Origin of the sequence: Marinilactibacillus kalidii, from assembly GCF_017599325.1 — a bacterium.
GTDB lineage: Bacteria > Bacillota > Bacilli > Lactobacillales > Carnobacteriaceae_A > Marinilactibacillus > Marinilactibacillus kalidii.
This window is the reverse complement of sequence record NZ_JAGFVM010000037.1, coordinates 1-57,671: the sequence shown is the minus strand read 5'-3', so window position 1 is coordinate 57,671 and position 57,671 is coordinate 1. Positions and strand designations below refer to the sequence as shown.

Sequence of the window (57,671 nt, the reverse complement as noted above, 5' to 3'; positions counted from 1 at the left end):
ACTGAAAAATCCACATTTACCGATTCTTTCCCAAGACGAGACCGGTCAATTATCTGAATCAACGAACATCATGCAAGATCGCTTGAAAGCACTTGTAGGTAGTATCTCAGATGTATCTCAGACATTAACCTATAACACGAAAGAACTATTTGATACTTCATCTGAAGTTGTTTCTGGAACAGACCAAGTCGCTATGACGATGCAAGAACTTTCGGAAGGTTCTGAAAGTCAAGCAAATACAGCAAGCAAGCTATCAACAATCATGAACGATTTTGCCAAAAAAGTAGATACAACTACTGAAAACGGTCAATTTATTAAGGTCTTATCGAATAAAGTTATGGACGAAACAAATAACGGTCGTACGTTAATGGAATCTTCTGAATCACAAATGGTTAAAATCAATGAGATCGTAAGAGAATCCGTTGCTAAAGTAGATCAACTAGATACTCAGACACAAGAAATTTCTAAACTTGTTGAAATTATCCAAAGTGTTGCAGATCAGACAAACTTATTAGCATTAAATGCTGCAATCGAAGCAGCTAGAGCTGGCGAACATGGAAAAGGTTTCGCTGTCGTTGCCGATGAAGTTCGTAAATTAGCAGAGCAAGTAGATATTTCCGTATCTGAAATTACTGGTTTTGTTCACACGATACAAGTCGAATCAAAAAGTGTTAGTGAGTCACTTCAACAAGGTTACGCTGAAGTCCAAAGTGGTACGACTCAAATCAAGGCTACTGGCGATACATTTAAACAGATTTCTAAATCTCTGGATAATGTTGCCGCTAGTGTTGATATCATCAATACAAACTTATCTGAAATCAAGACCAATACAGATGAAATGAATGCATCTATCGAAGAAGTTGCTTCAGTTTCTGAGGAATCGGCAGCGGGCGTAGAAGAAACTTCTGCAGCTACACAGCAAATTAGTAGTTCGATGGAAGAAATCGCCGGTGACGGAGGTAAAATTTCTCAATTAGTCGACATTGCACAAGATCTCGAAACTCAGATACAAGTTTTTGAAGTTTAATTAAATTTTTCGATTCATTATAAAAAGCATGTCCCTCGTTTAAATGGGGACATGCTTTTCTTATAACTAGCGAATGACTTGAACATTCATACTCAACCCCTTATGATTAGTCATGAAAGCATCGTACAAATCTCATTGAGGAGTTTCCATATATGTCGTCTATTTTTCTGCAATCTTTCAGTTTCCTACTCGTTGTATTAACCGCCTATCTGTTCAAAAAATTCGGTATTTTAAGGTCAACAGATGGCACGATTTTACAGAAAATCGTGTTAAATATTACTTTACCCGCTACGATTATCGTCGGATTTAATGCGGTCCAAGTAGATATTTTGCTATTCATTATGATTGGACTTGGCTTACTTTGTAATATTGTTTTAATGCTAATTGGTAGTTTATTCTGGAGACAGAAAACTTTCCCTGAGCGTTCTATGATGATGTTCTCCCAAGGCGGATTCAATATTGGAAATTTCACTATTCCCTTTGTTCAAGGTCTATTTCCCGCTGCTATTCCCTTTATTGGTAGTTTTGATATGGGCAATGCGTTAATGCTTTTTGGCGGATCACCAATGATTGTCGATCATATTCTTGGGCAAGAAAGAGAAGAATCCAGTTACTTAAAAAGAGTCTTTCGCTTATTCCGTTCACCTGCTTTCACAACCTATACGATTATGTTAGTGCTAGCACTTATTGGCATCTCAGTGCCAACAAGTATTTCTTCAGTTGTCCAACTATTCGCTAGCGGGAATGCTTTCTTATCTATGTTTATGATTGGACTCTATCTGGAAATCGAAATGGATAAACGTGCCCTTAAAAAAATTGCGAAGGTGCTTTCTATTCGTTACACATTAGTCATTCCAGTCGCTATTGGTTTTTATTTTTTACTACCGTTACCCGCACTTGTCCGACTTTCATTAGTACTAGTCGTACTCGCCCCAGTCGGTACTGTTTCTACAATCAATATGATCATTTATGGTAACGAACGCTCCACCTCGAGTTTTCTATCATCTATTAGCATGATCATTTCCTTGCTTCTGATGACCATTGCATTAACACTACTAGCGTGATGTTGATCTATAAATACAAAGCAGGCTGCCTCTCAATGATGAGATACAGCCTGCTTTTTTATTCCTTTTTATTAATAAAGCTTTTCTCCATCGTCTTATGTACGATACCAATTTGCATATAGTCATCACTCGTATAGTGGTAACCTAAAGACTCGTAAAATGGCCATGCATTCTCTCTAGCATGCATCCAAATCTTTTTCACTCCAGCATTATCTGCCCATTTTTCAGCTACTTTTACTAATTGTTTGCCGGTTGCTTTACCTTGATACGCTTGGTCCACAGCGACTTGTCGCATCTGATAAACGCTCTCCTCTGTTTCAATTAAAAAAAGTGTCCCCACTACAGTCTGTTCATAGAGTGCCACAAAGTGATGGGCCGTTTCTTCTGATGATTTTGCTTCGTCTTCCAAACGAATGCCGAGTGGCTTTCTTAAAACTTGTTCTCTTAATCTTAGTGATCCTTGATATTCACTGTCTTCTGTCGTTATTTTTTTTATTAGAATCGTATTCATTTGTTCACCTACTTTTGCTAGTTTGTCCGATCAATCTAAGATGAGTATAGCAGTCTGTTCATAGAAAATATATCTTAAAAGAAAAAACTTCGCAAGACCTCAACAGTCTCACGAAGCTTTTTCAATTCAAATGAATGGATTAATCTTCTTCAGGTATTAAGAACGCCATAATAATGTAGACCCAAAATAGTGGAGAAGCTACAAGAAAGACTAAGCGCACTGCAATAGATGGTACGTCCATATATTCTGCAATACCACCACAAACACCTGTAAGCCAACGATCTGATCTTGATCTTCTTAATTTATTCATCACAATTCCTCCTTAGAATCAAAAATTATCTTATCTTTAAAATAACGCTCTTTATAAAAAATTGCAACTAATTTACTGATTCGAGCATATCATTCTGATTTCTGATTTTTTTTACTATATAATAAGAAGTAGAAAACTATTTAAAGGAGAGATTTGATGAGTGAATTTGTTACATTAGGTAGATCAGGTTTAAAGGTACATCCAATTGGACTTGGTGCGAATAAAATCAGTGATGCTGACGCTTCAACAAACACCGAGTATGGCGGCGATATTTTGCTGGATGCGATTGATAAGGGATTGAACTTTATCGATACAGCTTTCATTTATGGTGATGGCAAATCTGAATCAATCATTGGAAATACCCTTAAAAAGAACAACTTACGTCAAGATGTCGTCATCGCTACAAAAGGTGCACATGAATATGTTGATGGTGAATTGACGTTGAATAATTCACCAGAATTTCTAACAAAACAAGTAGAAAATAGTCTTCAACGTTTACAGACAGACTATATCGATCTTTATTATATCCATTTCCCTGATGAGCATACACCTAAAGCTGAAGCAATTGGTGCGCTTTCTCGTCTTAAAGAACAAGGTAAGATTCGTTCAATCGGCGTATCAAACTTCTCATTTGATCAAATCAAAGAAGCCAATGTTCACCAAGATATTGATGTCGTACAAGATGAGTATAACTTGTTGAATCAAGAAGCTGAAAGCAAAGTATTCCAATATTACCAGGAACATAACATTAGTTTTATTCCGTATTTCCCATTCGCTTCCGGATTACTTGCAGGTAAATACGATCAACATACCCAATTGACAGCCCGTCAAAAAAGTCGTCCTCAATTCCAGGATCCAACTTATAGCGATATCCTTGGAAAGGTTGACCAAATTAGACCTTTAGCAGAAAAATATCAGACTGGCTTGCAAAATATCGTCTTAGCCTATTATTTATCTAAAAACGTAGTCGATGCTGTTATACCTGGTGCAAGAAATCGCAAACAGATGGAACAAAATTTAGAAGCTGCTAAAATTCAATTAACTGAAGATGAATGTAAATTTATCGCTAGTGTCTTCCCACCATCATTCAAATTAAAATAAAATAGAAAAGCAGAATCCCATAGGAATAGGGATTCTGCTTTTTTAGTATTCTTTCTTTTTTAAATAAATAAAGGTGGCTAGACCAAGTAATCCAGCTAAAATAACAACAATCAGCGAACCAAGCGGTGTGTCGGTACCAAATAGACCACCTGTATTGATGCCCCATAAACTAAAAATCAGTGTTGGAATGGCAATCACTAGTTGAGCAGAATCCAAAAATTCCATGATACCATTCAATCGATTATCAATCATATCAGAGATCAAACCACCAGTCGTATCAATCAAATCCCTGTATATTTCTACTAAGCGGTCAGACTTACGAATTTTTTTATGAATTTCTTTGATTGAGCGCTCTTCTACATTCATTTTCTTAAATAAATCTCTTTCAAGCAAACTCAATATCGTTTGTTTTTGATCATCTAACGTCTGTTCCAAAAACACCATATCCCGCTCAGCATCCGTTAAATCAAGAAGCGTCTCACGTTTAGTAGTGTTTCGAGCTCGGTGATCGATGTCATCGATTCTTACTTTCAAATCGATAAGTTCAGCGATATAGAGTTGATACATATTCTGGATAAAACTTGCGATCAACTCACCCGAATTCACCTCGGCATCGACTTCGTTTTGAATGGAGGGTAAGATAGATTGATCTTTTTCGTCTGATATTGTTATCAGCATATCTTCATTAAAGATAAAGGTTACGGGGTATAACCCCTTTTCCACAGAGTGTGGTTCTACTTCGTTGTAGTTGATCAAAACAACATACAAACATTCTCCTAATACTTCAGAGTTTATTTGTTCAATTTCTGTAATGTTTTCTGGAAAGTATTCTGATACAAACAAATCTCTTGGTAAATCAAAATGTTGAGATAGGTATTCGATATCCTCACTTGTAGGATTAGTTACAGAAACCCATTCAGCGGCTGCTTTTGAGCTTTTATTCACTTCTTCTCCAAAATTATAATAGGAAATCATTTATTTTTCTCCGTTCACATGCGATTACTTCAAGTCTATGTAACTCAAGTTGTATGTATTATCTCATTTTTTGAACAAAAATAAAAACTAGAACAGAAATAAATTGTCTGTTCTAGTTTCTATAACGATACTTACTCACTTAATATTGATTCAATTGAGCCCATCGTTTTTGCAAAATAGGCTTCTGGTGCTAATCTACTATTCGTCTTCCATTCATATGCCGCACCATATAGCATCCAACTAAATACAGCAGCAACATTTTGAATCTCTTCAGGACGTTTATCAGTGTACTTCAGCGTTAATGATTCAACTAAAACACGCTCGACTTCTTTCCTTAAGATCATTTCATTGATATTGGCCATTTCTTCATAGCTTTTAGAGCATAGTGCGTGTAATTCATTATGGTAATTCGTCAATGCCACAAATACATTGGTCAATGTATTTTGACAAAAATTGGTTGTTTCTGCCAATTGGTTACGGACATTCTCCATAATAATTTCCTTTGTAACGACTTCAAATAATTCATATTTATCTGTGAAATGATTATAAAAAGTCGCTCGATTGATCATTGCCATCGTCGTAATATCACTGATCCTTATTGTTTCAAATGATTTTTTCTTTAATAACTCAAAGAATGCATCAATAATGAACTTGCGTGTACGTATTTTGCGTATATCAGTTGTTTCAATCGTTTTTTGCATAAAACACCTATACTTTCTCGACATTTTCTTATTTTTGTTGTCTAAGCAACACTTATCGAATATTGTTTATTGTCACTTATTTTTTGTAAGCTATAATAAGAGTATACAACAGATGTTGAAAAAAATCAGCATCAAATTTCATAATAGGAATAGGAGAATATATCATGACTGAACAATTAAAAATTGGTATTGTATTAGGTAGTAACAGACAAGGACGCGTTAGTCCACAAGTAGGCGAATGGGCAAAAAAACTTGCTGATCAAAGAAACGATGCACAATACGAAATCGTTGATATCGCTGATTATGATTTACCATTCTTTGGTACAACTGCCGGAACTGAACCTGACCTAGCTAAATGGTCTGAAAAAATCAACGAACTAGATGCTTATATATTTGTAGTAGCAGAATACAATCATGGTATGACGGGTGTCTTGAAAAATGCAATCGATAGCGCACCAACAACTGCTTGGAATAATAAAGCAGCTAGTATCATGAGCTATGGTTCAACTGGTGGCGCTCGTGCTGCTGAACATTTACGTGGTGTTCTTGGAGAGTTAATGGTGGCAGACACTCGTGTACACCCTACATTCTCATTATTCCTAGATTTCGAAAACTTCACAACATTTAACCCTGGTGAATTGCATTTAGAAAACATGAATATGATGTTTGATCAATTAAATTCATGGGGAACTGCGCTTAAATCTGTAAGAGGATAATTCAGAATTAACCATATAGAAGTTTACCAATAGGTAAGCTTCTTTTTATTAAAAAAAAGAAGTATCGAGCGGTCGCCCGATACTTCTTTAAGTTTGTTTAAATTAGTTAGAACCAGCGTTCATTGATTCTTTTTCAAGCTCAGCTTCGTGTGTCATTGCTGCTTGTCCTAATAAGTTCAAGTAGTTCCAAGGACGATCGAATACTGGTTGGAAGAAGAAGTCAACTAAAGCTAAATCTTCAATTGTCATTTTGTTTTGGATAGCAAGAGACAATGTGTTTGCAGATTGAGTGATGTCATATTTAGACATTACCTGTCCACCGACGATACGTTTTGTTCCTACTTCATAAACAAGTTTCATCATGATTTTTTCGTTAGTTGGCATGAATTCAGGACGGTAGTTATCTTCAAACATAACCGCGCGAGCTTCAAGACCCATTACCGGCGCACTAGATTCACTAACACCAGTTGAACCAATATTCCATCCAAATAAGTGTAATCCAGAAGTTGATTGTGTTCCTCTGTACTCTAATGTTGGTTCTTTAATATTTTTACCAACTAATAATCCCATACGAACAGCGTTAGTTGCTAATGGAATATAAGCGTGTCCGCCTGTTGGATTGTAGTTTACTGCACAGCTATCTCCAGCTGCAAAAATATCTGGATTGCTTGTACGCATATAGTTATCAACGATAATTGCGCCATTTCCTAGCATTTCAACTTGACCTTTTACAAGTTCAGTGTTTGGACGGAAACCAACACATAAGATAACTAATTCTGATTCGTATGCTCCACCAGAAGTTTTAACAGTTGTCATCGTGCCATCTTCACTATCTTCGAATCCTTGAACCATTTCGTTTAATTGAACTTTAACGCCACGTTCTCTTAAGTCATCTTCTAATACAGTAGTGAACTCAGGATCTAGATATTTGTTCAAGATACGGTCAAGTCCATCAACTAATGTTACGTCTTTTCCATCTTGAGCGAATGCTTCAACAAGCTCGATACCGATGTATCCTCCACCTACGACAGTAATTTTTTGTTTACCATCTTTACGTGCAATAATTTCTTGTGCTTGGTTGTAATTTTTACAAAGAACAACATTATTGCTTTGGATTCCTTCGATTGGAGGAATAATTGGCCAAGAGCCAGTTGTTACAACTAATTTGTCATAAGAATCTTCTGTTTCTTCACCAGTTTTAAGGTCTTTAACTTTAACCGTTTTTGTTTCAGAGTTAATATCTAGAACATCATGTTCCATTTTTACGTTTGCGCCAAATTCAGCTAATTCTTCAGGGTTTGAGTAGAAAAGCCCTGCTGGATCTTTAACAACGCCACCAACATACAATGCAATACCACAAGATAGGAAAGATACGTTGTCATTTCTTTCATATACTGTTACTTCTGCATCCGGATTTTCAGTTAAAATTGTTTTAACCGCTGATGTACCAGCGTGCGTACAACCTACTACTACTACTTTCATTCTCTATTTTCCTCCTAGGAAATATAATATTTTATCTTACTACGAAAAACAGGAAGACTGACAGGTTGAAAGTTACCGAATTCACAAAAATAAATAGAGCAACTATTCACAAGCGCAATCAGAATGAATCTCTTACTTCGCTCTAGAAAAACCGTCTATATTGATTTGTAAGTTTGTACTTTCGTATCCCTTACCTAGTGATCTTCTACACTCATTTTGCAATAAAAACAAAATTCCTTGCTGTTTTCATATTCATTATACTCCTGATATTTTATATTTCAAGTGCTTTGTTCAAATTAATTCAATAACATCCATTTTTAAAAAGCCTTATTTTAAAAGGTTTCCAAGAGAAAAACATACTAAAAGTAAGTATGAATCACCTTTAATTACTTGCGATAGGACTTTTTTTCACAAACTATTCTCTTGTAGCCTGTTTTAATAGCAATCCGACAAAATCAATTTTCGGGAAAATTCCTCATCATTACTCTCAAACTAATCTATCAGTCAATCATGAACAGTAGAGACCTTTTTTAAAGAATCCTCAACATATTGATCATTTTCTAGTGGTTGTTGCACTTCGCTTATCCAAGTATTTTCATCTATTAACCAATCTAAATCAGTGTATAATGTCTCTATGTCACTTCTTTCGAAGTCTATTATTTTGTCTTCGAATATAAAAGTCAACTGCTCCACATTTTTAATCAGTGCAAATCCAGCAGTCGCATTATACAGGAGTGCTCTATATGAGTCTTTTTCATTTTCATCATACCCAATTTCTAACTGAGCAGCTTCATTTAGCGTAGTCGGATAATGAACTTCAATTTTTAGTTCTTCAGGGTAAAGCTGAAAAGTCATGTCATTTTGTGTCATTGGTAAATTTCTAAACAAATTGATTGTATTAGAATTATCTCCCATATATTCGCTTTCGTATTCATTTATATAATTAAAGTCTTGCGTTAATGGATTCATTTGTTCTTGGGCGTAACGTTCTTCAGCTTCATATCTATTAGGGAGAAAGATTAATTGTATCCCTATGAATACTATTAGTCCGATTAGAAATAGTCCTATACTAAAGTAATCTTTATATCTTTTCATCTATACCTAGCTCACTTTCATCTATTAGATTTACTGCTTTATTAATGGTTAGCGGAATAATTATTGTAAAAAATGGTGTAAAATAACTAATAATGATTTCTCCGAATTGATAAGGTCCCGAGATTAACAAGGGTCTAGAAAACCAAAAATTACTAGCGAAGTAGAGACCCGTTACACTTAATAAACTAATAATGATAAAACCTGACCAAAGTTGCCAAATGATTTTTTGTAGTTTTTGCATACTTTTACTATTCATATACTTTATTTTAGTATCATCGCTTCTAAGTTTTTTTAAATACATAATGTAAGCAATACTCAATAAAATAGAAAGCCCAAGAAAAAAGTAAGTTAAAAGGAAATGTTGAGGATACAAGGATAGAGGAAGTGTAAAAAGCCAAATAATCACACTGTATAACGTAGCGGATTGCAGCAGATTGGCAAAGAACCGATTTATATCTACTTTTTTATTATTTTCTATCAGATGATCCACAGAGTCTATATGTATTATTGCTATTCTAACGGCTTCTTCTTCTTGATATCCCTCTAATAGTAAGTCTTCTTTTCTAGCCAATAAATTAGCGTAAACTTCTTCTTTTAATTCTTGGTTTTGTTTATTTTTCCTGTATGATTTAAAAAGTTTCTCAACATGTTTTTCGATTTCATTCATTTTAATTTCCCCCCTCTACTAATAGGTCTATCAATGTCTTCGCTATCTTCCATTCTTCAATTGCTTTACTATAATACTTTTTTCCAGTCTGCGTTATACTATAATATTTTCTACGCCCCCCTTGTGTTTGATTACCCCAGTAGGACCTAATATAATGACTTTTTTCCAATCGTTTCAGACTTGTATACAAAGAAGGTTCTTTGAGTTCATACTGACCTGAACTTAAAACTTTAATCGCCTTGATGATTTCATATCCATAGTTATCCTGCTCAATAAGAATTCGCAAAATAATCGTATCGATATGACCTCTTATATAATCTTTGTTGATTGAATCTGTCACAACATCCCCTCCTTGAGAATAGAATAGCATAATTACTATTCCACGCATAGTACTGTGTTGGAGATTGTAATTTTTTAAATGTTTTTATCTATCTGCACTGTTATAATGATTAAGTGACTATTTAAACTGGAAGGAATGAGATTGATTGATTGAAGAAAACGCCCCTTTACATAAACTGGATAAAGCTGTTATCCAGTATGATAAGACAAATAGTTTAGTCAACGGTTTATTTTATGCAATTGGCTGTGCCGTTCTATTGTATATTATTGACCGATTTGAATGGCCTATCGTTTATGCAGTCCTACTGATTATACTAACTGTCTTTATATTCTGTATTGATTATTTTGTCTTACCTTATTTAAGGTATAAATCCATTCGATATGAAGTACACCCTACTTACTTAGAAATTTTGAAAGGTATATTTTTTAGAACTAGAGAGGTTATTCCGATTGAGCGTATCCAACAGGTTCTAATCAAAGACAATCCTATATCTAGAAGATACCGTGTCCAAAGTGTTGAAATTCAAACAGCCGGAACCAATCATACCGTCCCCTTGTTGCTTGAAAAAGAAGCGCAAGCTTTGAAAAAAGGCATGATGGAACGCATTAAAGAGGTGCAATCAGATGTCTAAAAAAAATAGACTGCATAAAGGCACTTTAGCTACTAAAGCTTTCAAAAGATTGACTAACCTTGCTTTTCCTCTTTTGATTTATTCATTTATTGGTCTCTCTGACGGGGAATTCTTACAGACATTTTTGATTACACTGACTATCTTCATCCTATTAATGATGATCGGCTTTGTTTTTGATTTGATCAAATATATTAGAACAGCTTATTATATTGAGAATAATCGGTTCATTCTCAAGTCGGGCTTGATCATAAGAAAAGAAAAAGATATCCAAATCAGTAGAATTCAAAGTATCGATACCGCAGAAAGTTTAGCTCATCGACTATTGAAATTATCCAAAGTCACTATTCAGACACCAGGAAAAAATATCTTGCTAGATGCGATTTCGTTGAAACAATTAGAAGAGATTACCCAACAATTATATGATTTAAATACTGCCATCGAAGTGCCCACTAACATAGATATAAGTGATAACGTTTCAGAAGAAACATTGGCTAAGCCTGATACTTCAAGTACGCCATCTGAAGGCGATCTACTCTACCAACTTTCTATTACTGACCTTATAAAGCTGACTTTACTTAATACTTCTGCCATTCGTAGCTTTATTGTCTTTTTCTTTGCGAGTAGTTTCGTTTCCAACATTTTGATTGATTTTGTGTTTGAACAATCTGACCAGATTTTGCGTGTACCTATTTTAGTGTTGCTCTTTATTGCATTAGGTATTTTCGCTATGATTTATTTGTTTAGTGCCGTCATTACGATTATCAAACAATATCACTTCAGAGTGTTTTCAACAGACACACAACTAACAATTAAGCGTGGTTTGCTGGAAACAAATAGTCAAACGATCGTTTTAGACAATGTGCAGAGTCTTGAAGAAAAGCAAAACTGGTTGATGAAACTATGCGGTTTTACCTTTTTTTCTTTATCCATTGCCACTCATGAGCAAGAAGACGAAGCAGACAGTAATAAAGAAAACGATACAAACGGAAAAATTGTACTTTTCCCATTGGTAAAGACTGATCAATTAACATCCTTGATAGAAAGCTGTTTCCCAGAGTATCATCTAGCATCCGCTAAACTTGTGACACCTAAACGTTCTATAAGAAGGTTCATTCAGTTCCAACTTTTATTTTTCATCGTCATCGCTACCGTCATTTCTAAATTCTTTTGGATCTATGCTTGGATACCAGGAATCATACTTATCTTGTTAACTTTATTGTTCGGTTACCTTTCATATAAATTGAATGGGTATGCACTTTCAGAGAACGAGGTAACTTTTCAAGTTGCGAAGACTTTTTCAATTAAGCGGACGTACCTTTTAAAAGAAAGAATATTAACAATGAAGGTTAATCAGCATCCTCTACTCAAAAGAGCTGCGCTAGCTAAAGTGAGTTGTTTTTCTGCTCAGGGCCAGTTGTCACAAGAAAATCAATTAAAATTTATTGATGATAAAGATGCCTTTGAACTATTCAATTGGTTTAAACCTAAAAACGGAGGACATGATGACTATGAATCAAACAAATCCTAATGTTGTTCATTATTGGCGACTAAAAGCCTTTATCCATTGTGTCATCTTTTTAGTGATACTACTTATTTTATTTTTTATCAATCAGTGGTTTGATCTAGTCTCCTTACCCAACTGGTCTGTCTTATTGATCATTGGTATTATCACAGTGCAATGGTTGTTTTATATCGGCTTTCGTCCAAGACTGAAAGCTAAATATTGGCGATATAAACTTCATGAAGATCAACTCGAAATCATTAAAGGTATTTGGTTTAGAAATCAAGTCTCTATTCCTTTACTACGTGTTCAAAATATCGAATCAGATGTTGGGCCAATTGCGAAGAAGTTTGGCATCGCCGAATTGAAAGTAACGACAGCTTCTCAGACCAATCACTTACCTGAATTGAACGCTGAGGAAGCCTCGCGCATTCAACAGTCGATACAAACGAGTATCGAAACTAGCTTAAACTAAAAAGTATCTGATCTTCCATCCGTCTCATAGGCTTGGAAGATCAGATACTTTTTTATTGGATTGATCAGTTTGATAAATTATCTACATCGTAAATAACTACATCAGGGTCTCCCGGATTAATAAATTCGATTTTATTAATTTCTTGAGTATCTTCTAAAATAGGTGCTAGTGGAATGGCAATATTATGTACAGAACGGTCTGATATCTTATAGTACTGTTGTAGAGAGAGTGTGTATTCTCTGTTACTTCCTTCAATCCAATAGCCGTCATAATCCCTAAATCCGTCAAAGTCCGCCGAGATAACAATTTCACTATTCTGGTTTACCTCTTTTCCATTCAAGACGACCTCTATATTTTTGATTTGTTTATAACTAACTTCTTTTCCAGAGACCCAAAGTTTGTATCCCAAAAAGAGTGTTATTGAAATAAATAAGATCATTAATGCAATGTTAACTCTTTTTCTATTTTTACTTCGCCTAGTCACTTCCACAATCTCTTCTACCATTTTTGTATCTTCTCTTAAAAGCACATCCAGTGAAATATCGTATAAGTCACCTAAAGTAACTAAAATATCCAAAGGTGGATACGTTCGATTAACTTCCCAACTAGAAACGGTAGATCTAGATACATTAATGATTTCTGCAACTTGTTCTTGTGTATAGCCCTTATTTAATCTACCTTCTTTTATCTTATCGCCTATTTTCATTTACCACTCCCCCTTTACCTTTAGTTGTAGTATGACCTAAGAAAGTAAGTTAGGCTAGGTCGAATATGTAGCATAGTGACAAAATAGCCATGATACAATCTGTATCATATAGTTATATCAATATTTTTTCTTATACAACTCAATAGAAATAAATCTTATTGCCATTACAGTAAGCATTAAGTACAAAGGATATCCACCGTAAAATGAATCAGAAAAATCATTGGGCAAAGCATTCAAAAAGCTTATTGAAAAGCGCAAATTCAAATAACCGATACCCTTTAAAATAGACGGTATCATGAAAGAAAAAAAGCTAATCCCCACAAAGGCATTCAATGCAGTTTGATCTGACTTACTGATAATCATACGCCATCTCTCATCACCATTATTCTTAGCACCATCGTTTATTTCTTTAAACGTACCTACCAAAACAAAAATAGCCAGTCCCAGTCCAGCTATTATCTCAATCAATACTATCACTATTCTTCCTCCTCTTTCATTTTAAAAACTTGATTGATGTCTTTATCGAAAGCTGCCGCTATTTGAAAAGCCAGTTCGAGAGATGGTGTATACTTATACTTCTCAATAGAAATGACCGCTTGTCTAGATATTCCTACCTGTTTAGCTAAATCAGCTTGCGTCCATTTCATTTCTGCTCTAAGTATTTTTATTCGGTTCTCTATCATCTTTTCCCTGCTCTCAAATGTAATCAAGTCGTTACATGTATAGTAACTAGCTCATTACATTATGTCAACAAGCAGTTACATTTTAATAAATATAGTTTTATTTTCATCTATATTAATATATAAACAATTGCTATAATGCATGTATCGTTAAGGATAAAGGAGTGAATCTCATGATATTTCACCGAGGTAGCTACTCGATATAGCTGAGTTTGATAGGCACTATATCGAGATCATAATTTTTCCTGTCAACATCAGTTATATCATCTTCAGATTAAACTTGAGGAGATTATAACGATGACAAATTTAGATAAACTAAAAGAAAATTGGTTGAAAAGCGAAGAAAAGCAGAAACAATTTATTGGATGGGACTTTTCTTATTTGAAAAACAAGTATGCTATGGACCCACTTCCTTGGGATTATCGTCAGCTTGTGTTGAAAGAATTAAAACCAGATATGCGCCTACTTGATATGGGCACTGGCGGTGGTGAGCTATTACGCTCTTTTCATCACCCTTATGGACTAACTTCTGTTACAGAAGGCTGGAAGAAAAACTACGTATTATTGCTTGAACGACTAGCACCTCTAGGCGTAAATGTTCAATTTGTTGCTGAAGATGATCAACTTCTTTTTCCAGATCATTCTTTCGATATCGTTTTGAATTCGCATGAGTCTTTTTCAATCGATGAAGTTAAGCATGTTTTAAAACCCGGTGGCTTTTTCATCACCCAGCAAGTCGGTGATATGAATGGACTATTGTTAGCATCCAAACTAATTCCCGGCCTAAAAAAGGTCAGATTTGATCTTCACTTGTCTTCCATCGTACCCGCATTAGAGGCCAAAGGATTCTCTATTCATTATCAAAACGAGGCGTATCCCAAACAACTTTTTTTGGACATGGATGGTTTGATCTACTATGTGCATACGATTCCTTGGGAATTTACTAATTTCAATGTGCATACGCATTTCGATCAGCTACTTTTCCTACATGAAGAATTAGCAAGAAATCAATTCATATTGAATCTTGAGCATCGATTCGTTGTCGTTTCTCAATTGAAAGTTTGAAAGCAAACTAGAAGAAACACCGTATCTCTTTTAAACTGAGATACGGTGTTTCTATTTTTACTTATTCGAAGGCATCATCGTGATGATACCATTTAGTTTATAATCTGTACCTTCTCCTCGAGCAGAATGTAGTCGATTGTCAGAGAAAGTTGATGTTTCTTCTTTATCAATATTTTTAGGTAAAATACCTGCTTCAATCAGTATGGCTTCATTCGCATCCAACATACTTAGTAAAAACTTCTCACCTATCGGCTCGAAAAACTGATCTCTAGACTGAAAGGACTCAAATGCTTCATAAACTTCTGGTCCAACTTCATAGTGCTCACGACCAATGGATGGTCCGAGATAAACCAAAATATTCTCTTTTCTACATCCAAACTGATCAACCATCTGTTCAATAGCATTCAATGAAATTTTCTTAGTCGTCCCTCTCCACCCTGAATGAACGCTAGCTTGAACACCTTTTACTGGATCGTATAAAACCACCGGTGTACAGTCCGCAAATTTAATCAAAAAAGCAATATCTTTTCGATCTGTAATGAGACCATCTGTATTCTCAAAAGTTTTTCCATAAGCAAAATCTTCACCATTTCCTCCATCAACATAGATGACGTTTGCACTGTGTGTCTGTTGACCAGAGTAGATTTCTATTGGCTTTATGTTCAAAGTGGTTAAGAGTCGATCGACATCCTCAACGACTTTTTGACCAGCTCTTTGGTACCTAAAATCATATCCTGTTCCTGCAACCCTATTAAGCAATCCGTTTTTTTCTAACAAAATGGACTTCATTTGACTCATTCTATTCATTCCTAACATTTGTTTGATTTTTTTTTGACTATTTCATTTTCACTATTTAGTTTTTCTTTAAATTACTATATAATTCTATCATAACAACCTAATTACATCTATCTACTACATTTTAAGGAGGTCTTATGGGTCACTTAATCACTGTTTTTTTTATACTTCTATTCGTCTTTTCCTATATTCAGGATCGTCGTAAAGTCACGAATGGTTTCTTGCTTACATTAGCTCTTTTAAGTATTGGCGGGTCTCTTGCCTATGAAGGTGTTAAGAATCCTGGATCATTTTATACTTATATTTTTTTCCCCTTATTTATTTTACTTATATTATTTATTGGTTTAAGCGGTATTCTATTCATTATATTCTCTTTCTTTAATACTCGAAAGATATATAAAAAAGAAGGCGTTAGTTTAAAAAATTCACTCATTCTTGCTTTAGGTGTAGGTATTATCCTTCTAAATATTGCTACATTATTCAATTTAGATCAATACTTACAAAGGGAGTTTAGGTTCATTTTCTCATTTGCACGTTTCTCAATCTTTTATTTTAGTTTTTTTCTCTTCATGTTTACCGTTTCCGCTCTTCTATACCAAGTTTATTTCCCTAAGCTAAACAAAGATTATATCATTGTTTTAGGTAGTGGGCTCATCGGCGGAGATAAAGTACCGCCTTTACTGCAAAGTAGAATCAAAAAAGGTGTCTCATTCTATCAGAAGCAACTCGATAAGAATGGTAAGAAAGCTAAAATCATATTCACTGGTGGACAAGGTCACGATGAATTTTTAGCTGAAGGCGAAGCAATGGCGAACTTTGCTCGATCACTTGGTCTTGAAGACGAACAAATCATTATAGAAGACCAAGCAAAAAACACTTATGAAAATATGCGCTTCTCAGCTGAAAAGATGGATGCTCAAGAACCTAAACGTGCGGTATTTGTCACAAATAACTATCACCTTTTAAGAGCGGGTATTTATGCTAAAAAGGCCAACTTAGATGCTGATGGTATCGGTGCACGCACTGCCTTTTACTTCATTCCTAATGCTTTTATTAGAGAATTCATTGCATTTATGAATCTTTATCGTAAGTCCCATATAATAATTATTTTATCTACGTTCATTTTTTCATTGTTATTGACCTTTTTCTACAACTATCTAAATTAAAAAGAAAGCAATCGTTTTTACGATTGCTTTCTTTTTTACTTCTTAGTCCTGTATGGATAGTAGCGTTTTATATTCTATCAACTTAACAAGGATTTATTCCTTAATGATTGGAACATTGGTTATTCTCCACGGTTCGGTTCGCTCCGTCGAACTTTGATAGACTCCTGTATCTGCAAGATCAATCGTTACTTCTTCTTCATTGGTTGTAGGCCAAACAACTGTGGCATAAAAATAAGCACCGTTCGTTGAAGTTCCTTGGGGCATATTTCTTTCAGCAAGGGGCACAATAAACTTTTTGTCTTCAGGTGCCTTCTCGACTTTTTCATCAATATAATTTCCTGTCAATGGTGTTAAATAGTAATCTAATGGATAATACCGCTGACCATTACTAATCATCGTTGGTGCATAAGCACTAAACTGATTATAGCCAATTGAATCATCTGAACTCCATCCTCTTGCGCCAACTCCAGCGACATGTGCTAATGCATCGTATTTCAATTTCGTCTCTTCTGTTTTAAAAACTTTGAAACGTCCTACTGTTAAATCATCTACTTGTTTAAGTTCAATCATTTCAACATTGCCAAACGATGTTTTGACTGAATCTGGAAAACGACTGACTTGTCCCTCTGGATCAGGTAATCTTTCTTCTGTAGATTCGATCACTATTTCTTCTTTTGGTGGTGTGAATTGTAAGGCTACTCTTCTATTTTGCGCTCTACCTTCTTCACTTTCATTATCAGCGATTGGTTCATTGAAAGATTTCCCTTCTGTTGTCACTTCGTCATACTTAGAAAGATCAGTCAAACTAGCTAGCCGTTCTTTTACTGCGTTTGCGCGTTTTTCAGAGAGCGTTTGATTATAGGCTTCTGTGTTTTCTCTATCGGTATGACCAACAATTTCTAGTTTACCACCCTCCACACTCTCTAATTCATCAATAGCCGCTTGTAATTCAGTATCTGCTTCTTCAGATAAATCAGAGGAATCAAAATCAAACAATACATCACTGGACAAGATAAGGGTAGAATACTCAATTTCGTCTATTCTACTAAGGGAAGTTTCTAAATTTTCTTTATAGCTCTCAATAGGTTCGACTCGTTTTTGGAGTGATTCGTAATGACCTTCCAATAGGTCATATTGTTCATTCAACAATTCTCTTTCAAGAATATTATCAACTGATGGGACGACATTCTCTGCCACTTCATCTTGTTTATCATCATAAAAAGCCATCCCTGAATCTTCTCTATCTACTACTGGAACCGATTGGACCATGCCGACTTGACTAAATAGCACATGAACTTCTTCTGTCTTCGGTGCATCAAAAGCGACAAAATAGGTTACTGGATCTTGGTCTACGCCAAATGTAGCATTGTCATTGCCAAATCCATGTCCTAAAAATGTCTGTACAGCATGTGTTGTATAGCCTTCTTGCATTAATACAGCTGGGTGCGAAACAGTCATATTTTCAGCATCGATTAGTCTAATATCATAACCTTGTTCTGAACTGATGCCTTCACCTGTAAATACACCGATATCAAATAAACGTTTGAAAGTGGATGTTATATTATCTTCCGTATCTACTTTAACGGGCAAGATTCCATACCCTTCTTCACGAATAACGGGGCCAACTTTCATTTTTAATTGATACTCTTTATCTTCCTGAAAGTCCCACATTGGAATATCAACCGTAACTGGATCTATTGGCTCTGTTATTTCCTTTTTATCATCAGCTGAATGATTTGTATCCTCAACCGACTCTATTGCATTTTCTTGTTCGACGTTTTCATTGCTTTCTATTGTTTCAGCTGATTTAGTTGCTTCTTGACTGCAACCAGCTAATATACAAACACTCAGTAAACTAAGTAAAGATTTTTTCATGCCATTACGCTCCTATGATTAAGTAAATTTTTCCTTTACTATAATAGCATAATTCTTCACACTAAATAACTTTTATCTTAGCATCCATGTTATTATATAGGTATATTTATCCTTTTATCTCACGCTTGGTCTGTAAAATTGTCACGAAGAAGGTGAAAAATGAATAGTCTGATTGATTTCCTAACCAAACATATTCGATTTATTTTAAATGCACTCATGATTTTAATAATCGTTTTTGGCGCTTGGGCAATGATTGATGGGTTAATCAATCGTTTCTATAGTACACTCGTACTGTTCTTTGTTATCGTCTACGGTAGTCGTTTAAAAAGGTATCTACTCAAAGCGAGAAATAAGCGTAAGATGCATACGTAAATTTTTAAGTGGGTATGATTTTTGGGTAACTTCACTCGATTGGCTTGATCTATGAAAAAGACAGCCCCATCTACTGATGAGACTGTCTCTTTATTTGTTTTCTATGATTTCTGGCATGTCCCAAGGCGTGATGATCCCGATAAGGTCATCTGGATGTTTTACCTGTTCTTGATTTGTAATCAGTAAGAAGTAAGCCACGATACCTTCTTTGATTTTTTTCGAATAGATGGATTCAATTTCAAAAATCGACATATCTTTTGGAATGATTTCATAAGCATGTTTTTCTTCGTCATTTTCAAGTATATCTGCTACTGTCGTTTGGCTGATCGTAATCAAATCATCTTGAATCGATCTTGCTAGAAAATTGGTGATCCCATTTTCTGAAATGATTCCTACCATTTTTTCACCTTGAAAAACGGGGAATTGTGAGTACTGGTTTTCTTCTATGGCTTTCAGTACTTTACTAAATGGATCTTCCTTTTTAAAGGTGATCACTTTTTCAAGAAATAAGTCACTGACTGTCTTCGGATATTGAATTTTTTTCATGACCACTCTCATCTCTTCAATCAGTGAAGGGCTCGGATTGGCAATAGATTCGTGTTCGTTGATTGTACTATGAACGAGTAAATTTCTAAATTCTCTATAAAGGTCCAACTTTCTTTTATAATTTATTACAACCTTATCTTGCTTACCTTCCGCTTCGTAAAGTAAAGAACCAAAATTCGTGTCAGGATCACTCCCGATTTTCTTGGCTACTACTTTTTGTAATTCATTAAAAACATGTATGAACTCTCGAACGTTGTCTTCAGCCATCCTATTTTTCCTCCTATTCATTCTAAAGCTGTAACACTATTTTACCGTATGATCGCCCCTCGTTAACAGCCAAACCCTTTCTTTAATTCATTGTGGCTTGAACCTATCGTCTAGAATGATTCTGATAATTTATACTTTGCAATTGTATAAATTATCCTAAAAATCGAATAATCATGTATGCTTTTTTATTCAGTTATGGTATTTTATTTTAAAGGAGATGATCTATTATGAGTGTTACGATCAAGAGAACGGTTGGGTCTTTTAGTTTACTGAGTATGATTTCTGTGAAGATGAATGATGTGGTCTTAGAAAAACTTGCCCCTGGAGAATCAGTGACATTTGAACTGCCTAATGATCAAGAAACGATTAAATTAAGTACAGCATTATCAAGCAAAACGTTTACTATCAAAGATGGTCAACAGTTTAACGTAATAAGAGATAACCGTATGTGGGTATTAAGATATATTATTTGTCTAGCTTTTATTATTGTAGCATTTCTCTCCCTTTTTTATTTTCCTACAGTTCCCCTTTTCGCTAGAATCATTCAATTGATACTTTTATTGACATTACTAATGCTTGATATCTTTTTACCAAAATATGCTATCAAAGAATCAGCCGAATTATCTGAGCGAGAAGAAAACTGGAATAGTTATTAATCAATAGGAGCTGATGTAAAATGAGCATAAAGATTACAAGGAAAACTGGATTCAGCGGTTCAGCCGTTAACTTAAAACTCTTAATTAACGGTGAACGTATAGAAAAAATAGCATTAGCTGAGACGATAGAACTAACTATCCCTGATTCTACTGCGACGATAGAAACAAAAAAATGGCTGACTAAACGAAAATCGATCACTGTAACAGATGGAGATATTGTTGAAATCACTCAAAACGCCGTACTTAATCGAATCAGTTACGCTTTTATCGCAATGATCATTCTACTTAATATTATCTGGGAATTTCACTCTATTTGGAAGGTTTATCTCGTTATAATCATGCTCGTTCTTACGCTTAACTTGCTTTATAGTCCATACAAATTAGCTGTCATCGGTAAAATTCACTAAATCAATCACACAAAAAATTACCATAAAGGAGCATACGATGCATATCACCATACATAGAAACACCGGCATTATGGGTGCGGGTGATTCCATGAAAATAAAGTTAAATGGACAAGAAGAGAAACTCAAGTTAGATGAAACAAACGAAATCTTTTTTCCCGAAGAACCAGCTGTACTCGAAATCAATCAATTCGGTACAAAAACTGTAAAACTAGAAGTGAATGATGGAGATACGATAGAAATCAGTCATAAAAAATGGCTTACTTGGATCAATTTTTTACTCCTCCTTTTTACACCTTGGCCTACAACTCTTTACTTTTGTGTCGGTTTGTTTCTACTTTTTTGTATCTATAACTATTTATTCGGTTTCTATAATGTAGCCGTAATTGAATCTTGACTTTCCAACTTCAGAAGGAGACCCTAAATTGATGAACTGGCTAAAAAAACATACCATTTTTTCTTCCTTGCTGGTATTCATTTTGCTATTGATTGGTTGGATTACTTGGGATAATAAGCATATTGAAACAACCGTTTATAATATTGAGGATACTAAAATCCCTGCTTCACTAAATGGTTTCACGATTGCACAAGTTTCTGACTTACATAACAAAGACTGGGGAGATCAATTGATTGATCGATTAACAGAAGCAAAACCAGATTTGATCGTTGTAACTGGTGATCTCATTGATTCTAGAAAAACTGATCTTCCAACCGCTATTACTTTCATCAATGAAGCTAGTACTATCGCTCCTATTTATTATGTGACAGGTAATCACGAAGCTAGAATTGCAGAATACGAAGAATTAATTGAATCAACCAGTGATTCAGTGATCCTCTTAGATAATCAGCAAACCGTTTTAGAAGCTGGGAATGATGACGTTCGGTTAATCGGGCTACAAGACCCTTCCTTTCCAACAGCAGATACAGAAACTCATTTACAACATTTAACAGATGATTATGATGGTTATACCCTCTTACTCTCTCATAGACCTGAATTATTTGAGACTTACGAACGATATCATATAGATCTTGTTTTAAGTGGTCATGCACATGGTGGTCAATTCAGACTGCCTTTCATTGGTGGTTTAGTTGCACCAAACCAAGGGTTCTTCCCCACCTATTCAGCTGGGCTTTATGCAGAAGGCGAGACAACTATGATCGTCAGTAGAGGACTTGGCAATAGTCTCTTTCCTTTTAGAGTCAATAATCCTCCTGAACTTGTGATCATCAACTTATTTAAAGAAGCTTTTCCAAATCAGGAATAAATCAAAAATCATAGGAGGAAGCACATGAATCAAAAGCATAAACTGTTCTTTCCATTATTAGGTTTTTGTATCCCCTTTGGCTATTTAGCTATGTGGATTGATTTGACGATTGGAAATATGTTTTTCTACTTTTTAACACTTAGTTTATTAATCGGTCTAGGTGTGTTGACTGATCAACTTTCTGGTCTAATTAGCACGTTTGTCGGTAATGGATTCAGTCTATTTTCCTCAATTCTATTTATTTATTTTACTGGCTTGATTGAGCAGCATTGGTATTTTAAACCTTTTTCTACAGTTGGATTCGTAATATTTCTATCTATCATTACCCTGCTTATTCAATTATTACTCATTCGAGTGATTTTCAAAAAAAGAATTGTTACGAAAAAAAACAGCAAACAGACGAATAATCGTTGTTTGCTGGGTCTTTCCGGTCTTCTATTAGGCATATTTTAGAATCGATTTTCGCTATAAGCATTAAAAATAAAGCAGCAATGCTTTAATATCTTCAATAATCATATTAGCTTGTCTCCGTTCCTCAGGTGAACCATATCCATAAGCACAACCCACCGTCGAGACGTATGCTAGTGAACCGACATCCATATCTTGTTTTCGGTCGCCAATCATAGCGAGTCTTATATTTTTTCCGCCAAATCGCTCTTGAACGATTTCTTTTTTCGATTTTTCAAAGGCGTACTGTTCACTACAAATCATCTCATCAAATAGCTGACTCAGTCCAAAAATCTTATCGTGTGTATTCATATATTCAATCGAGCAATTGCTTAAAAAAATTAATCGGTATGAACTTTTTTTCAAGTACGATAGAACTTCTAAAGCATGCTGATATAATTTTGCACGACCTTCCAAAATACCTTTAGTCATTTCAGCCCAATCATAGCGGAAGCTTTTTCTTTGTATTCAGTTGGCAGTTCTGACTGAAACGTTCCCCACATCTCTTCTTTCGTGTACCCTAGCCATTTTGTGATGTCCTCATCTGAGAACTGCTTTTCCTCAACTTGGCCTTCTTTCACAAGGAAACGATAGGCTTTTTTAAATGCTGGTATATACAAATGACTACTATCATGTAACGTACCGTCATAATCAAAAATAATTGTATCGACTCTTTTATTTTTATTCATACTAAAATTGCTTCATTAAATTAGCCATCTCTATAGCACCAGTTGCTACTTCAAATCCTTTGTTCCCTGCTTTTGTACCGGCTCTTTCAATGGCTTGCTCGATGGTATCTGTCGTCAGCACACCGAACAATACGGGGATACCGGTGCTATCAGATGCTGAAGCAACTCCCTTTGATACTTCGGCGCATACGTGGTCGTAATGAGAAGTAGACCCTTTAATAACAGCTCCTAATGTAATAACTGCATCATATTGACCAGTCGATGCCATTTTTTTTGCGATGAGCGGAATTTCATATGCTCCAGGTACCCAAGCAACTGAAATGTCTGTTTCTGCCACGCCATGTCTGACAAGCGCATCCAATGCACCATCCAATAACTTAGAACCAATAAATTCATTAAATCGTGCAATGACGATCCCAATTCTTAAATCTTTTGCGATTAATGTTCCTTCTAATATGTTCATATCATTTTCCTCCATCGTTCGTGTCATTATAAGTAATGACCCATTTTTTCTTTTTTGATTTTCAGATAAGACTGGTCATAAATGTTTGATTCTATGCGAATAGGCACACGATTTTCAATCGTTAAGCCATATGATGTCAAGCTTTTTACTTTATCAGGATTATTTGTCATCAAATTTAGTCGACTGACTCTCAAATCATCGAAAATTTGTGTACATTCATAATACTCTCTTGCATCCACTGGCAATCCTAACATCACATTTGCTTGAATCGTATTATGTCCTTGGTCTTGTAATGCATAGGCTCTAATTTTATTGATCAAGCCTATCCCTCTACCTTCTTGTCTCATATATAACAGAATCCCTCTACCTTCTTCTGCTATTTTTTTCATCGCAAGATCCAGTTGATCTCCACAATCGCACTTTTGTGAAGCAAATACATCACCTGTCAGGCACTCAGAGTGTACTCTACACAATACAGGCTCTCCATCGCTGACATCTCCCATGACCAATGCAACATGGTGTTCCTTTGTTTTTACATGTTGATAAGTATGAATATTGAATAGACCATATTTAGTTGGGAGCTGCGCAATTGATTGTTTATGCATTACTTTTTCATGATTTTTTCGATAGGTAACTAAGTCTTTAATCGTTCCGATTTTCATCTTGTGCTTCTCAGCAAACGCTAAAAGATCATCTCTTCTAGCCATCGTTCCATCTTCATTCATGATTTCACAGCACAGTCCAACTGGCTTTAATCCTGCTAGACGCACAAGATCGACGGTTGCTTCCGTATGACCATTTCGTTTTAGCACCCCTCCTTCCACTGCTTCCAAAGGAAATAGATGTCCTGGACGTTTGAAATCTTCTGCGACAGATTCTTCTTCTACCAGCTTTAAGGTCGTTAGCGATCTTTCATATGCTGAAATGCCAGTAGTCGTATCTTTATAGTCTATAGAAATAGTAAAGGCAGTCCCATGATCATCCGTGTTTCGTTCAGTCATTTGAGATAAATTAAATTTATTTGTATATTCTTTTGTCATGGGTATACAAATCAATCCTCTGGCATGTTTAGCCATAAAGTTAACATTTTCTGGCGTTGCAAATTCCGCTGCACAGATGATATCTCCTTCATTTTCTCTATTTTCATCATCAACAATCAAGACATTTTTACCCTTTTGAATTTCTTCAATAAGCTCTGCTATATCATTAAACATCACAGTACCTCCTTCTAAATAAATCCAGCATTTAATAAACTATTTTTTGTTACTACAGACTGGTCTATTGTTTTTTTGTCTGATAGGTTAAGCAATTTTTCAACATACTTCCCGATAAGATCACATTCCAAATTGACTTTATATCCTACATTATGGCTGAGCAAAGTTGTTTCACTAGCAGTATGGGGAATAATAGATACAGAAAAATTTTGATCATTCACCGAAGCGACTGTTAAGCTGATACCATCTATAGCGATAGAGCCTTTTTCAATCACGTACTTGAGTAGGTCAGATTTTGCTTCAATCGTTACCCAAACAGCATTTTCCTCTGCTCGATAATGTTGGATCGTTCCTATGCCATCAATATGTCCACCTAGCCGTGTTTCTAAGGTTAGCGCACGCTCTAAATTGACTCGTGTTTGACTTGAAAGTTTTTGAAAACCTGTTCTAGTCATTGTTTCAGCCATCACATCTGCTTCGAACATTTGTGCATCCATTTTAGCTACGGTCAAACAAACACCTTGTACCATAATGCTGTCACCTATTTTTGTTCCTTCTAAGACCTTTTTGGCACTTATCCTTAATCTGCTAGATTTCTCTGATTGACTGATACTCGTCACTATACCTATTTCTTCGACAATTCCCGTAAACAACTGCATTCCTCCTCTGTAAAATAGCCTTCTACCAATATATCTTCACCCAATTGGTTGAATGTATACCGTTTTAGTTTTAAAGCCTCATCTATATACTGGAATCCCTCTCCTCCGATTGGGGATAAAGCAGTTGAACCACCAATGATTTTAGGCGCGATGTAGGCGATCAATTTATCTACTACACCAGCTTTAATTGCTGCTCCGTGAGTCGCAGCACCACCTTCGATCAACACACTATCTATACCCCATTCACCTAAAGAGGCCATCAATGTTTGAAAATCAAAAGTCCCCTCAATAGTTTCCATGGTTAATACTTTTATTCCCATTTCTTCAAGCCAGGTAATTTTTTTTGAGCAAGCAGATGTGGATGTGACAATGATCGTTGCAGCTTGATCTAAAGTTTGAAGAATAGTTGCTGATTCAGGGATATCCAATTGTTTATCTATGATAATTCTTACCGGATTGGGTAAGCCAGTTACTCTACACGTTAAAAGAGGATCGTCCTTTAATACTGTTCCAATCCCTACTAAGATTGCTGAAACTCGTCCTCTTATCGTGTGGGCATGATTTCTAGAAGTTTCTGAAGATATCCATTTTGATTCACCCAATTCTGTTGCGATTTTACCGTCTAAAGACATGGCGTATTTCATGATAACGAAAGGTAAATTTGTTGTTATGAATTTATTAAAGATCTCATTTAGCTTTTCACTTTTTTCTCTTAGTACATCTTCTATGACTTCAATCCCCGCTTTGCGCATATGCTGAATACCTTTTCCAGCTACCAATGGATTTGGATCCTTTGCGGCAACGACGACCTTTTTAATTTTGCTTTTGATGATTAAGTCCGCACATGGTGGCGTTTTTCCGAAATGCACACAAGGTTCAAGCGTCACATAAAGCGTGGCACCTTCCACTGATTCAGTTGCACCATTGATGGCGTTCACTTCTGCGTGTGCTCCTCCGTATCGCTCATGATAACCTTGACCAATCACTCGTTCATTTTTAACAATGACTGCTCCTACAAGCGGATTAGGGGCAGTTCTTCCGCTTCCTTTTTCTGCTAAATTTAATGCAATTTCCATGTAATAGCTATTCATATAGACCCCTTTCTAATCAAAAAAGCCCTCAATCTTTAATAGATTCAGGGCGTTCATTTTTGAATGTGATTGTATGTAAATAGACAGACTTCTGGCACGTGAATTGATCTCACATGCTAGAGAATGCTAAAAACCCTGGAAAATTAACTTTCCAGGGCATTTCGAATACAACTAGTCATTATTCTATCAGTCAATTTGACAGACTCGCAGAATATACACTAAACCATTCAATGTCTTCTTTCATCCAGACTATACTGTCGGCTTCGGAATTTGACCGAATCTGCCTTACGGCTCGTGGGCTATACCACCGGTAGGGACTTTCACCCTGCCCTGAAGACTATTCACTTTTCTAAAACCAAGAATATATTGTAAAAAAACATTTGTCAATCCTTTTTCTTTTCTGATTATTTCAAAATATCTCGTACATGTTAATTCCTTTATAGCCACTACTTTGCGTGAATGTCCAATCACTAATCGCTTCTTTTTTTGTTGCCCAACTAAATGATTTCTATAGAAGCTTTAAATTAGCGCTTCATTCGAATATCTTGATCATAAGTCGAATGAAATGAATCAACTTTTCTAGTATCGCTTAACTGTGCATATAAGATGAACCATTTATCACATTTAATATTAGAAAATAAAATTTACAAAGATACTTCGATTCTGATTCGATCTATATACATCTCAATGATTACTATTTGCATTTGACTCTCACTTGTTATTTAATGGATAGATAGACAAGAAAGGATGAATAGCTTGAGTATTACAGTTGTACAAACTAACGTACCCGTTAACTTCAAGTTATATGTAACTTCTGAAGTTGATGGGACAGTTAAAGAAAAAGTAGTAAAACTAGATAGCGACACTTTTGAAATTGAAGGTTCTAAAGCGATGATCGTAGGGAAAAAATTTGGCGCGACTAGTAATAAACTGGAAGTCAAAGATGGCCAAAAAATTGAAATCACTTCTAAAAAAACGTACTGCTTACAATAGCTTTTGTCATTGTTTTTACTAATATCCTTGCAGCAGCTGTCCCCTCAAAGTATAGCTGGCTGATTTATATCGTTTCCCTTATTATTATTCTTATTAGTTATAACGTTATTCCAACTTACCAAATCAAATTGTTGCCCTATGATTCCAGATAGATATAAATAAAAGCAATCGTCATGTAGTTGATTAAACTACATGACGATTGCTCCTTTTTTAGATTTAAACTTTAAATAAACTGACCTTACTTTGTAATTCTTGCGCCATTTCCGCTAAATCGTTTGATGCAGCGGTTATTTCTTCCATAGAAGCATTTTGTTCTTCTTCTGATGAAGCAACATCTTCTATGCTTGTAGAAATATCTTCAATAGCAGCCGTCACTTCGCTGATCATTTCCTCTAGTTCAGTTGAATGATTGGAGATCACTAAGCCTTCTTCATGAGCAAGCTCTGATTCCTTATTCAATTGGGTGATATAATTAGATACCTTCTCGAATACTTGTCCTGCTTGCTGCACACGTTGACTACCTTGATCAACCGCTTCGTCTGCTTCACTCATCGAAACAGATGATTTAGAAATATTGGTTTGAATATCTCTGATGATTGATTCAATTTGTTTCGTTGCATTTGCTGATTTCTCAGCAAGTGTACGAATTTCTTCTGCAACAACTGCAAAACCTTTACCTTGTTCTCCGGCCCTAGCTGCTTCAATTGCTGCATTCAAAGCTAATAAGTTTGTTTGTTCAGAAATTCCATTGATAAACGACACGATTTTCTCAACTTCAACGGATTGATTATTAAGCAGACTAACATATGACGACGTTTGATCTGTTTTTTGCTTAATGGTTTCCATTTCTGACACTGAATCTTGAATAGTAGTTTCACCATCATTGATACTTTTTTGAACTTCACTCACTGAATCGTTGATCAGATTAATGCTCTTAGACACACTAGCAATATTCTGTATGATATGAGAAATCGTTTGATTGACTCGTCCGGTTTTCTCTGACTGGCTAGTCGCTGTATCCGACATTGAAGACATTGACTCGGTAATGACTTCTGTTGCTTTCGATGATTCTGATGCACTAGCTAATAACTCTTCTGAAGATGCAGCAACTAAATTAGCTTGTTCATCTACATGGTAGAGCAACTCTGAAAGTTTCTCACGCATAACATTAAAACTTTCTCCAATATAGCCAATTTCGTCATAATAAGTTACGTTAACGCCTTGCGTAAAGTCGCCGTTCCCACCTAGTTCCAACACATGTGTAACTTCTGAAAAGCGTCTTTTCAATCGCTTGTTGAAAACTGCTAGTATAGCAATAAACACGATACTTGAAATAATAATGACTAAAATGAATACAAAAAACATCGACCAAATGGCTTCATTAATAATCTCTTGCGAAACACCTACAAACCACATACCGATTGGTTCGCCTGCAGCATCGTATATAGGCTGATAAGCGGTCTGATTCATTTCTCCCATAATATCAGCTGTTCCTATATATGTATTTTCTTCTGCTAAAACTGTTTGTACAACATCATCGGCAGCAGCTGTTCCGATTAAACGCTCTCCTTCTCTTTCAAATGTCGTTGCTACACTAGTATCCTCTAGAAAAATAGTCGCTGGACCATCGGTCATTTCCGTAATTCTATCAACCATCTCACTACTTACCGGCACAGAACCTTTATATAGTTCTCCACTTACAACATTCCATTCTCCTGGATACCAAGATTCCAGTACTTCTGCACTTAAAACTAAGTCAGATTGTACTTTGTTTTCTGTCATTTTTTGAACAGTACTTGTTGTCTCCATGTAAATAGTAATACTCAGTGCTACAAATACACTTGCAAATAATAAAGCAATAATGATACTCATTTGACTAGTTAATTTCATACCTTTTTTTCTCACTTCGTCCTACCTCTTCTTCTTTCATTTTTAAAACTCTCCTTTTTTAGTTATCGGCAACAAACGCTGAATTTAAAGCTTATTTATGAAAATAACCAATTTCGTTTTCATTATAAGTTGTTTTTTGACATGGCTAATCTCAACAGCGTGCAAAAGAAACCTTACCTAAGCTATTTTTATAGCCAAGTAAGGTTTTATAAAAGTCATATTTTGTTCATAAACATCTATTACATTTGTTTTTCTCTGAATGCAGCCCGTTCTTCTCGCTCTTTTTTTGTTTTCTGTAACTTCCGCTTTGCTAGATATTCAACGACTTCTTTAGGTTTGCGAATATCAAATAATTCTATCGGCTCGGGGCCTCTCATGGTTTCTCTTTCAATATACAAGACGCCCTCTTCATTTACCTTTTCTTTCCAGCGAACAAGCCGAATCATTCCCTCAGATAATTCTAGCGCAGTGATACTTGCTGGGTAAATACCACAACCTGTATTGAAATATGGGTATTCTCTATCCTTAGGAAATTTAAATCGGTGTGTATGACCACAAATCAGCATCCGTCTATTTTTTTGAATCCACTTGCTATAATTACGTTCAATCTTATGTCTTTTCGATACATTCTTGATTGGACTCGCTGGATTTCGAATACCAAATCGGTGTAGAAAACGCCAGAAATATTTCAGTGATAGCATCGTGAAAAACCAGAATTGATCGTTCGGTGCATCCCCTTGATGACCATGCAAGACAAAGATCTCTTGGCTAGTCTGACGGTGTTTCAAAACGAGTGCTTCGATCGGCTTTAATCCCTTTAAGAAGTCAAAATATTCTTCTGTGTATTCATCATAATTAATATAATAATTCTTTTCTACATATTTTTGATTTCTCAAAAACAAGTCATGATTTCCATATATTCGAATATAGCGATCTCCATCGTAAAACTTTTTAATATTCTGGTATACATCTGTATGGGCATTTTTAATGTGTTCAAACTCTGAGTACTCTAAGAGTTCTTCGCCATCTCCTACTTCTACAAATGTATAGTCACTTTCATAATATTCATTCAACGCATGCGTAAATAAATTTTGGCTACGTAAGAATTCATCTGACACACTGCCGTCTCCACGGTGCGCATCACTCATAAATACAATACGAGAATGATCGTCAAAGTACATTTGCTGCGCATTATGATAGGCTTCTGTCAGTCTTTTATCTGTGAACATTCTCTTCTTCTCCCACTATTCTCTATTGTCTTATCCCTAGTATACGTTATGAAACCTCATTAAATAAAGCGATTGCTCATATGAATTTTATTTATCTTTTTTCGATTCTTTTATGTACGTAAAACCCCTCCAGTATGAATTCATATTGGAGGGGTTAGTGAAACATTTATTCGTCTGTTGTTTGATCAAAGTTTGCTTTGATTTTTTCTAATGTTTTTTTGAATTGAGCTAACTCTTCTTGGTCAATTCCTTTAGTGATGGTTCCTTCTAACTTTTCTACATATGGGATAAAAGCATTGATTTGTTTGATTGCCTTTTCCGTCAATACGATCTCTTTTAACCGTTTGTCTGGTTGTGTGCCCTTATGCTCATCAATATAGCCGTTATTCTTCAGCCTTTTAACAAGATTACTGGTCGTTGACTTACGAATCGAAAATTCTTTTTCAATATCTTTTTGAAAAATCGAGCGATGTCGATTTTCGTATAAGAAAGTCAATGCCCAAGCTTGCATCCGATGCATTTCTTCAAACTTTTTTCCTGCTTTTTCTTTTTCAATAAACCGGACGAACAATATTGAAAGTTCTCTCAGTTCATACCCAATCGTGCCATGAGGGTCCATATCAAATCATACCTTTCAATGATCGTACCGCTGTTATTGATGTCACTTCAGCAAATTGATCTATCGTTATCATTTTTCAAATTGACTGTTATATAGATCTGAGTAGAAACCATTGGCACTCATAAGCGCTTCATGATTACCGCTCTCGATAATTTCGCCATCTTTCATCACAAGAATCGTATCTGCATTTTGGATCGTAGATAATCGGTGAGCAATAACGAATGTGGTTCTACCTTCCATCAATTTATCCATTGCTGCTTGAATCAACTCTTCTGTTCTAGTATCTACTGAACTGGTTGCTTCATCTAAAATCAACATTGGAGAATCTTTCAGTAAGGCTCTCGCTATCGTCATCAGTTGTTTTTGACCTACGGAAAGAGATACACTGTCGTTCAAAATAGTATCATAACCATTTGGTAAAGTACGGATAAAGTGATCCACACCAACTGCTTCACAGGCTCTGATGACTTTCTCATCGGAAACATTTTGCTGGTTATAAATCAAGTTTTCTTTTACTGTACCCTCAAATAACCAAGTATCTTGAAGTACCATACAAAATTGATCATGGATTTCTTCACGTGACATATCAGCGATATTTTCATTATCGATCAAAATACGACCTTGTGTCACTTCATAAAATTTCATTAGTAAGTTAACGATTGTTGTTTTGCCAGCACCTGTCGGGCCAACAATTGCGATTTTCTGACCAGGTAAAGCCTCTGTAGAAAAATCATTGATAATCATTTTATTTTCATCATAGCCAAAACTAACATGATCAAATTGAACATGACCAGTCGTTTTACCCATGATTTTTTGTGTTTTACTTGTTTCATTTTGCATTTCATCTTCATTCAAGAACTCAAATACACGACCCATAGCCGCATTCGCTCTTTGTAAACCAGTAAAAGCTTGTGCCATCTGTCCTAGTGGTTGAGAAAACAATCTAACATATACAGTGAAGGCTACAATAACACCAAAAGTAATAGAACCTTGAATCACTAAGATAGCACCTACGATACATACAACAACATAACCGAAGTTCCCAATGAACCCCATTAATGGTTGCATCATACCTGATAAGAATTGGGCTTTCCATACACTTGAATACAAGTCAGTATTCAAGTCACTAAAGTCTTCAACTGATTGATCTTTTGCGTTATATGAATATATCGTATTGTGTCCAGTATAGGCTTCTTCTACAAATCCATTCAATTTAGCCAATTTGCTTTGCTGACCTTTGAAATGAATTTGAGATTTTTTGATAAGGAATGTCAAAATAACAAACCCAAGTAATACAGATGCAATCGCTGATAAACTCATGATTACATTTGTTTTCAACATCATAAACAAACAACCAACGAATAATACGACCGAACTGATCAACGTACCTAAACTTTGATTCAGAGACTGTCCAACGGTATCTAAGTCATTTGTGACACGACTCAAGATATCCCCTTGGCTATTAGAGTCAAAATATTTAAGTGGTAATTTGTTTATTTTTATAGAAATTTCTTCTCTTAACCGTTTAGAGAATTTTTGTGTGATCGTTGCAACGATATATCCTTGACCGTAAGTCATTGCACTCCCGATCGCGTATAAAGCAACCAATGTCAGGCCAATACGGTTAACTGCTGCCAAGTCAATCTGCGTACCAATACCTTCTACAACGATGTCAGTGATTTCGCTTAAACGGTCTGGGCCAATAATAACCGTCACACTACCAATGATTGCAAAGATGATCGAGACAATGAATAACAGTTTGTATTGTCCAGCGTAAATGTTCACATTTGCAAGGATTTCTTTAAAGCTATACGTTTTATCTTGTTTCAATGGTACTTTTTTCGAATTATCCATTATTCAGTTCCTCCTTGGAAAGTTGAGAATAGGCAATCTCTTGGTACACTTGATTACTTTCCAACAATTCTTTGTGCGTGCCTTGTCCGACGACTTTACCTTCGTCTAAAACGAGAATTTGATCGGCATCCATGATTGTACTGATTCGTTGTGCAACGATCAATTTAGTCGTATCTGATATCTGCTCTGACAAGTTGTGTCGAAGTGTTTTATCTGTTTTATAATCCAATGCTGAAAAGGAGTCATCAAAGATAAGAATTTCTGCTTTTCTAGCGATAGCACGTGCAATCGATAGACGTTGTTTTTGCCCACCAGAGAAGTTAGCACCTGCTTGCGCTACATGACTCTCTAATTGATCCTCTTTTTGAAGGACAAAATCTTTTGCTTCAGCTAAGGCTAACGCTTGATAAATTTCTGTATCCTCTTCAGGCAGTTTAGAACTGTGACCGAAGTTCATATTCGAGCGAATCGTTCCACTGAACAAGAATGGGTTTTGTGGGATATAAGCAATTTTTTCATTTAAATCTTGGTGGCTATATGATTTGATATCATTTCCATCAATCAAAATTTGACCTTCAGTGACGTCATAGAATCTTGGAATCAGACTGATAATCGTACTTTTACCACTACCTGTTGAACCAATAAAGGCAACTGTATCACCAGCATTCGCTGTAAAGTTGATATCTTTAATAACCGGTTCAGCAGCGTTTGGATAAGCAAAAGTAACATTGTTGAATGTGACGGTTCCTTTGCCATTTGCTGGCTTTTCACTTTCTTTAACGAATGCGATCGAAGGATCTAGTTCTAATACTTCGTTGATTCGTTTCGCAGAAGCAAGTGCTCTAGGAAGAATCAAGAAAACGATGGTCATTAACATGAATCCTAGTACTACTTGGAATGCATAAGAAGAGAAAACAACCATATCACTAAATAGAGTGATTCTTTCCTGAAGACCTGCTTCATTGATTAAATGCGCACCGATCCAGTAGACAGATAGCGCTAATCCGCTTGAGATGATCGACATTCCTGGATTCATGATTGCCATCATTCTACTTGTAAATAAGTTGACATTCGTCAATTCTTCATTAGCTTCCAATGATTTTCCATTTTGATAACCTTCAGCGTTATAGGCTCTTACCACTCGAATCCCTTGTAAGTTTTCGCGTGTCAAACTGTTTAATTTATCGGTTAATTTTTGGATACGTGCAAACTTCGGTTGAACAAAGATCAAAATCGTGCTCAACATGATCAATAGCACAAGCACCGCTACACCAGTTGCCGCTGTCCATTGCCAGTTTTTATCTGCGATTTTTGTGATTGCCCAAATCGCTGTAATCGGTCCTTTAATCACTACTTGAAGACCAATGGCAATAACAAGTTGGATTTGTGTAATATCATTTGTGGTACGGGTAATTAAACTAGGAATTGAGAATTGTTTGATTTCTCCGGGGGTGTAATCCATGACTTTATTGAAGACATCGCCACGAATTCTTTCTGTAAGCCCTGCTGCTACTTTAGAAGCAATGTACCCTACAATAATTGAAGCCACTAAACTTAACAGTGACAGTGTGACCATGATCGAACCAGGTGAGAAGATATCCGATACAGTTGTTCCTGCTGTTTGTAATAGTGTGGTAATTTCAGCTAAGTAATCTGGAATCTTTAATTCCAACCATACTTGAACCATAATAAAGAGAATACTGATAATAATGGCGATTCTTTCTTTCATACTCGTTTTTCTTAATAGTTTTAACATTTTATCCTCCGTTTAGTTTGCAAGCATGTTTCCTTTTATCCTCGTTTTAGTTTTTTGAGGATATCACTCTTCCTTCCATTTTCATTTTTTATTTCTGCTCACATCAATATAGTTACCATGCTAACTATATTATACTTACTTTTTGTAATTGTCAATGAAAAAATCATGAATTTTCTATGTCCAGCACTTCTGTAATCCCTTTCGTATCAACGGATAATCCGGTTATAGAACGGATTTCCATAAGTGATTACGGTTACAAAAAGCGAACACTTTTCTCTTGATAGATTTTATTTCTATAGCGCTTATAGGCGCTGAAGCTGATTTTTTTACTAGTGGTTTGAGAATTTATGTATTTTTACTAGTTCGTTTTTGATTACTATTTTTTAATACTATGTTATATTAAATTTTCCTTGTAAACTACTTAAATTAAAGCGATTTATTACGATATAAGTAATAAAAGAATGATTCTCAAGCAGGAATCTTTTTCTTACTTTTTTCAACCTATATATTTACCCTAAATCACTAACTGCCTATTTTTACCTAAAGGAGATGAACTATGACCATAAAAAGAGAAAACAAAATTTGGCTATTTACCATTATTGGTTGGGTCACGTTTTATTTCGCTTGGCTCTTAATATGGCCAACCGACAACCCTATTAGAACCACGGGTGGTAATTTCATCTCTCTGTTAGGTACATTTTTTCCAGTTACTTGGATAGCGAGTTCTTTTCATTACAAACAGCTAGCAAAAAACAAACGCTACTGGCAATTACTTTTACTCGCTTCTGTCTTTTATTTTCTTGCAGAGGCTTGTTGGACAGTAGCTTCTTTAATACTTCCAGGTACACCGAGTTCTCCAGGAATATATGATTTCTTTTACGTCAGTTCCGGCATTTGTTACTTTTTTGCTTTTTCATGGCGCATCTTTACTTATGCCAAGAAATCACTGATTTTAAAATTTTTATTTGATATTCTTGTGATCTTGTCTGTTTCTTTGACCCTTAGCTGGTATTATATTATTGAACCTTTAGTAACGCAGTCATCAACTACTCCACTGTCAACTATTTATACAGCTTTATTTTATTTGATTGGCGATATCGTACTCATTTTATGTGTTTCGATTTTCTATTTTGGAGGAGAGTATTTTTTTTATAAACGCACACTCCGCTATATCACCATGGCTATCAGCATACAACTCTTTACGATTACCATGTATTTTATTGAAAGTACGCAAAACATTTACGTCTCCGGTAGTTGGTTTGATCCTTTATTCATTTTACCAGTTTTACTACTTGGCTACACTGCGCTGATTGAACGGGAAATAACGGATCAAGAAGCAGAACAAGCAGCCCTCTCAGGTGTAAAACCATCTTCCATCGCTCGCTTAATTTTACCTTATGCATTGGTGATTATTTTATTCATTTTCATGATCAATCAATCTTCCGGTTTTGATGTCTTGAGCGTTGGATCAGGTATTTCTATTATTCTGGTCATTCTTCGACAATTTGTCGTTATTTTTGAAAACAAGAATTTAGTTGATCAATACCTCAAAAAAACGGAACAATTGGAGGTCAGCGAAGAGCGATATCGTTCGCTTTTCGAATATCACCCCGACTCCGTATTCTCTCTTGATCTTAATGGAAAAATCGAAAGCCTGAATACTGCCGGTGCTTCTTTACTTGGAAAAGACCAAAAAGATGTGATTGGTGTCCCGATCACAAATTTTATAGATGCGGAACAGTTGAAGACCGCAAATGAGAATTTTGTAAAGGTAAATTCCGGATGGATCAATAGTCATGAATTTTCTTTTAAAGACAAAAGCGGTAAAATGCTTTGGATCGACATGACGCATATTCCTATACTTGTTAGAAGTAAATTAGTAGGTAGCTTCGGAATTGGACAAAATATCACTGAAAATAAAATGAATCAAGAAAAAGTTCACTTCTACGCTTACCACGATTATCTAACCGGACTCGCTAACCGACGTGCTTTTGAAGATCATCTTCAAAAAGTTATTGAACAAGCAGAAGAATCAAATGGCCGTTTTTCAATTCTCTTTTTGGATCTCGATAAGTTCAAGGAAATCAACGATGTATATGGACATGCCGTTGGAGATGATTTACTTACGGCCATCGCAGAGAGAATCAAAGATTTTATTGGCGAAGACGATTTAGCTGCCAGATTAGGTGGAGATGAGTTTACTATCTTACTCAATGATGTTGCAGTCTGTACTGTGCAAGATACAATTACCGAACTGTTTAGACGTTTAAATGAACCCTATGCCATTCATGACGTAACATTTACTTGTAGCGCAAGTATCGGCTTTGCTTCTTATCCATTTGATGGACATACGGCTACTGAATTATTAAGTAGAGCAGATAAAGCCATGTACAGAGTAAAACGTAGTGCACAATCGTTTAACAAATAAAACGACAATAAGCCCCTAAGAGATTCGTGAGTAGACCGAATCTTCTTGAGGCTTATTTTAATGTGCCTTCTTCCATTCAAGTGTGAACGTTGCAACGGACGGATAACGCTCTTCTCTATTAAGACTTACAGCTTTCAGGACAATCGGGAATAGCTTTTCAGGTAACGACCATTCTTCTTTATTGAGTGGGATAAATTGATTCTTCTCATATATAAGCTGAAGGATTTCCGTGGTATAAGTACCGAATAAATTTGAAAATAATGCACCAATCGTGAACACTGTTGTCCTAGAATCTATAGGGCTATTCAACTGATATTCTTCAGGTGCTTTCATTCGTTTTGTTCCCCAATAATCTTCGCCTATATGATTTTTATGCGGGTTCTTTTCGAATAGATCAATATCACAAATCGTCAGTACTTTTGACTCAAAATCAATCATGATGCTACCATCGTAGAAGTCTACAGGAACATAATTTTTTGATTCAACATAGACTAAAAAATCTACTATCTGATCTGCAATGGTTAACTTTTCAGCTTGAGATAATTGTTTAAATTTTTCCATAGGTGTCAGTATTTCTGGATGTCTCTGATAGTAGTCAAAATTCCAGTGGTCGAATAGACACTCTCCTTCGTGCCACTTGAAGACGACATAAAATAACTGTTTGTAGGTTCGCGCCTCTTGTAATTCAATCAGTCTTTTGTGTTTTAGATCCAAGTAGATGTCCACACTTTTCTTTAATGTTTGAATGGCATTTTCCACTTTACCCGAATAACCAACTGTTTTGGCACCCGCTACTTTAATAAAAACTTTTTCACCTTTTTTATCTACAACCCCAAAACTGATATTACCCGAATCATTTTGATCGAATACTGAAAACACTGTTCCGTATTGATTTAAAAAGCTAAAGTCAGCGGGTTCTTTTAATTCAAACGCATGACCATTGATTGTTTGCTTTATATGATTATTCATCAGCGCTCTCCTTTTTTTCGGTTACGACTCTGAATATGCTGTTTTAATGTGCCCAAACTCTTCTATAAATATATCTTACCCTAGAAAAGAATGTCAATTCTATCTAGTCACACCAACCATTAAATGGTATCCTACTATAAGCCAATTAAATAGACAGTTCGTAACCATCCTGTCGAAAAACAAAACTAGGGAAGCAATAGCACAAGACTATTGCCTATTTTTAACGTCCTAGCATCGGTGCAAAGGACGTTTTTTTGTTGTTAAAAACGAATTGAATAGTTTTTAGCAACGTATCTTAATTGGAGGTGATCAATATGAAAGAGACAAATCGTTCAACATTTAACACCCGTAAACTCATCATTTCTGCACTCGTTATCGCTCTATACGTTGTCGTGATGGCCACGACATCATCGTTTGCTTTTGGTGCTTATCAAATCAGAATTGCGACCAGTTTTTATGCTCTTTCTTATATATTCCCTTTTCTTGTTTTTCCACTTGGTTTGGCTAACGCACTTTCTAACTTTTTCTTTGGTGGACTTGGTCCCATCGATGTTGCCGGAGGTTTTATCATCGGGCTACTTTTTTTAGGATCCATTGTATTGATCCGTCACTCTAGATTACCACGCTGGCTCATTGCATTGCCTATTATATTTGTCATTGGCTTAGGCATACCTAGCTATTTAAATGTCTTATTAGACCTTCCTTATTGGGCACTTGTCATCAATCTTGTGATTGGGCAGATCCTTCCAGGACTTGCAGGTATCTTTTTGACACAAGCACTTGAAAAACCATTAAAATCGAGAAAGGTGATTTCATGACCGGTAGAAATGAAAAAGAACTGCATGGTGTTTCACATTTAGGGAATCAACAGGTCGAATACCGAATGGATTATGCACCAGAAGTACTTGAAAGCTTTCAAAATAAACATTCTGACAATGATTATTTTGTAAAATTCAATTGTCCTGAGTTTACGAGTCTTTGTCCGATTACTGGACAACCGGACTTTGCGACTATTTACATTTCATACGTGCCTAAAGAAAAAATGGTTGAAAGCAAGTCTTTAAAGCTCTATCTTTTTAGTTTTAGAAACCATGGTGATTTCCACGAGGATTGCATGAATATCATTATGAAAGATCTGATCAAATTAATGGATCCGAAGTATATTGAAGTATGGGGTAAGTTCACGCCACGCGGTGGTATTTCAATTTATCCCTATTGTAACTATGGGAAGCCAGGTACAAAGTGGGAAGACGTGGCATGGAATCGACTAGCGAACCATGATCTCTATCCTGAAACCATTGATAATCGTTAAAAAGCTATTTATTAATAAACAATCGTTGTTGAGTATAAACCAACAATGATTGCTTTTTAGTACGTTACGGATAGATACAATTACTTATATTTATTTCAGTATTCGTTCGTTCAATAAACTTTTTATTCAAAGTTCATTATTCTTTTCTCAACTTTTCTTGTTTATCATAGAAGTCCTTTTCAAGTTACTCCGTAGCTTAAAATATAAAATAACATTAAAGAAATATTAGCGTTCTCTCATAACAAACGATACATTATAAGCGTACTCATTAGAGCATAAGTCTTCTTAATTGAGCTTATATTACCTGAGAAGATGCATCTCACAACGTTTTTCAAGCATTTCTGAAACAAAGAAAGGAGCTAGTTGATTGTTTATTAAACATACATTACTAATTAGTTCTACGCTGTTCGGACTCTCCATATTGAGAGGTTGTTCTATGGAGGAAAGAAGTTTAGACTTAGATAAACTTATTGAAGAACAAGATGGATTCACATTCAATATGGATGAACCCCCTTTATTCTTTTTCAGCAAAGAAGGTATGACTATTCTTAATGCTGAGAATATCAATAAACTTGAAGGTGATTATCCATTTCCCTTTCTCCCTGATCATATGTATGAAGACTATGAGTTTAAGCATTCAGATGATCTCCTTCAAATTGAAGCTGATGGGATGACTTATGACTTAACGATCTTAGGTCCTAGACGATTTTTGGATGAGGAAAATAACATAGAATTAAGTACAAATGATTACTTATTAGAAGACATAGAAGAATCAGAGTAAAGATTCAATTAATTTCTGCTAACTTAAAAACATTATCTAAACTAGTACACCTTAAACAGGCTACATTCACTTACTCAGTGGATGTAGCCTATTTTATTTATTAGTGGACTTGTCTTTATTTATGATTTATCAAAGCTTTTTCTTGTTCATTAACTTCATAGAAAATAGATAGGCAGTTACTGCAAGAAGTAGACTACTCGCAATCGCCAAACCTAATGCCTTCAACTCCATCGTTCCTTCTACTAATGATAGATTCTCACCAATCAATTGAATGGGATTATAAGCTTGTAGAGGCTCAACGATATTCACTAGATAAAGCACTATGATAACGCCAATAGTAAATAATAATGATGCCATACTGCCATCAAAAAGTGTCGATCCGAGTAAGATAATGGCAGAGAAAAAGACAACAAAAACGAGAAAAGGAATCAAACCTGCAACGATATGTGGGCTATCGTTGTCTGGAAAATATACTGCTGTATAGATTGCAGTGATAAAAAAACTTAATAGAATCGCCGATAAACTCAAAATCATCATCATGATAAACTTACTCGAAATGATTGCGGAGCGGTTCAATCCTTTTGTAACAAGATTGACTAGGCTTCCCTTTCTTATTTCCCCATTCACGCTACCACAAAAGAAAACGGCTAAGATATATATACCGATTTGAGTCAAGTTTTTATAAAATTGCATCCACGAGTCTAAAGAAGTGGGTTCAGGTAAAGTAATATTGAGTTCACTTCCAAAACTACTGAGTATTTCTGGCGTCAGTATAGCAATCAAGGGACTGATCAAGCCAAATAACACGAATACCGTTAAAATCAATATGAGTCGCTTTGTTCTCCATACTTCTAATCCTTCTTTTTTTAGAAAAATCGTGACATCTTTCATGCAGTCACCTCCAAGAATATCTGTTCAAGCGACGGTGCTACCTTCCGCAATAAAGTTGGTGCAATGTCTTTTTGCTCACACTTTGCAAACAATGTGTGTGTGACTGCTAGGTAAGGCTGCGTGTAATTTACAACGTACGCTGTTTCTTTTTTAGTATATGCCTGTATTTTCTCTTCTTTGATCAACTGGTCTAATAAGTTGGTGAAAAGTGTATCATCCTTTTTTTCAACTTGAATCTCTATTTGTTCTTGTGCGTACTGTTGCTTGAGTACTGTTAGACTACCGTGTGCGACAATTTTGCTGTTATGTAAGATGCAAACTTGATCACAGATTCGTTCAACATCATCCAAAATGTGCGTAGAGAAAATGATGGTCATTTCTTTTTTTAAAGAAGCAATTAATGTAAGAAATTCACGTCTACCGTTTGGATCTAATGCTGAAGTGGGCTCATCACAAATCAACAGTTTTGGTTCATTTAATAAAGCTTGTGCCACACCTAATCGCTGTTTCATTCCGCGAGAATAGGTTTTGATTTGTTTTTTATTGTCTTCTAAACCAACTTTTTTAAACATCTCCCCTATCTTGTTTGCAAGATGCTTTTTAGGGATACCCGTGATTTCTCCACAAAGTTTCAAATATTCTCTAGCAGTCATAAAGCCATAAAAATCCGGAACGTCTGGCAAATACCCAGTAAATCGGTTTGTTTTTGTCTGACCAAACGTTACCACTTCGCCATCTATCTTGATTTCACCAGAAGAGATTTCTTCTAGTCCGAGTATCAATTTCATGGTCGTTGTTTTCCCTGCACCATTTACACCGATAAATCCGTAAATACTACCTTTGGGAATAGCCAAGTCAACGTTGTCGAGTACAGAGTTATTTCCAAAAGTCTTCGATACTTTGTTTAAAGTTAATAGACTCATTCGTCTTCCTCTTTTCCAAATACAAAATAAAGAACCGGACCGACGATTTGAACGAATACGATAAGGGCTATCCAAATCGCTCGATTCCCGATTCGATAATGATCGTGCCTTATCACATGGACTAATGCAGTAGCCATTAGGGTCAATTGAATCAACAAGATGGGTAAAAATAGTAACCAATTATCTAGGATAAACGGTGGAATTTCTGTATTCATATTATCGACTCCTTTTCATCATGTTTTTAATTTTTTCAGAGATCTCTCTCATCTCTTCTGATTCTCTATAAGGATCAAATGCTGGATGGTTCAATACGAGTTCGCTCATTGATTCGATGACTTGATAGGTGTTTCTTGGTGTATGGTCTCCTAGCGGTAACTGGTCTAGCCATTCCCCAATCAAGTTAAAGTATGCGTTCGTATTAAAGGATAGTTGGAACTCATGTTTCTCCAGTAATTCAACGACATCAAATAAGCATTTATAGGCTTTTTCCTCAAAACCATGCTGCGCATAGACGACTGCTGCAGATAGATAATTGTTTAAAAAGATTGCTGGATTGACTTCATGAATTTCGAAGGCTGTTATCAAGGCTTGAGCTCGTTTGACTGTTTCTTCAAATTTCTGATAATCAGCTGAAACGAGTTGCGTATAATTTGTCAAAGCTGCGATTGTAATCGAAATATTTTGGAAAATACCACTCTGCGCTGTAGCATCTGCTTCTTTTTGTAATCCTTTCAATTGATAGGCACTCGCGATCAAGTCATCGGTCGGTATATTGTTTTCAATGTAATGTCCCAACGTACCCAACACTTCATCTGGTCTATTTAATAACAAGAGGCAAAAACCTTCTAGCTTGGTTGCTTCACTGACTAAATTGGGATCAGAACTGTTTGTTTTAACGTGTATAAATAACTGAAGGGCTTCTTCGACGTACTTTTCCTTTTTTTCATTAGGCTCTTCGCCCGGAAACCTATCGAAATGATTTAATATCAGCAAGGCCATTTGAAGAATAAAAGGATAGCATGAATAATATCTGCGAATGAAGCTATTAATGGATTGGTAGACTTCTTCACTCGACTGTTCTTCAAATGCATTTCGCAAAGATAAATAGAGACGTTGAATCTCTTCTTTACTTAACTGCGGTTCGTAATTCAATAGATCATCAATACTACTGTCAAAATAAGCAGCTAATAATGGTAACAAGGTTATATCTGGATAAGCACGATCATTCTCCCACTTTGATACAGAAGTTTTTGAAACGCCCATAAAATCGGCTAATTGTTGTTGTGTAATCCCTTTCTCTTTACGTTTGTTGATCAGAACTGTTCCTAAACTCACTTTCATTTCCATCACCTCACAGTAAGTGTACGATTATGTGCAGTTTATCTCAATAGCCTAGTTGTTAACTTTCAAGCTTAAAAGTTAACCAAAAAGAAACTTTTAATGAATGGATTTTTTCCTCTTTTCCGAAAATAAAAAAAGCCAACACAAACGTTGACTTTAAAGGTTTAATATTTTATTCTTTTAAATCATCTACTTCTCTTTCGAACAGTCTGATCCAGTTAATTAAACAGCACTTTCAAATTGAGAATGATACAAGTCTGCATAAAGTCCAGCTTTTTCAAGTAAGTCGTCATGATTACCTTGTTCAACGATTCGTCCATCTTTCACAACTAATATCGTGTCGGCATTGCGAATAGTCGACAAACGGTGCGCAATGACAAAGGACGTTTTTCCGTTCATCAACTTCTGCATAGCTTCTTGAATTTTCATTTCAGTCTGCGTGTCTACATTAGAAGTCGCTTCGTCAAGTATCAGAAGATTGGCATCTAGGATCATTGCTCGGGCAATCGTCAGTAATTGTTTCTGTCCTTGAGAAATATTCATGCCTTCTTGATCAATCACCGTTTGGTAACCATTTGGTAGACCCATGATATAATCGTGGATCTGTGCAGTTCTTGCTGCTGCTTCTACTTCTTGTATTGTCACATGTTCCTTACCATAGGCAAGGTTGTCAAAAATGGTCCCACTGAATAACCAAGTATCTTGAAGGACCATCGCATAGGATGTCCGCAAACTTTCTCTTGTGGCTTGTGTCGTATCCACAGCATCCAACTCGATCGTCCCCTTACTTGGATCATAAAATCGCATGAGTAAATTGACTAGGGTCGTTTTCCCTGCCCCCGTTGGTCCGACAACTGCAATGACATTGCCACTTGGTGCTTCGAAATTCAAATCATGAATCGTCATTTTTTCAGGCGTATAGCCGAAATCGACGTGCTTCATTTTCACTTCGCCATCAGCTTGATCAAAAACATGTGCATCTAATACATCTTTGGCTTCAGAGGGTTCGTCCATCAGTAAAAAGACACGTTCCGCTGCCGCAAAAGCTGACTGTAATTCACTGATAATATTCGCCAGTTCATTTATGGGTCCAGAAAATCGTCTTGAATATAACACAAAAGACGAAACCCCTCCGAGTGTTAACGCATTGAAAAGGTAAAGGAGCGCACCCGCTACACTCACTAGCGATAAAGAAAGATTATTAATGAAATTGATTGATGGACCTACCATACTGCCATAGTAATCTGCTTCATAATAGGCAGAGACCGCTTCTTCATTCTTCTCGTCGAAGCGCATGATCATGTTTTCTTCTTGATTATAGGCTTTGATTGTCTGTTGACCAGATATCATTTCTTCAACGTAGCCATTCAACTCACCTAGTTTAACTGAACGTTTTTTGAAAAGTGGTCGAAATCTTGTGACCATATACTTAGTTAGTAAAATCGAGATGGGAAGCGTGACTGCAAATACTAACGTTAAGAGTGGGGATATGATCAACATCATCGTTAAAGAGCCAATAATCGTAATGGCACTCGTAACGATTTGAATAAAGTCATTTTGTAGAGACTGATTGATCGTATCGATATCATAGGTGATTCGGCTGATGATATCGCCTGTTTGATGTTGATCAAAAAATCCAACAGGTAATTCTGCCATTTTATCAAAGACATCTTTTCTTAGTCTTTTGATCGTTCGTTGTGTTAATCGAATCATCAATAATTGCATCACATATTCAAGTATGGATGAAAGGATGAAAAAACTAGCCATCAAAGCTACATAAAAGAATACGCGCTGAAAGATAACATTGCCTGCACCAGGCTGAATGGCATCGATCGCTAGTCCGGATAGGTAAGGACCCACCAAAGATAAGGCATTACTCGTTACCATTAAAATCGTTGCAATCAAGAGCATCCATTTATATCTGAATAAGTACGACCATAATCGCTTTAAGACATGTAGACGACTCGTTTTCAATGTTTCAGGTGCTTTTGAATCTGTTGTTGGTTTTCCGCCTTTAGGCAATCTCTTCTCCCCCAGACTGATTAAAGTAGATTTCTTTATACGGTTCACAGCTCTGCATAAGTTCTTTGTGTGTTCCTTTGCCAATAATACGTCCTTTATCAAGCATCATGATCTGATCTGCTTGTTGGATGGAGCTGATTCGTTGCGCGATCATGATGGTGGTTGTTTCTTGATAGCCCTCATTCAATGCTTTTCTTAAATTTGCATCGGTTTTGTAATCCAGTGCACTTGAAGAATCATCTAAGACCAATACTTCAGGATCTCCTGCTAAGGCACGCGATAATAGCACACGCTGTTTTTGTCCTCCACTTAGATTTGTGCCGTTCGCAGTCAGGCGATGGTCGACGCCGTGGTCTAGAGAATCGATAAATTCTTCAGCTTGTGCTGCTTCCGTTGATTGTAAAATATCTTCTTCAGGCAATTGACGTCCGAAATCAATATTCTCGCTCAAGGTATCCGCATATAAAAAATCACTTTGGAAAGTCACACCAAATTTTGTGTGTAGCTCTTTTAAATGCATACTATTGATGTTTCGACCGTCGATTCGGATACTACCTGAATCAACATCATAGAGTCTAAGGAGTAATTTGATGATCGTCGTCTTTCCACTGCCGGTTGCGCCGATGATGCCCAGTGTTTCACCTTTTTCTAACGCAAAATCAATATCTTTAACGGTATGGTTTTGTTCATAACCAAAAGAAACATGATCAAAACGGACATGTGCCGTATCCTCTTTCTCATCGATTGGTTGAACAGTCAGCTCCGGCTCCGTTTGTAAGATGGTATGTATCCGGTCCGCTGAGGCAATGCCTTTTGAGAACAACACAAAGATTCGAGTAATACTCAACATTGCATTCAAAATAATCGTGAAATACGTCATAAAGGCAATGATCACGCCTGGTTGCGTCAAGCCTTCATTAACGCGATACGCACTCGTCAAAACCACACAGGTTAATCCAATATTCAAAAAGAGATTCATGAGCGGTGTCGTTGCGGCCATGGTTTTATTGGCACTTGTTTCTGCATTAACCACGCCTTGATTCACACCTTCAAATCTAATTTTTTCGTAGTCTGTTTTTGATAGTGCTTTGATGACTCTAGCACCGGTAATATTTTCTCTTACCGTTCTAACTAGTTTATCAACTTCTTGTTGCAACTTATCGAACAAGGGCACCCCTTTTTTCGAAACATAATAGATTGTGACGGTCGCAAAAGGCAAGACGCCCATCATCACTAATGTTAAAACCGGGTCCAAGGTAACAGTCATTAAGATACCACCAATCAAAAGAACGGGTGCACGCACCCCGATCCGTTGCATCAAACCAATGGTCCGGTGGAGATTATAGGTATCGGATGTAAGCCTTGAGATCAGTGAAGGTGTTCCATATTGATCTGCTTGGCTAGCTGAAAGATAAGTGATTTTTTCATACAAATCATGACGAATCTGTTCGACAGCATCTCGAGCAACACCTGATGCCATCCGGTTTGCTTTGATACTTAGTGTAACGGCAATAATCGAACATAGGACCATTGCCCCTCCCCATAATAAGACTCGATTGATATTACCAGTAGGAATCACGCTATCAATAATATACGCCAAAATCAGCGGAAGAAATAAATCCATGATCGTACCGACAAATTTTACCGATAAGCCACCGAACATTCTAGCAAACAATGGTTTTAAATAATGAATAAATAATTTCATGTAAACTCCTTTCTTTTCTTATGATTATTCAATTCTTTCTAATTGATCGACTGCCGTTTTTGCTTTTTGCATGACCAATAACAAGTCTTTCTCGAGATGTTCTTTCTCTTCTGTAGAAATTCCGTCCATAATGATTTCATTCCATTCTTTTAGAATCTCGACAACTTTTGGGTACACGTCACGTGCTTTCTCAGTCGGATGAACAAGTAGTTTTCTACCATCTTTTGGATCGGGAGATCTTGTAACGTACCCTTCTTTTTCTAGATTAGCGATTTGTCTGGTCACGTTACTTTTATTGACAAAGATAATTTCAGCCAATTGTTCTTGTGTAACGCCTGGATTGTTGCAAATATTTAATATGTACGTATGGTGCATTCCTTTTAATCCATACTTACTCATTTTCTCGTTTCGATACATTTCTCCTAAACGAGTGGTTCGATTGATCAATCGCATCATAGACAAATTTATTTCCCCTCTTCCTACAGTCTATTTGGATAAGCCTACCAATAATCCGTTGCGCGTGCAACTATTTAATTATCAACCCCCTTACTTTTATGCAAAGAAAAAAAACTAATAGTACGAGACTATTAGTTTTTGACCGTATGCTTTTATTTTGTTCCAAATTCTTCTGAAATTCGATTGATTAAGTTTGTAAAGTAGTCTGAAGCCAATAAAAACAATAGTAAGCTTACCTTGAAGATTTTACTGATCATATTTTCACATCTCCTAAATACGTTATCCATTTTTTAAGCTTCATCAATCTGCAAAAGACTGAATTAGATAGGTTTCTTCTCAATTGTTTAACCTGTATCGATTAAAAATCTCTCCATCTATCTCAATTGTCTCTTTAAATTCAAAGCCACATTTTTTAATAACCTGGTTTGAGCCACTATTATGGATCAACGCTATTGCGTTTAACGTTTCAATCGTCGTGTCATTAAATAAATAATCAATGAGTAGGGTTGAAGCTTCAGTCGCATAACCTTTATTCTGAAAAGGATAGGATACTGCGTACATCACTTCACGATTGGGTAAAGGAAGTTCACCTTTCATTCCTGTGCAACACCAGCCTATCAGCTCGTCAGTATCTTTCAATAGGATACTCATCTTCAAAAAGTGTCCTTCCATATCTACCTTTTCAGAAACAGCTTCTAAAAATGCCTGATTACTCGGCATTTCATAGTTTACGATCCAATTTAATCGATCTTCTTTTGATGACTTCCAGTCTGGTAAAAATTGAGAAACCTCAGGTTGATTGGAAATGCTAGAGATTGCCTCAGCATCAGCTGCTACAAACCCTCTTAAATAGATTCTTTCACCTACTAATGTTAGACCCTCATTTTTCTGATTTTCTTTAAGCTGTTTCATCCGTTGACCTCCTAAGTCGTTGAGCAAATAGAAGATCTGTCAAACCATTCAAATGGGGTACGTTTGACTTTTCTAAAGCAATAATCAAACAAACGATTTTTAATCGTGGTAAAAGAGATCCTACTTGATGATCGCTTTTATAATCTTTACTAATTGTCTTTTGATTTTTTACTTTTTTCTAAATCATCGACTTTATCCAAGTTGAAGTTGACATCTTCTTCTGCTATTTTTTCTTCTTTTTTAGCATCTTTAAATGAAGATAAATCTTTATCAAGATAGTCGTCATTTTCTTCGACGTTATCTGTTTTGTTTTTGTCTGCTCCAAGTGAATGGGGATTTGGAATACCATTTTGGAACGTTGAATTAGGTGCATTTGTTGGTCCATTTTGCATGTTGTTTTCCTCTTTTCTATTTTGTCATTTCCTTATTTGTCTTCTGAGTGCTTGCTCTCTTCTAAGTCATCCACTTTGTCCAAATTGAATTTCACTTCGTCTTCAGAAGGATCACGCTTTACTTTTTTTTGCTCTTTTGTAGTAGATACATCTTCATCAAGATAGGCATCATTGACTTCATTGGCAATTTCTTCATTTGGCAGTCTCACACCATGTGGCGCTGGATTGGGCAGTCTATCTGGAAAATTTGGATTATCAGGTCCATTTTGCATCTTTTTCCCTCTATTCTTTTATAGAATCTATCGCTTTTGTATTGCCGTCAACCTTACTTTCTATCGTTTATCCATGGATGCTGTGGTCTAACGAGATAGACTCACCGTTCCACACTTTTTTACTTGTCCATGCTTGCTCTTGACCTTTCCAGAATGAATGGCTCTCTGGTAAACCCAGTGGAAGAAATACAGCAGAACATAGATACAGACTACCGATCCCAATATATTCTTCTGCTAATTCCGGTTGCTCTCCATAGATACCTGGCAGTAACCAACCTTTTTTATCAAACATAGAAGGACTACTGATCGTTCGGTCAATCACAGCCGTCAGTGCTGTTCGCACTTGTGCTGGCGGCGTGCTTTCCGGTAGCCTTTCTTGCAAAGCCGCTTGTGCAAGTGCTTGGAATGCACCAAATCTATAAGCAACTGATCGACCAACGATTGGATAAGTCCCATCAGGTGAAATCAATCTTTCTTGAATCTCTGCATAACGAGTGAAACGGGGAACCATTTTTTCTCTGTAACGAACTACTTCATCGCTTTCCTTGTATAGCAAATCTAATAAATCAATTGCCATCGGTTGCATCACGAAGCTATTGTAGTAGTCATAATGGAAAACCGGTCCATCTCCATAGACACCATCTCCTAAATACCAATCATCGAGTAATCTGATCGCATAGAGTACACGCAGAAGATCATAATCTCCTCCTAGAACATATAAAGCGCCTTCAACCATTGCTGAAAAAAGATTCCAATTCATATTGAGTGGCATGATTTTACGGCTATCTTTTAATGCAGTAATAACATTGGCTTTCACTTCATCTGGCATCGCTTGCCCGATTTGTTTTGGTGCTCGAATGATCGCATGGGCTAGAAAAGCCGTGTCGACTAAAGGTTGGCCACCTTCTCCAAAATTCATATAATCTTTCGACTGTTTATCCGTCGCTTTATCGAGACAAAGAAGAATCTTTTTCCGATAATCTGCTTGTAATGTCTTTTCTTCAGGATCATCAATATCATCGCATTCTACCCAAGCTGCAATGCCGGTCAATGTTCGCCCGAAAGCTTCTAACATCCCAAAGTCTTTTCTTTCATTATGAAATTCAGTCGGCAATGTTTCATGTAATGTTTCTTTACTTAAATTGCTGATAACCGGATCGGCTATTTTATCCATGATCGAAATCCAATTTTTCCTTGTCATATCTTAAAAACTCCCTACAATAATAATTTATCCTTCATATTGTGTAAACACTCTCAATGTTCGGTACGATAAAAACAGGCTCGTTAGTGCAAACCCTACAAAGAAATAGAAAAACGAAATCATGATTCCCCATAGCGGGCTCAGTGACATCATGGCAAGAACAGTCAGTAAAGTGATCAGCATGCCTGCCGTTTCTTTTGGATTGTCTACCGCAATTTGATAGACAACTTTTAAACTATTCCAAAAACGATTGTCATATCGTGCTGTATATTGAAAAATATATATACTGACGATGATAAAGGAGATACTCGCTAATAAAATACCTGTACCCATTATAACAAAAGAGACAACCGGTAGGAAAAATAAGAACCGGATCGCTAAAAAAAGAATGGTCCCCACGATCATCAGTAAAAGCTGAATCAACGTTCCTCTGACAAAGTTTTTCTTCCATTCTATCAGATAGGTTTTGATTGGAAAGCTAAGATTTCCTTGGACCATCCCCATCGTCACACGAGATAGTGCAATCATGCTAGCCCCGATTGAAAAAAGAGGCACACAAGTAAGTATGAATAGCATGTTCATTAAGAAGCAGTCTATGCCCATAGACACATAATAGTGAAGTTTGCTATCAGGATTGATTAAACCTTTCATGTTCTCCTCCTCTATTTTCTTATCCCTTAACAGAACCGATCATGATCCCTTTAACAAAATACTTTTGTAGAAATGGATAAATACACAAAATCGGAATCGTTGAGATACTGATGGCTGCATATTTGATCGTTTCTGCGAACTGGTTCACTACATCTGCACTTTGTGTGCCTTGATTCAGTGACTGATTATTGGCTAAGAGAACACCACGCAGAATATTTTGAATCGGTAATAAATCATTATCTTGAATAAAAATTGCTGCATTGAACCAGTTATTCCATAATCCCACGCCATAATACAGTAGCAATACGGCTAAGGTCGGTTTGATAACAGGTACGATAATTTGTGTCAGGATTCTAAAGTCTCCGGCACCATCCATATGAGCAGATTCAGTTAAACTATCTGGAATCACATCGATTGATGATTTACAGATAATCGCATTAAATAAACTTAGTGCACCAGGAATGATCAGTGCCCATAAATTATTGTACAGTCCCAAATCTCTTTGGTTGATGTACATCGGAATCAAGCCACCACTGAAAAACATCGTAAACATAAAAAATGAAACAATGGCATTTTTGAACATGACATTTTTAGCAGCCATAAAATAGCCACAGAGCACTGTCATCGTCATTTGTAAAGGCAATGAGAAGACTAGAATCAAGAAGATATTTCGAAATCCTGATAGAATCAACGGGTGTTTCAACGTCATTTGATAGGCACCCAGACTAAAGTCTTGCGGCCATAGTAGTTTCCCTAAGTTCGCATTGATCGCTGCTGTACTAGAAAAAGAAGCCATCAATACATACCAAATCGGATATAAACAGGCAAGAGAAATCAACGTCATAATCACGGCATTGAAATAGGAAAATATGCGATCTCCTTTGCTATCTCTTATAGCACTTGATTTTTTCTTATTAAAACTGAGTTGCATCGTTTACCCTCCTTCTTTTAGAACAATCCTTGACCTGCAACTTTCTTGGAAATGTGATTTGTAACGAGCAGTAAGACTAGGTTAACGAGTGTATTCAACAAGCCAATCGCTGCTGCATAACTATAATCAGCATTCAATAAACCCATTCGATACACATATGTTGAAATAACGTCCGCTACAGAATAAGTAGAAGCTGAATAGAGTAATAAGATTTTCTCAAATCCAACACTTAATAAAGAGCCCATTCGAAGAATAAAGAGGATCACGATCGTAGGCTTCAATCCCGGCAGTGTAATTCTTCGGATCTGTTGTAATTTGTTTGCCCCATCGATTCTTGCCGCTTCATATTGTTCTTGATCGATTCCAGACAAGGCTGCCAAATAAATGATCGAATCCCAGCCCATCGTTTGCCATATACCTGAGATGACATAAATAGGCACAAAGTACTTAGGATTAGCTAGCAAATTATCTCTTTGGAAGCCAAATGTTTCCATGATACTTGGAATCAACCCATTAGACTGTGTGAAAAAGGCAATCAGACTACACACAACCACAATCGAAACAAAGTAAGGCATATAAGAAACTGTTTGTACGACCCGCCTGAAGGTCTTATTTTTTATCTCATTAATCAATAAAGCCAAAATGATTGGTGCTGGAAAGCCAAATACTAAACTCCAGATACTGATGTTGAACGTATTTCTTATAATACGAAAGGCATTCGGATCATTGAAGAATCGTTGAAAATGGTATAACCCGACCCAAGGACTACCATCTATTCCTAAACGTGGACTGAAATTTTGAAAGACCATCAATAATCCATACATTGGTCGATAGTGAAACACAAGAAAGAATATAATAATCGGTAACGCCATTAAGTACTTTATTTTATTATGATCAAAGTCCTTCTTTAACCGTTCTTTGAAACTCGGTTTCTTGATATTCGGTTTAGCCAATCTTCTATCTGCTATATGATCTTGCATCTGCTTTCTCCTTTCTTACTATAAAATGTCTACTTGCTATCGATAGCTCAAGTAGCGTTCCGTCAATTGATTTCTTGAGGAACGCTACTTAGCCTATCTACCTTTACCACATTTTCAGTTCAAGATTTTGCACTTTCAGTAACGCTTCTACCAAGAAATAGTCTGCATAAATCAATGTGTCTACGTGTTTATCGAAATGATAAGCTACGGCACATTTTTCTACTAGCGCTTCACTGGACTCATCTAAACATAAGCGTTCGTTACAAACGACACGTAACATATCTTCTGCCTTTTGGATATAAAATTGTCCATCTTCTCCTATTGCTTCTAGCCCTTGACCTAGTTCTAAAAGGCCGCAGATCGCAATACAGGCTGCACTGTTATCCTCTTTGTCATCACCTTCCGGTTGTGTGAAATCAATTGGACATAAATTCGAATCCGGCATCTGTTCGATAAAGTAATCAGCAACCTTTTTAGCTGTCTTCAAATAGCTTTCTTCTTTCGTATGCGTGTAGCTATTCGAAAAGCCGTAAATCGCCCAAGCTTGACCACGTGTCCAGCTTCCCTCTGCTGAATAGCCCTGACCACGATCCGTACTGACTACTTCTCCACTTCGCGGATCGAATTTCACAATATGATGTGAAGAGCCGTCCTCTCTGATGAATTCCTTCATCGCCATATCCGCATGCTCTCTAGCAATCAATTCGTATCTTGGATCTCCTGTTTCTTCTGTCGCCCAGTAGAGTAAAGAAAGATTCATCAAGCAGTCAATGATCGCCCAACCCGTACACATATCATCTACTGTCCCCCATGCTCTAATGAAATGTCCTTTTGGATTGTAGCGACCGGCTAAAATATTTGCGGCATGTAAGGCACGAATCTTTGATTTAGGATCTTTGGTCATTTTGTAGTTAGCTACGGACGTATGCAGCCACATAAATCCAACATCATGATTGATTCCTTCAAAAATATCAAAGCATCGATCAAGTTTCACTTCCTGAATTCTTGCCCACTCTTTGTATTTATCTTCTTTAGTGTAAGTATATAGTTGCCATAAAATCCCACCAAAGAAGCCATTCGTCCACCAAGATACATCCCCATCTGTTTCTTTACTAAAAGTCGTATCCATATTTTTATATTTCCCATTAGGTAACACGTAATAAGGCATACCTTGATGGTTATTTCTTGTGACCCATGCTAATTTTTTAACCGTTTTCTCTAAAAATGGTTTGAACTCGTTTTGATTTACTTGATCCAACTTCTTTTCCTCCTACAATGGTAGAAAAGCTGACAACTTTGTATCAGCTTTTCTCTTTTTTATCTTTGTAAATATCTATCATATGCAGCTTGGTTGATCTCAACCAGACGATCCAAGCCTTGATCATTTAGTTCTTGTACAAATGCATCAAACTCATCCAAACTTCTTTCACCTGTTACAAATTTCAGTGAATTCTCTGCAACATAAACATTGATCGTATTTTCCAAGTTCGCTGCTTCTCTTCGTTCTTCTGCTGTCATAGAAATTGATGTTGGTACGATTGCTGCGATTGCTTCTTCTTGATCTTCTGCCCATGCTATAGATGCTTCATAAGAAGGCACATCTAAGCGTTGCTCAACAAATCGAGCAGCTTGTACACCTTGTCCTGATTGCCAGTTACCGGTGTTTAAGATAATGGCTTCATCTTTACCTAATTCATGTTCGGTGATGGCTTCCGTAAAAGTCGGTTGGCCATCAACCATTTCCCATGACTCCCCTTCTCTACCGTAGTTCCAATAGTTGTACCCTTCTTCTGTATAAGCCCAATCCAAGAATTCTAATGCCTTGTCCATTTTTTCTTCAGGCATAGACGTTGAGATTGCAATGCCGAAAGCATTATTTAAATTCTCTGAAAAGATTGAAGCGGATTTACTGCCGTCTCCTTGATCTGGATAACCAAAACCTACCCATTCAGCACATGTCCCATTTGTTTCTGCATCTTTATTAAAGGATAATAGTGACCCTGCATTCATCAAAGTGATTCCTGCATCGTCTTGTGCAACTTTCGTTTGAATGCCTTGATCATCGATTGTTGAAAAATCGGGATCAATTAAATTATCTTGATATAATTCATTCAACCATGACATATATTCAATCCACTCTGGTTGTGTCTGCGCCATTTGAATCTGATCACTCTCATCAACAAAGTATCTCGTTTCAAAGGATCCACGAGCACCAAAGGCTCCTGCAAATCCAGGAGACATTCTCCAACCTGTTTGGAAGAGAAGTTGTGCACCGTATTCCTCATTGAATACTTTGATTGTATTCGTTAATTCTTCAATATTTGTTGGTGTTGGTAAGCCTTGCTCATCTAACCAATCCTGTCTGATCTGAGGTCCTTGGTATGACGCTTGGAAAGGTTCTTCTCTAAAGAAACCGAACATATAATATTTTCCATCATCGGTCTTCATTGCACGATCAAAGTCTGGATTGTCTTTTAGGAACTGCCAATAGTTTGGCGCTTTCTCTTCTAGCACATCTGTTAAATCTCGGATCGTTCCTTCTTGGATATGCTGTTCACCTAAGCCCATCCAACTGTAATAAATCAAATCTGGCAAGTCCTGATCGGAAATCATTAAGTTGAAAGCCTCACTCCAGTCTTGACCGGAAGTTGGAAATTGCCAGTTCAACTCTACGCCTGTTTCCTCTTCTAACCCTTGATGAAATGGCGATTCTTCAGGACCTTCGACAGTTGAACTCGGTTCTAGCCAAGTACTCCAAATACTAAAACTATCCTCTCCTCCAGATGCCGCTTCCTTGCCACCTTCCTCTGCATCATTATTTCCACAAGCAACCAATAAACTTGAAGCGGTAACGCCTAACAAACAAGCTAACTTTTTCCACTTATTCACTCTATTCACTCTTTTCCTTTTGGTTTTATTCTTTCTTTCGTTATTTGTTATCTTCCGGCATTATATTTTTTTACAGTGTAAGACCGATTTCAGTTTCACCACCCATCAGTGATCAACCGATTATCCTCTTTGGCAAAACAGTAAAAGGAATAGTTAAACAAACGATTCAAACAGTTCCATCATTTAAAAACGCTTACATCAAGTGGTAATCATATGAAGTCAATGCATTAACTTATACCCAAATTATAGTATCGTGAATTGTAAAATTAAGCTAGACAAATAAAAAAGCCATTCGTGGTACACTCAAAATGTATTTTCCGACCAAAGAAAACATTAGGAGTGATCACGAATGACCTATTCCCATATTACCACGGACGAGCTTGTATTGATAGAATCGTATTACCATAATAATGTATCAACCGCTAGAATCGCTCAATTGATTAATCGTTCAAGGCAAACTATCCATAACGTCGTTACGGCTTTAAAGCAAGGTGTTACAATTCTTGACTATTATCGACAATACAAATTGAATAAAAAACGTTGCGGACGAAAGAAAATCATTCTTCCTATTAAACAACAGGACTATATCAAGGATCAAGTTGCTAAAGGCTGGACGCCCGATGTCATTATTGGTAGATCGGAACAGCCTATTGGATGCTCGGTCCGAACGCTTTATCGTCGATTCAATGAACACCTATTCGACGAAGCTTTACTTCCCATGAAGGGAAAAAGAAAGCCCAATGGTCATAAAGAACGTCGAGGAAAACAAGCATTTAAAAGAACGATTGAAGAAAGAACAACCGATTATCCTTTATTTAAGGAAGAGTTTGGACATTTGGAAGGAGACACCATTGTTGGTGTACACCACAAAAGCGCCATTATAACGTTAGTCGAAAGACTTTCGAAAGTCATCATCACGTTAAAACCAGAAGGACGTAAAGCAGTTGATATAGAAACCACCTTGAACCAATGGTTCAGTTCTATTCCCAAATGTCTATTTAAGTCCATTACTTTTGATTGTGGTAAAGAGTTCTCAAACTGGAAGTCAATCTGCAACCAACATGATGTGTCCATTTATTTTGCAGATCCAGGTACGCCTTCACAAAGGGCTTTGAACGAAAATTCAAATGGTTTACTGCGACGAAATGGCCTACCTAAAGAAATGGATTTTAATTTAGTAGATCAGAATTTTGTATCAGGCGTAGCCGATAGACGAAACCGAATCCCTAGAAAATCACTAAATTATCAAACACCCTTAGAAGTATTTTTGAGTTATATTGATGGGTCGTATTTGTCTAGCTTATATTGACAATTCAGA

63 protein-coding genes and 1 riboswitch (1 of these 64 running past the window's edge) are annotated in these 57,671 nt (G+C 36.3%); of the genes, 21 read left to right on the top strand and 42 right to left on the bottom strand.

All coding sequences use genetic code 11. The features are described 5' to 3' along the window. A protein-coding gene (locus J5J05_RS09225) for a methyl-accepting chemotaxis protein (protein WP_208560396.1) crosses the window boundary here: on the top strand, nt 1-1,027 show its 3' portion. Its footprint begins 731 nt before the window's first position; only the last 1,027 of its 1,758 coding nucleotides appear in the window; its start codon lies off the left edge, out of view; it ends in the stop codon at nt 1,025-1,027. Nucleotides 1,028-1,179: 152 nt separating this feature from the next. Beyond that, a complete protein-coding gene (locus J5J05_RS09220; RefSeq protein WP_208560395.1) occupies nt 1,180-2,091 on the top strand; it encodes an AEC family transporter in 912 nt (303 codons plus the stop codon). Between the two features lie 58 nt (nt 2,092-2,149). Here J5J05_RS09220 and J5J05_RS09215 read toward each other — a convergent pair whose 3' ends face one another. Both J5J05_RS09215 and J5J05_RS09210 read right to left on the bottom strand, forming a co-directional pair. Then, nucleotides 2,150-2,602, bottom strand: coding sequence for a GNAT family N-acetyltransferase (locus J5J05_RS09215; protein WP_208560394.1), 453 nt, complete (start codon nt 2,600-2,602; stop codon nt 2,150-2,152). 139 nt (nt 2,603-2,741) lie between these two features. Further along, on the bottom strand, nt 2,742-2,912 hold the full coding sequence (locus J5J05_RS09210) for a PspC domain-containing protein (protein ID WP_244244695.1): 171 nt from the start codon (nt 2,910-2,912) through the stop codon (nt 2,742-2,744). Nucleotides 2,913-3,068: 156 nt separating this feature from the next. Between J5J05_RS09210 and J5J05_RS09205 the strand changes: the two genes are divergently transcribed. After that, the gene (locus tag J5J05_RS09205) at nt 3,069-4,013 is read left to right on the top strand and encodes an aldo/keto reductase (protein ID WP_208560392.1); all 945 of its coding nucleotides are present in this window, start codon (nt 3,069-3,071) and stop codon (nt 4,011-4,013) included. Nucleotides 4,014-4,055: 42 nt separating this feature from the next. Here the strand turns inward: J5J05_RS09205 and J5J05_RS09200 are convergent, their stop codons facing one another. Together J5J05_RS09200 and J5J05_RS09195 are read right to left on the bottom strand one after the other, a co-directional pair. Next, nucleotides 4,056-4,988, bottom strand: coding sequence for a magnesium transporter CorA family protein (locus J5J05_RS09200; RefSeq protein WP_208560391.1), 933 nt, complete (start codon nt 4,986-4,988; stop codon nt 4,056-4,058). Between the two features lie 131 nt (nt 4,989-5,119). Beyond that, complete coding sequence (locus tag J5J05_RS09195) at nt 5,120-5,689, bottom strand: TetR/AcrR family transcriptional regulator (protein WP_208560390.1); 570 nt, start codon at nt 5,687-5,689, stop codon at nt 5,120-5,122. 164 nt (nt 5,690-5,853) lie between these two features. Between J5J05_RS09195 and J5J05_RS09190 the strand changes: the two genes are divergently transcribed. Then, nucleotides 5,854-6,405: an NADPH-dependent FMN reductase gene (locus tag J5J05_RS09190; protein WP_208560389.1), complete on the top strand. Its 552-nt coding sequence runs from the start codon at nt 5,854-5,856 to the stop codon at nt 6,403-6,405. 102 nt (nt 6,406-6,507) lie between these two features. On the opposite strand, the gene J5J05_RS09185 is transcribed toward J5J05_RS09190, so the two are convergent. From J5J05_RS09185 to J5J05_RS09170, 4 genes are all read right to left on the bottom strand, one after another. Beyond that, a complete protein-coding gene (locus J5J05_RS09185) occupies nt 6,508-7,887 on the bottom strand; it encodes an FAD-dependent oxidoreductase (RefSeq protein WP_208560388.1) in 1,380 nt (459 codons plus the stop codon). A gap of 504 nt (nt 7,888-8,391) precedes the next feature. Then, entirely contained in the window at nt 8,392-8,982 is a 591-nt protein-coding gene (locus tag J5J05_RS09180) for a DUF4825 domain-containing protein (RefSeq protein WP_208560387.1), read from the bottom strand. Further along, nucleotides 8,969-9,649 (bottom strand): permease prefix domain 1-containing protein, encoded by a 681-nt coding sequence (locus J5J05_RS09175; protein WP_208560386.1) that lies wholly within the window; start codon nt 9,647-9,649, stop codon nt 8,969-8,971. The genes J5J05_RS09180 and J5J05_RS09175 overlap by 14 nt, the downstream gene beginning before the upstream one ends. Before the next feature lies 1 nt (nt 9,650). Next, a complete protein-coding gene (locus tag J5J05_RS09170) occupies nt 9,651-9,989 on the bottom strand; it encodes a PadR family transcriptional regulator (protein ID WP_341868517.1) in 339 nt (112 codons plus the stop codon). Between the two features lie 145 nt (nt 9,990-10,134). Between J5J05_RS09170 and J5J05_RS09165 the strand changes: the two genes are divergently transcribed. The 3 genes from J5J05_RS09165 to J5J05_RS09155 are packed head-to-tail and all read left to right on the top strand — an operon-like array spanning nt 10,135 to nt 12,596. Beyond that, nucleotides 10,135-10,620: a PH domain-containing protein gene (locus J5J05_RS09165; RefSeq protein ID WP_208560384.1), complete on the top strand. Its 486-nt coding sequence runs from the start codon at nt 10,135-10,137 to the stop codon at nt 10,618-10,620. Then, nucleotides 10,613-12,148, top strand: coding sequence for a PH domain-containing protein (locus tag J5J05_RS09160; RefSeq protein WP_208560383.1), 1,536 nt, complete (start codon nt 10,613-10,615; stop codon nt 12,146-12,148). The genes J5J05_RS09165 and J5J05_RS09160 overlap by 8 nt, the downstream gene beginning before the upstream one ends. After that, nucleotides 12,129-12,596 (top strand): PH domain-containing protein, encoded by a 468-nt coding sequence (locus J5J05_RS09155; RefSeq protein WP_208560382.1) that lies wholly within the window; start codon nt 12,129-12,131, stop codon nt 12,594-12,596. Before J5J05_RS09160 ends, J5J05_RS09155 begins: the two co-directional genes overlap by 20 nt. A gap of 64 nt (nt 12,597-12,660) precedes the next feature. Here the strand turns inward: J5J05_RS09155 and J5J05_RS09150 are convergent, their stop codons facing one another. The 3 genes from J5J05_RS09150 to J5J05_RS09140 all read right to left on the bottom strand — a co-directional run bounded on the left by J5J05_RS09150 (nt 12,661) and on the right by J5J05_RS09140 (nt 13,985). Then, a complete protein-coding gene (locus J5J05_RS09150; protein WP_208560381.1) occupies nt 12,661-13,302 on the bottom strand; it encodes a helix-turn-helix domain-containing protein in 642 nt (213 codons plus the stop codon). A gap of 117 nt (nt 13,303-13,419) precedes the next feature. Continuing rightward, nucleotides 13,420-13,779, bottom strand: coding sequence for a hypothetical protein (locus J5J05_RS09145; RefSeq protein ID WP_208560380.1), 360 nt, complete (start codon nt 13,777-13,779; stop codon nt 13,420-13,422). Continuing rightward, the gene (locus J5J05_RS09140; protein WP_208560379.1) at nt 13,779-13,985 is read right to left on the bottom strand and encodes a helix-turn-helix transcriptional regulator; all 207 of its coding nucleotides are present in this window, start codon (nt 13,983-13,985) and stop codon (nt 13,779-13,781) included. The genes J5J05_RS09145 and J5J05_RS09140 overlap by 1 nt, the downstream gene beginning before the upstream one ends. A 294-nt stretch (nt 13,986-14,279) precedes the next feature. On the opposite strand from J5J05_RS09140, the gene J5J05_RS09135 reads away from it, so the two are divergent. After that, entirely contained in the window at nt 14,280-15,047 is a 768-nt protein-coding gene (locus tag J5J05_RS09135) for a class I SAM-dependent methyltransferase (RefSeq protein WP_208560378.1), read from the top strand. 57 nt (nt 15,048-15,104) lie between these two features. Here J5J05_RS09135 and J5J05_RS09130 read toward each other — a convergent pair whose 3' ends face one another. Next, complete coding sequence (locus J5J05_RS09130; RefSeq protein ID WP_244244694.1) at nt 15,105-15,845, bottom strand: purine nucleoside phosphorylase YfiH/LACC1 family protein; 741 nt, start codon at nt 15,843-15,845, stop codon at nt 15,105-15,107. A gap of 134 nt (nt 15,846-15,979) precedes the next feature. Here J5J05_RS09130 and J5J05_RS09125 point away from each other — a divergent pair, with 134 nt between their 5' ends. Then, nucleotides 15,980-17,008: a YdcF family protein gene (locus tag J5J05_RS09125; RefSeq protein WP_208560377.1), complete on the top strand. Its 1,029-nt coding sequence runs from the start codon at nt 15,980-15,982 to the stop codon at nt 17,006-17,008. Nucleotides 17,009-17,101: 93 nt separating this feature from the next. Here J5J05_RS09125 and J5J05_RS09120 read toward each other — a convergent pair whose 3' ends face one another. Beyond that, nucleotides 17,102-18,883, bottom strand: coding sequence for an OmpA family protein (locus tag J5J05_RS09120; RefSeq protein ID WP_208560376.1), 1,782 nt, complete (start codon nt 18,881-18,883; stop codon nt 17,102-17,104). Between the two features lie 159 nt (nt 18,884-19,042). Here J5J05_RS09120 and J5J05_RS09115 point away from each other — a divergent pair, with 159 nt between their 5' ends. Then, complete coding sequence (locus J5J05_RS09115) at nt 19,043-19,255, top strand: hypothetical protein (RefSeq protein ID WP_208560375.1); 213 nt, start codon at nt 19,043-19,045, stop codon at nt 19,253-19,255. Between the two features lie 90 nt (nt 19,256-19,345). Here the strand turns inward: J5J05_RS09115 and J5J05_RS09110 are convergent, their stop codons facing one another. Further along, complete coding sequence (locus J5J05_RS09110; RefSeq protein WP_208560374.1) at nt 19,346-20,068, bottom strand: CBS domain-containing protein; 723 nt, start codon at nt 20,066-20,068, stop codon at nt 19,346-19,348. Between the two features lie 227 nt (nt 20,069-20,295). Here J5J05_RS09110 and J5J05_RS09105 point away from each other — a divergent pair, with 227 nt between their 5' ends. From J5J05_RS09105 to J5J05_RS09085, 5 genes are read left to right on the top strand one after another with little or no spacing between them, the layout of a single operon-like run. Then, nucleotides 20,296-20,724 (top strand): hypothetical protein, encoded by a 429-nt coding sequence (locus tag J5J05_RS09105; protein ID WP_208560373.1) that lies wholly within the window; start codon nt 20,296-20,298, stop codon nt 20,722-20,724. Nucleotides 20,725-20,744: 20 nt separating this feature from the next. Then, complete coding sequence (locus J5J05_RS09100) at nt 20,745-21,131, top strand: hypothetical protein (RefSeq protein WP_208560372.1); 387 nt, start codon at nt 20,745-20,747, stop codon at nt 21,129-21,131. 37 nt (nt 21,132-21,168) lie between these two features. Next, complete coding sequence (locus J5J05_RS09095) at nt 21,169-21,525, top strand: hypothetical protein (protein WP_208560371.1); 357 nt, start codon at nt 21,169-21,171, stop codon at nt 21,523-21,525. 31 nt (nt 21,526-21,556) lie between these two features. Next, a complete protein-coding gene (locus J5J05_RS09090; RefSeq protein WP_208560370.1) occupies nt 21,557-22,393 on the top strand; it encodes a metallophosphoesterase in 837 nt (278 codons plus the stop codon). Between the two features lie 24 nt (nt 22,394-22,417). Continuing rightward, nucleotides 22,418-22,846, top strand: a complete 429-nt coding sequence (locus J5J05_RS09085) for a hypothetical protein (protein WP_208560369.1) — start codon at nt 22,418-22,420, stop codon at nt 22,844-22,846. A gap of 21 nt (nt 22,847-22,867) precedes the next feature. Here the strand turns inward: J5J05_RS09085 and J5J05_RS12875 are convergent, their stop codons facing one another. From J5J05_RS12875 to ribD, 6 genes are read right to left on the bottom strand one after another with little or no spacing between them, the layout of a single operon-like run. Then, the gene (locus tag J5J05_RS12875; protein WP_208560368.1) at nt 22,868-23,272 is read right to left on the bottom strand and encodes an HAD family hydrolase; all 405 of its coding nucleotides are present in this window, start codon (nt 23,270-23,272) and stop codon (nt 22,868-22,870) included. After that, nucleotides 23,269-23,529 carry an HAD family hydrolase gene (locus J5J05_RS12870; protein WP_208560367.1) on the bottom strand — a complete coding sequence of 87 codons (261 nt, stop codon included), beginning with the start codon at nt 23,527-23,529 and terminating at the stop codon, nt 23,269-23,271. The genes J5J05_RS12875 and J5J05_RS12870 overlap by 4 nt, the downstream gene beginning before the upstream one ends. Before the next feature lies 1 nt (nt 23,530). Then, a complete protein-coding gene (gene ribH, locus J5J05_RS09070) occupies nt 23,531-23,992 on the bottom strand; it encodes a 6,7-dimethyl-8-ribityllumazine synthase (protein WP_208560366.1) in 462 nt (153 codons plus the stop codon). 26 nt (nt 23,993-24,018) lie between these two features. Further along, nucleotides 24,019-25,209: a bifunctional 3,4-dihydroxy-2-butanone-4-phosphate synthase/GTP cyclohydrolase II gene (locus J5J05_RS09065; RefSeq protein ID WP_425270356.1), complete on the bottom strand. Its 1,191-nt coding sequence runs from the start codon at nt 25,207-25,209 to the stop codon at nt 24,019-24,021. 11 nt (nt 25,210-25,220) lie between these two features. Further along, nucleotides 25,221-25,859: a riboflavin synthase gene (locus J5J05_RS09060; RefSeq protein WP_208560364.1), complete on the bottom strand. Its 639-nt coding sequence runs from the start codon at nt 25,857-25,859 to the stop codon at nt 25,221-25,223. Continuing rightward, on the bottom strand, nt 25,832-26,956 hold the full coding sequence (gene ribD, locus J5J05_RS09055) for a bifunctional diaminohydroxyphosphoribosylaminopyrimidine deaminase/5-amino-6-(5-phosphoribosylamino)uracil reductase RibD (protein WP_208560363.1): 1,125 nt from the start codon (nt 26,954-26,956) through the stop codon (nt 25,832-25,834). The genes J5J05_RS09060 and ribD overlap by 28 nt, the downstream gene beginning before the upstream one ends. A gap of 228 nt (nt 26,957-27,184) precedes the next feature. After that, nucleotides 27,185-27,298: riboswitch (FMN riboswitch) on the bottom strand. 414 nt (nt 27,299-27,712) lie between these two features. On the opposite strand from ribD, the gene J5J05_RS09050 reads away from it, so the two are divergent. Then, nucleotides 27,713-27,949: a hypothetical protein gene (locus J5J05_RS09050; protein WP_208560362.1), complete on the top strand. Its 237-nt coding sequence runs from the start codon at nt 27,713-27,715 to the stop codon at nt 27,947-27,949. Nucleotides 27,950-28,165: 216 nt separating this feature from the next. On the opposite strand, the gene J5J05_RS09045 is transcribed toward J5J05_RS09050, so the two are convergent. The 5 genes from J5J05_RS09045 to J5J05_RS09025 all read right to left on the bottom strand — a co-directional run bounded on the left by J5J05_RS09045 (nt 28,166) and on the right by J5J05_RS09025 (nt 35,297). After that, nucleotides 28,166-29,854, bottom strand: a complete 1,689-nt coding sequence (locus tag J5J05_RS09045) for a methyl-accepting chemotaxis protein (RefSeq protein ID WP_208560361.1) — start codon at nt 29,852-29,854, stop codon at nt 28,166-28,168. A 224-nt stretch (nt 29,855-30,078) separates the two neighbouring features. Beyond that, a complete protein-coding gene (locus tag J5J05_RS09040) occupies nt 30,079-31,068 on the bottom strand; it encodes a metallophosphoesterase (RefSeq protein WP_208560360.1) in 990 nt (329 codons plus the stop codon). A 166-nt stretch (nt 31,069-31,234) separates the two neighbouring features. Beyond that, complete coding sequence (locus J5J05_RS09035) at nt 31,235-31,687, bottom strand: MarR family winged helix-turn-helix transcriptional regulator (RefSeq protein WP_208560359.1); 453 nt, start codon at nt 31,685-31,687, stop codon at nt 31,235-31,237. A 69-nt stretch (nt 31,688-31,756) separates the two neighbouring features. After that, nucleotides 31,757-33,541 (bottom strand): ABC transporter ATP-binding protein, encoded by a 1,785-nt coding sequence (locus J5J05_RS09030; protein ID WP_208560358.1) that lies wholly within the window; start codon nt 33,539-33,541, stop codon nt 31,757-31,759. Further along, nucleotides 33,534-35,297, bottom strand: a complete 1,764-nt coding sequence (locus J5J05_RS09025; protein ID WP_208560357.1) for an ABC transporter ATP-binding protein — start codon at nt 35,295-35,297, stop codon at nt 33,534-33,536. Before J5J05_RS09025 ends, J5J05_RS09030 begins: the two co-directional genes overlap by 8 nt. Before the next feature lie 556 nt (nt 35,298-35,853). Here J5J05_RS09025 and J5J05_RS09020 point away from each other — a divergent pair. Further along, nucleotides 35,854-37,725, top strand: a complete 1,872-nt coding sequence (locus J5J05_RS09020; RefSeq protein WP_208560356.1) for a diguanylate cyclase domain-containing protein — start codon at nt 35,854-35,856, stop codon at nt 37,723-37,725. A 57-nt stretch (nt 37,726-37,782) separates the two neighbouring features. On the opposite strand, the gene J5J05_RS09015 is transcribed toward J5J05_RS09020, so the two are convergent. Continuing rightward, nucleotides 37,783-38,694, bottom strand: a complete 912-nt coding sequence (locus tag J5J05_RS09015) for a protein kinase domain-containing protein (protein WP_208560355.1) — start codon at nt 38,692-38,694, stop codon at nt 37,783-37,785. A 314-nt stretch (nt 38,695-39,008) separates the two neighbouring features. Between J5J05_RS09015 and J5J05_RS09010 the strand changes: the two genes are divergently transcribed. From J5J05_RS09010 to J5J05_RS09000, 3 genes are all read left to right on the top strand, one after another. Then, entirely contained in the window at nt 39,009-39,512 is a 504-nt protein-coding gene (locus J5J05_RS09010; protein WP_208560354.1) for a QueT transporter family protein, read from the top strand. After that, nucleotides 39,509-40,006, top strand: a complete 498-nt coding sequence (gene queF / locus J5J05_RS09005) for a preQ(1) synthase (protein WP_208560353.1) — start codon at nt 39,509-39,511, stop codon at nt 40,004-40,006. The genes J5J05_RS09010 and queF overlap by 4 nt, the downstream gene beginning before the upstream one ends. 436 nt (nt 40,007-40,442) lie before the next feature. Further along, nucleotides 40,443-40,787 carry a hypothetical protein gene (locus J5J05_RS09000; protein ID WP_208560352.1) on the top strand — a complete coding sequence of 115 codons (345 nt, stop codon included), beginning with the start codon at nt 40,443-40,445 and terminating at the stop codon, nt 40,785-40,787. A gap of 129 nt (nt 40,788-40,916) precedes the next feature. Here J5J05_RS09000 and J5J05_RS08995 read toward each other — a convergent pair whose 3' ends face one another. From J5J05_RS08995 to J5J05_RS08920, 16 genes are all read right to left on the bottom strand, one after another. Next, entirely contained in the window at nt 40,917-41,678 is a 762-nt protein-coding gene (locus J5J05_RS08995; protein ID WP_208560351.1) for an ABC transporter permease, read from the bottom strand. Then, nucleotides 41,675-42,601, bottom strand: coding sequence for an ABC transporter ATP-binding protein (locus J5J05_RS08990; RefSeq protein WP_208560350.1), 927 nt, complete (start codon nt 42,599-42,601; stop codon nt 41,675-41,677). The genes J5J05_RS08995 and J5J05_RS08990 overlap by 4 nt, the downstream gene beginning before the upstream one ends. After that, nucleotides 42,598-42,816 carry a PLDc N-terminal domain-containing protein gene (locus J5J05_RS08985; RefSeq protein WP_208560349.1) on the bottom strand — a complete coding sequence of 73 codons (219 nt, stop codon included), beginning with the start codon at nt 42,814-42,816 and terminating at the stop codon, nt 42,598-42,600. Before J5J05_RS08985 ends, J5J05_RS08990 begins: the two co-directional genes overlap by 4 nt. 1 nt (nt 42,817) lies before the next feature. Beyond that, nucleotides 42,818-43,942, bottom strand: a complete 1,125-nt coding sequence (locus J5J05_RS08980; RefSeq protein ID WP_208560348.1) for a helix-turn-helix transcriptional regulator — start codon at nt 43,940-43,942, stop codon at nt 42,818-42,820. A 222-nt stretch (nt 43,943-44,164) separates the two neighbouring features. Next, entirely contained in the window at nt 44,165-45,916 is a 1,752-nt protein-coding gene (locus J5J05_RS08975; protein WP_244244699.1) for an ABC transporter ATP-binding protein, read from the bottom strand. A 40-nt stretch (nt 45,917-45,956) separates the two neighbouring features. Beyond that, a complete protein-coding gene (locus J5J05_RS08970) occupies nt 45,957-47,669 on the bottom strand; it encodes an ABC transporter ATP-binding protein (RefSeq protein ID WP_208560347.1) in 1,713 nt (570 codons plus the stop codon). A 24-nt stretch (nt 47,670-47,693) separates the two neighbouring features. Continuing rightward, entirely contained in the window at nt 47,694-48,125 is a 432-nt protein-coding gene (locus tag J5J05_RS08965; RefSeq protein WP_244244698.1) for a MarR family winged helix-turn-helix transcriptional regulator, read from the bottom strand. Between the two features lie 336 nt (nt 48,126-48,461). Then, nucleotides 48,462-49,037: a GNAT family N-acetyltransferase gene (locus tag J5J05_RS08960; RefSeq protein WP_208560345.1), complete on the bottom strand. Its 576-nt coding sequence runs from the start codon at nt 49,035-49,037 to the stop codon at nt 48,462-48,464. Between the two features lie 149 nt (nt 49,038-49,186). Continuing rightward, complete coding sequence (locus J5J05_RS08955; protein WP_208560344.1) at nt 49,187-49,429, bottom strand: hypothetical protein; 243 nt, start codon at nt 49,427-49,429, stop codon at nt 49,187-49,189. A gap of 32 nt (nt 49,430-49,461) precedes the next feature. Beyond that, entirely contained in the window at nt 49,462-49,701 is a 240-nt protein-coding gene (locus tag J5J05_RS08950) for a hypothetical protein (protein WP_208560343.1), read from the bottom strand. A gap of 67 nt (nt 49,702-49,768) precedes the next feature. Continuing rightward, on the bottom strand, nt 49,769-50,902 hold the full coding sequence (locus tag J5J05_RS08945; RefSeq protein ID WP_208560342.1) for a DUF2264 domain-containing protein: 1,134 nt from the start codon (nt 50,900-50,902) through the stop codon (nt 49,769-49,771). A 27-nt stretch (nt 50,903-50,929) separates the two neighbouring features. Then, a complete protein-coding gene (locus J5J05_RS08940; RefSeq protein WP_208560341.1) occupies nt 50,930-51,553 on the bottom strand; it encodes a DUF624 domain-containing protein in 624 nt (207 codons plus the stop codon). A 19-nt stretch (nt 51,554-51,572) separates the two neighbouring features. Beyond that, nucleotides 51,573-52,484: a carbohydrate ABC transporter permease gene (locus J5J05_RS08935; RefSeq protein WP_208560340.1), complete on the bottom strand. Its 912-nt coding sequence runs from the start codon at nt 52,482-52,484 to the stop codon at nt 51,573-51,575. A 17-nt stretch (nt 52,485-52,501) separates the two neighbouring features. After that, nucleotides 52,502-53,464, bottom strand: coding sequence for an ABC transporter permease (locus J5J05_RS08930; protein WP_208560339.1), 963 nt, complete (start codon nt 53,462-53,464; stop codon nt 52,502-52,504). A gap of 103 nt (nt 53,465-53,567) precedes the next feature. Further along, nucleotides 53,568-54,722: a glycoside hydrolase family 88 protein gene (locus tag J5J05_RS08925; RefSeq protein WP_208560338.1), complete on the bottom strand. Its 1,155-nt coding sequence runs from the start codon at nt 54,720-54,722 to the stop codon at nt 53,568-53,570. A 59-nt stretch (nt 54,723-54,781) separates the two neighbouring features. Further along, complete coding sequence (locus J5J05_RS08920) at nt 54,782-56,353, bottom strand: extracellular solute-binding protein (protein ID WP_208560337.1); 1,572 nt, start codon at nt 56,351-56,353, stop codon at nt 54,782-54,784. Between the two features lie 349 nt (nt 56,354-56,702). Here J5J05_RS08920 and J5J05_RS08915 point away from each other — a divergent pair, with 349 nt between their 5' ends. Then, entirely contained in the window at nt 56,703-57,662 is a 960-nt protein-coding gene (locus J5J05_RS08915; RefSeq protein WP_208559100.1) for an IS30 family transposase, read from the top strand. The last annotated feature ends 9 nt before the right edge of the window (nt 57,663-57,671 follow it).

Excerpts from the sequence above, each read along its gene's own strand:
- J5J05_RS08950 (WP_208560343.1), bottom strand. The coding sequence starts at position 49,701 with ATGCAAAATGGACCTGATAATCCAAATTTTCCAGATAGACTGCCCAAT.
- J5J05_RS09135 (WP_208560378.1), top strand. The coding sequence starts at position 14,280 with ATGACAAATTTAGATAAACTAAAAGAAAATTGGTTGAAAAGCGAAGAA.
- ribD (WP_208560363.1), bottom strand. The coding sequence starts at position 26,956 with ATGAATAGCTATTACATGGAAATTGCATTAAATTTAGCAGAAAAAGGA.
- J5J05_RS09105 (WP_208560373.1), top strand. The coding sequence starts at position 20,296 with ATGAGTGTTACGATCAAGAGAACGGTTGGGTCTTTTAGTTTACTGAGT.
- J5J05_RS09040 (WP_208560360.1), bottom strand. The coding sequence starts at position 31,068 with ATGTTCACAGATAAAAGACTGACAGAAGCCTATCATAATGCGCAGCAA.
- J5J05_RS08915 (WP_208559100.1), top strand. The coding sequence starts at position 56,703 with ATGACCTATTCCCATATTACCACGGACGAGCTTGTATTGATAGAATCG.
- J5J05_RS09175 (WP_208560386.1), bottom strand. The coding sequence starts at position 9,649 with ATGAATGAAATCGAAAAACATGTTGAGAAACTTTTTAAATCATACAGG.
- J5J05_RS08990 (WP_208560350.1), bottom strand. The coding sequence starts at position 42,601 with ATGAGTCTATTAACTTTAAACAAAGTATCGAAGACTTTTGGAAATAAC.
- J5J05_RS08940 (WP_208560341.1), bottom strand. The coding sequence starts at position 51,553 with ATGAAAGGTTTAATCAATCCTGATAGCAAACTTCACTATTATGTGTCT.
- J5J05_RS08955 (WP_208560344.1), bottom strand. The coding sequence starts at position 49,429 with ATGCAAAATGGACCAACAAATGCACCTAATTCAACGTTCCAAAATGGT.
- J5J05_RS09150 (WP_208560381.1), bottom strand. The coding sequence starts at position 13,302 with ATGAAAATAGGCGATAAGATAAAAGAAGGTAGATTAAATAAGGGCTAT.
- J5J05_RS09090 (WP_208560370.1), top strand. The coding sequence starts at position 21,557 with ATGAACTGGCTAAAAAAACATACCATTTTTTCTTCCTTGCTGGTATTC.
- J5J05_RS09215 (WP_208560394.1), bottom strand. The coding sequence starts at position 2,602 with ATGAATACGATTCTAATAAAAAAAATAACGACAGAAGACAGTGAATAT.
- J5J05_RS09220 (WP_208560395.1), top strand. The coding sequence starts at position 1,180 with ATGTCGTCTATTTTTCTGCAATCTTTCAGTTTCCTACTCGTTGTATTA.
- J5J05_RS12870 (WP_208560367.1), bottom strand. The coding sequence starts at position 23,529 with ATGAATAAAAATAAAAGAGTCGATACAATTATTTTTGATTATGACGGT.
- J5J05_RS09030 (WP_208560358.1), bottom strand. The coding sequence starts at position 33,541 with ATGGATAATTCGAAAAAAGTACCATTGAAACAAGATAAAACGTATAGC.
- J5J05_RS09185 (WP_208560388.1), bottom strand. The coding sequence starts at position 7,887 with ATGAAAGTAGTAGTAGTAGGTTGTACGCACGCTGGTACATCAGCGGTT.
- J5J05_RS09195 (WP_208560390.1), bottom strand. The coding sequence starts at position 5,689 with ATGCAAAAAACGATTGAAACAACTGATATACGCAAAATACGTACACGC.
- J5J05_RS09125 (WP_208560377.1), top strand. The coding sequence starts at position 15,980 with ATGGGTCACTTAATCACTGTTTTTTTTATACTTCTATTCGTCTTTTCC.
- J5J05_RS08930 (WP_208560339.1), bottom strand. The coding sequence starts at position 53,464 with ATGCAAGATCATATAGCAGATAGAAGATTGGCTAAACCGAATATCAAG.
- J5J05_RS09085 (WP_208560369.1), top strand. The coding sequence starts at position 22,418 with ATGAATCAAAAGCATAAACTGTTCTTTCCATTATTAGGTTTTTGTATC.
- J5J05_RS09160 (WP_208560383.1), top strand. The coding sequence starts at position 10,613 with ATGTCTAAAAAAAATAGACTGCATAAAGGCACTTTAGCTACTAAAGCT.
- J5J05_RS09015 (WP_208560355.1), bottom strand. The coding sequence starts at position 38,694 with ATGAATAATCATATAAAGCAAACAATCAATGGTCATGCGTTTGAATTA.
- J5J05_RS08935 (WP_208560340.1), bottom strand. The coding sequence starts at position 52,484 with ATGCAACTCAGTTTTAATAAGAAAAAATCAAGTGCTATAAGAGATAGC.
- J5J05_RS08995 (WP_208560351.1), bottom strand. The coding sequence starts at position 41,678 with ATGAAAGATGTCACGATTTTTCTAAAAAAAGAAGGATTAGAAGTATGG.
- J5J05_RS09035 (WP_208560359.1), bottom strand. The coding sequence starts at position 31,687 with ATGGACCCTCATGGCACGATTGGGTATGAACTGAGAGAACTTTCAATA.
- J5J05_RS09190 (WP_208560389.1), top strand. The coding sequence starts at position 5,854 with ATGACTGAACAATTAAAAATTGGTATTGTATTAGGTAGTAACAGACAA.
- J5J05_RS09100 (WP_208560372.1), top strand. The coding sequence starts at position 20,745 with ATGAGCATAAAGATTACAAGGAAAACTGGATTCAGCGGTTCAGCCGTT.
- J5J05_RS09200 (WP_208560391.1), bottom strand. The coding sequence starts at position 4,988 with ATGATTTCCTATTATAATTTTGGAGAAGAAGTGAATAAAAGCTCAAAA.
- J5J05_RS09155 (WP_208560382.1), top strand. The coding sequence starts at position 12,129 with ATGAATCAAACAAATCCTAATGTTGTTCATTATTGGCGACTAAAAGCC.
- J5J05_RS09180 (WP_208560387.1), bottom strand. The coding sequence starts at position 8,982 with ATGAAAAGATATAAAGATTACTTTAGTATAGGACTATTTCTAATCGGA.
- ribH (WP_208560366.1), bottom strand. The coding sequence starts at position 23,992 with ATGAACATATTAGAAGGAACATTAATCGCAAAAGATTTAAGAATTGGG.
- J5J05_RS08945 (WP_208560342.1), bottom strand. The coding sequence starts at position 50,902 with ATGACAAGGAAAAATTGGATTTCGATCATGGATAAAATAGCCGATCCG.
- J5J05_RS09025 (WP_208560357.1), bottom strand. The coding sequence starts at position 35,297 with ATGTTAAAACTATTAAGAAAAACGAGTATGAAAGAAAGAATCGCCATT.
- J5J05_RS09210 (WP_244244695.1), bottom strand. The coding sequence starts at position 2,912 with ATGAATAAATTAAGAAGATCAAGATCAGATCGTTGGCTTACAGGTGTT.
- J5J05_RS09140 (WP_208560379.1), bottom strand. The coding sequence starts at position 13,985 with ATGATAGAGAACCGAATAAAAATACTTAGAGCAGAAATGAAATGGACG.
- J5J05_RS08965 (WP_244244698.1), bottom strand. The coding sequence starts at position 48,125 with ATGATGCGATTGATCAATCGAACCACTCGTTTAGGAGAAATGTATCGA.
- J5J05_RS08980 (WP_208560348.1), bottom strand. The coding sequence starts at position 43,942 with ATGAAAGTGAGTTTAGGAACAGTTCTGATCAACAAACGTAAAGAGAAA.
- J5J05_RS12875 (WP_208560368.1), bottom strand. The coding sequence starts at position 23,272 with ATGACTAAAGGTATTTTGGAAGGTCGTGCAAAATTATATCAGCATGCT.
- J5J05_RS09110 (WP_208560374.1), bottom strand. The coding sequence starts at position 20,068 with ATGGCTGAAGACAACGTTCGAGAGTTCATACATGTTTTTAATGAATTA.
- J5J05_RS08970 (WP_208560347.1), bottom strand. The coding sequence starts at position 47,669 with ATGAAATTATTTATTCATTATTTAAAACCATTGTTTGCTAGAATGTTC.
- J5J05_RS09115 (WP_208560375.1), top strand. The coding sequence starts at position 19,043 with ATGAATAGTCTGATTGATTTCCTAACCAAACATATTCGATTTATTTTA.
- J5J05_RS09095 (WP_208560371.1), top strand. The coding sequence starts at position 21,169 with ATGCATATCACCATACATAGAAACACCGGCATTATGGGTGCGGGTGAT.
- J5J05_RS09010 (WP_208560354.1), top strand. The coding sequence starts at position 39,009 with ATGAAAGAGACAAATCGTTCAACATTTAACACCCGTAAACTCATCATT.
- J5J05_RS09120 (WP_208560376.1), bottom strand. The coding sequence starts at position 18,883 with ATGAAAAAATCTTTACTTAGTTTACTGAGTGTTTGTATATTAGCTGGT.
- J5J05_RS09000 (WP_208560352.1), top strand. The coding sequence starts at position 40,443 with ATGGAGGAAAGAAGTTTAGACTTAGATAAACTTATTGAAGAACAAGAT.
- J5J05_RS09130 (WP_244244694.1), bottom strand. The coding sequence starts at position 15,845 with ATGAGTCAAATGAAGTCCATTTTGTTAGAAAAAAACGGATTGCTTAAT.
- J5J05_RS09205 (WP_208560392.1), top strand. The coding sequence starts at position 3,069 with ATGAGTGAATTTGTTACATTAGGTAGATCAGGTTTAAAGGTACATCCA.
- J5J05_RS09020 (WP_208560356.1), top strand. The coding sequence starts at position 35,854 with ATGACCATAAAAAGAGAAAACAAAATTTGGCTATTTACCATTATTGGT.
- J5J05_RS08985 (WP_208560349.1), bottom strand. The coding sequence starts at position 42,816 with ATGAATACAGAAATTCCACCGTTTATCCTAGATAATTGGTTACTATTT.
- J5J05_RS08960 (WP_208560345.1), bottom strand. The coding sequence starts at position 49,037 with ATGAAACAGCTTAAAGAAAATCAGAAAAATGAGGGTCTAACATTAGTA.
- queF (WP_208560353.1), top strand. The coding sequence starts at position 39,509 with ATGACCGGTAGAAATGAAAAAGAACTGCATGGTGTTTCACATTTAGGG.